Raw genomic sequence first — 57,153 nt, 5'->3', positions numbered from 1 at the left:
AGGGCGAAACCCGCACCCAGGGTGAGGGCGAAGCCCCGAACACGCTGGACTGAGGTCGGAGCGACGGTGGCGCGGAACGGATACGGGCCCCGCGCCGCCGCGCTCTCCGAGGCCATCGCCTCACGGCTGTGGCCGATCCCGCTCGCCGCGACGGTGGTCGCCGTCATTCTCGGCGTCGTGTTCCCCCAGGTCGACCGGGCGATCGATCAGAACCTGCCCGCCACCTTCGCCGCCCTGCTGTTCGGAGGCGGCGTCGAGGCGGCACGGGCGGTGCTCTCGGCGATCGCAGGATCGGTCATCACCGTCACGTCGTTGACGTTCTCGTTGACCGTCGTCGCCCTGCAGCTGGCAAGCAGCCAGGGCTCGCCGCGGCTGCTGCGGATGTTCGCCGCCGACCGGATGGTGCACGCGACCCTCGCGATCTTCATCGGCACGTTCGCCTACGCCCTGACGGTGCTGCGCACGATGGAGGACGCCACCGAGGATGCGGGCGCCTTCGTCCCGCGGATCGCGGTCACCGTGGCATCCGTCCTGACGCTCACCAGCGTGGTGATGCTGACCTTCTTCCTCGGGCACCTGGCGCGGCAGCTCCGCCTGGAGACGATGATGCGCGACGCCCACCGCGAAGCGTCTCGCACGATCGCGATGGTGTGGGATGCTGCGCCGGGGCGTCCGGCCCCTGTCGCCCCTCGGGCGCCGCAGGAGGCACGAGAGGTGCGCGCGGAGTCGTCGGGGTTCCTCACCGAGGTGAACCGGTCGAGGCTCTTGGACATCGCCCGCGAACACGACGTCGTGGTCGAGGAGATTTCACCGACGGGCACGAGTGTGGTGACCGGCGCGCCGCTGCTGCGATGGTGGTCCCGCTCCGGCGCACCCACGCGCGCAGACGCCGGTCTCGACAGCGCCCTGCGCGCACAGTTCAGCCTGGCGTACGAACCCACCCCGGCGCAGGATGTGAGTTTCGGGATCCGGCAGATCACCGACATCGCGATGAAGGCCCTCTCCCCCGGCGTCAACGACCCGACGACGGCCGAGTACGCAGTGGGGCACCTGGCCGACCTCCTCGCCGACATCGCCGCGCAGGGCCCGCTGCCGGCATCGTTCACGGATGACACAGGTGTCGCGCGCCTCATTCCCGCGCACGCCTCTTTCGCATCGCTCGTCGCACTGAGCCTCGGCCGTGTCCGTCACTACGGCTCCGGCGACCCGCTCGTCGCCGGCCGGTTGCTCCGCGCCTACGGCGAGGTCGGCCGCCGCACCGTCGATGACGGCCAGCGCGAGGTTTTGCGAGCCGAGTTCGCACGCACGCTGCGCGCGATCGACGAGCGCGCCGCTGATGACACAGACATCAGGGACGCCCGGCGCATCGCTGAGGAGGTGCGGGCGGCACTTGATTGATCGAGCAACAACGGCGCCCGGGGTGTGTCAGACGCTGACACCTCGGGCGGCCATGAAGTCGATCGGGTTCACGGTAGCGCCGTTGACATAGCACTCGAAATGCAAATGGCAGCCGAACGAACGCCCACTGTTACCCTCGGCCCCGATGAGCTGCCCGGCGCTGACCCCTTGGCCGTAGCCCACATAGATCGAGTTCAGGTGCGCATACCCGGTCGCGATCCCGCCGCCGTGATCAATGCGGATGAAGTTTCCGTAGCCACCGTTCCACCCCGCGTAGGTCACCCGACCTGCCGACGCGGCAAAAATTCCCGAGCCGCAACCAGCAGCGAGGTCAACACCGTAGTGGAAGGAACTGGAGCATCCTTGCGGGCCGCATTGCGACGCTCGCGCGCCGTACCCCGACGAGCGCCACCCAGACGCCGGACGTGCCCACCCTGTGCCGACGACTCCGCCACCGCTTCCACCGCCGCCGCCGCCACCACCACCGCCACCGCCGCTGTTCTGCTGGGCTTCGCGACGCTTGCGCTCCTCCTCAGCGAGGCGGGCGGCCTCGGCCGCGCGGGCGCGGGCTTCTTCCTCCTCGCGGCGTCGGCGCTCTTCTTCGGCCTTGCGACGGGCCTCGACGCCGGCCTGGTAGTCGGCGATCGTCTTAGCGGTCGTGTCACGAAGGGCCGCGAGCTGGGCCTCGAGCTCGACGCGGTGCGTCTGCTGCGCGGCGAGGGCCGCCTCCGCCGCGGCGGCCGCCTCCTGGGCGGCAACCATCTTCTGCTCCGCCTCCTTCTGCAGGCGGTCGCGCTCGGCGCGCTGAACGGCGGCCTGGTCGCTCAGGCTCTGCGCCGAATCGCGGGCGGTGATCGCTTCGGCGTAGACCCCGCGGTTGCGCTCGACAAGCTTGTCCATGGTGCCCAGGCGCGCCAGGAGATCGTCGGCGGTGGCCGCCGACCCGGCGAAGAACAGCTCGAGCGAGGTGTCGTCACCGCCGTTCCGATACAGCTCGGCAGCCACGCGTCCGGCCTTGTTGGCGGCATCCGTGGCCTTTTCGGCCTGCTCGTCCGCCTGCCGCTGCAGCTCATCGGCGCGGTACGCGGCCTCGAAGAAGGCCTGCTGCGCCTCGTAGTACTCGTCGCCCGCCCGCACCGCTTCTGCCTGCTTCGCGGCGACATCCGCAGCGAGACCGGCGATGAGCCCCTCGATGCGGGTGATCTCGGCGGCCTTCGCGCCCTCGTTCTGCTTGGCGCGCTCGACGTCGTCCCACGTCGGATAGTCGACGACGGCGAAGGCCGGCGCCAGAGCGGGGCCAGCGAGGGCGCTCGCGGCGGCGAGGCCGACGATGCCGAGGCCGAGCAGACCGCGACGGCTGAGGTCGGGCCAGAGCATGGCCTTCTCGCGCGCGGTGGGCGCGCAGCCGCAGTCGTCATGCATCGCGTCGGAGTCCACAGGCCCTCTCCTTCGCACACAGGCAGAAGTAGACGTGCATCACATTAGCAACATCAGTCACAATCGCAACGGTGATCACCGGAACCGACCTCGTCGATTCCGGTGCGACCGTTCGGCTCAGTGTCGCCCGCGAACGCCACCGTGACGCGTGCGACGCGCGGGTCTCGCCGGCATCCGACGGCTCGATTGGCGCAAGCGCCGGGGATTGCGTATGCTTGGGCGTCGGCGAGTGAGCCTCCGGGTTCGTTCATCCGGCCCCATCGTTTAGCGGCCTAGGACGCCGCCCTTTCACGGCGGTAGCACGGGTTCGAATCCCGTTGGGGTCACTCCGTAAGGCACAATTGAATAAGCATGGCCCTGTAGCGCAGTTGGTTAGCGTGCCGCCCTGTCACGGCGGAGGTCGCGGGTTCAAGTCCCGTCAGGGTCGCTCCAAGCGGCGGGCCTTCTTTCGAGAGGGCCTTTCGTCTAGGACGTGGCATCGCGTCGTTCGCGATACGGATGCCGCGCGGCTCTGTAGCTCAGTTGGTAGAGCGCACGACTGAAAATCGTGAGGTCACGGGATCGACGCCCGTCGGAGCCACTGGGACCCCCGTGTGGCTTCTACACACGGGGGTTTCTTCTTTCCCCCTCCCCCGATGGACGCTCGGTCGCAGACTCGCGCGGATGTCGCAGGATTCGGCCGTCTGGCTGCGCCGCCGACGAACTTCTGCGACGCGGCGGCGCGATATGGCGCATAATCCAGGTAGCGCGTCCTCAACTCGAACGGTTTCCCCATGCCCTTCCGCAACGCCGCCACCCTCCAGGGGTGGCTGGAGGAGTTCCTCGCCTCCGGCGATCACGTCGGCTTCGCGGGTACCGTCCGCGTGATCCCGCAGGACGGTGCCGACGGTGCTGACACCGGGCTCGTGGGAGTGCAGTTCGAGCGGCTGTCGACGACGACGGCGATCCGACCCGAGGAGCCGGGCTCAGCGCGATGGCTGGTGAGCTTCGAGCCGCGCGACACTCCGGTGTCGATGCCTCCCGAACAGGTCAGCGCCCTCGCCGAGGATCTCACCTACGTCGCGCGACTCTGCCGGTTTCTCGAGCGCAAGTCGGCGGAGTACCTGGGGCTCGATCAGCCCTGAGGCGGCTCAGCGCGGGGACTCAGCGCGAGGTCACTGCGGCCGTCAGGTCGTCGAGGAGCGTCGACAGTTCCTCGATCCGCGCCACATCGCGCAGCGCGACGGCGTCGTCGAAGTCGTCGTCGAAGCGGCAGAGCGATGACCACGGGGCATCCGAGAGATCGATGGCGGGATTGATCCGGATCACGCGGCGATCGTCGGGGTCGTAATCACGGGTCGCGACACCGCGCTCGACCAGCCGGTCGATCAGCGCCGTGGCGCCGGCCGCGGTGATGCCGAGGTAGGCGGCGATATCGGCCGCACGTACGCCCGGTCGCTCGCAGATGAAAATCAGTGCGCGCGCATCGCCGTCACCCATGTTGAGGTCGCGGCGGGCCTTCGCGAACGCCGCGGAGCGCGCATCGGCGTACCCCGAGAGCGCTCTGCGCAGAGCGGATGCCTGTCGTGCGATGGTGATCGCCTCAATCCTGCTACCACGCTCGTGCGGCGTGGTTCACTTCCTGAGTATTACACGAATTTAACTAAATCGGTGAAGCATTGTGTTAGCGTGGCCGTATCGCCGCTGGCTCGCTCCCAGTGTCGACACCTCGATCCCAACCGCTGGGTTCGCCCGGCGAAGGAGTGGACATGGGTTACTTGTACTACGGCAGCGACACACAGGCCATCTCGATGCCTGACCGCATGCTCGCGCATGTGAAGGTTCTGGCGGCGACGAAGCTGCGACGGAACGAATCGTTCACGATCACGTGGCGTCACACCGACGACGAAGCTCCCGGGCGCACGACGCTGTGGCTGCATCCCGCCATTCCCCTGCGGTTCACCTTCAGCACCGTCGACGCGGAGAAGATCGACGGGCCGCTGCTGCAGCGGCTTGCGGCCGAGGCCAGCTCGTCGGGCGGACTCAACCTCGACGCGCGCCTGTTCACGCTCGAGCCTGAACCGCAGCCCACGCTCACCCTCGCAGCCGCGGGCTGACAGCCGGTCGCCGTCCCGCCGGCCCCACCCCTCTCGCGCCGCCGTAGGCTGACGACATGGAGGACGGTCCGCGACGGGGCACCGCTCCGCTGGACGACGGCGAGGCGGAGGAACTCCGCTCTTTGCGCCGACGCGCGTTCAGCCCCGACGCGGACATCCACCTCGACTCCGCGGCGCTCGCGCGTCTCGACGAGCTCGAGGCACGCGCCCTTCCCGCCCCTCCCCCCGCCCCTTCCGAGGCCACGGCACCCCCGCTCACGCACGCCCCGGCTCGCCATCCCTCGGCGACCGGTGCGGCCACCGACATCCTCCTGATCCCCGTCGATGAGGATGCCCCTGCCGATGAGGATGCCGCTGCCGCGACGAAGCAGCCGCAACCACCTCGCACCCGGCGACCTCGGCCGGCCGTCACCTGGGCGGCGTCGCTCGTAGGCGCCCTGGTCATCGGTGCCGGAATCACCGCCGGAGTGATGGGCGCGGCCGCCGACAGCGGCGACATCCGCCAGGTCGCGACGCTGAACGTCGAGGACGACTTCCAGGTGCCGATGTTCATGGACCCCGAGGCCTCCTCGGTGCAGGGCTTCGAGGACTTCCACGGCATGGTCGTCATGGTGAGCGACCAGAAATGGCTCGGCCCGGGCACCGACCAGTGTCTCGTCATCACCGCCGGCGGCGACATCAGCTACCAGTCGCAGGCCTTCCAGGGGCGACTGTTCGTCGGGTGCGGCGCGGGCGAGTTCCCCGCCTCGGCGCAGTTCACGGTCTCTCCGGGCCTGCCCGGCGACCTCATCGCCCGCTACCCCGTGGGCACCCCGCTCCAGTTCGTCTACGACGGGTCGCGGGTCGGGGTGTTCGTGGGGCAGGAGACCTCCGTCGAGGCGAGCGGGGCCGACGGATGACGCCCGAGACCACGCTCGACGAGCTGCGGCGCCTTCGGGAACGCGCCTGGGGCCCTGCCGCCGACCTCACCGACGATCCGGCCGCCCTCGAGCGGTGGCAGGCGCTCGAGGCGGCCGCCCGCGCCGAGACCCTGCGGACGGATGCCTCGGCACGGCCGGATGACGAGGCGGAGGCGTCCGGCATCTCGCCCTCGTCCTCCCGCGCGGCGACGCGCGACACCCCCCACACCGACACCGCGCACACCGACCCTGCCCACACCGCCACCGCCGCGTCCGCGCCCGGCGCGCCGTCCCCGGCCGACGCCGATGCCGCCGGCGATGCAGGGGACGCGGCATCCGGTTCCCCACCCGCCGACGAACGGCCCCCGCTGCGCGCGTGGTTCCCCCGGCGCCGGGTGCCGTGGGCCGCGTCGATCGTCGCCGCCGCGGCGATCGGCGCCGTCATCGCGGTCGCCGGTGCGACCACCGTCGAACGCACCGGCGGGGGTCAGCAGGTGGGCACGCTCGCCACCGACTCCGACTTCGCGCCGCCCGACTTCCTCGGCATCCCCGCCGAGTCGCTCCGCGGGTTCGACGAGTTCTACGGTCTCAGCGTGTTCAGCAGCCGGGAGGAGTGGATCGGCGGCGGAACCGACGAGTGCCTCCTCGTCGTCGGCGACGGGGGCGAGACGCAGCGGCAGGTCTTCTTCGGCTGCGGCGTCGGCGCCTTCGCCGCGTCGGTGCAGTTCCGGGTGCAGCCGGGCATGCCGTCGGAGCTGCTCGAGCGCTTCCCCGAGGGCACCCCTCTGCAGTTCGTGCGTCAGGGCTCCGATGTGCGGGTGCTCGTCGGCGACACGCCCTGACCTGCCTCACGCCGTGCCCGGCCCGCCGCGATCCGGCGACCGATGATCCCCTGCCGCGGGGCGAAGAGGTAGGCGAGCGTGAAGAACGCGCCCTGCACGAGGACCACAAGACCCCCGGATGCCGCATCGAGCCAGTAGCTCAGATAGATGCCGATGATCGAGGCGGCCGCCGAGACGAGCGGGGCGATGACGAGCATGCGCCCGAACCGGTCGGTGAGGAGGTACGCGGTCGCCCCCGGGATGATCAGCATCGCCACCACGAGGATCACCCCCACCACCTGCAACGCGACGACCGCGGTCAGCGCGAGCACCCCGAGAAGCAGGGCGCCGAGCATGCGCGGCGACAGCCCGATCGCGAAGGCGTGGGTCGGGTCGAAGGCGTAGAGCGTCAGGTCGCGCCGCTTGACCAGGAGAACGGCGAACGCGACGACGGCGAGGATGAGGATCTGCACGAACTCCGCGTCGGAGATGCCGAGGATGTTGCCGAAGATGATGTGGCTGAGATCGGTCTGAGAGGGGGTCACCGAGATGAGGACGAGACCCAGCGCGAAGAGCGTGGTGAAGACGATGCCGATCGCGGCATCCTCTTTCACCCTGCTGGCGCCGCGGATGAGACCGATGAGCGCGACCGCGAGAAGCCCGAAGACGAGCGCGCCGAGCGCGAACGGCGCGCCGAAGACGTAGGCGAGGACCACCCCGGGGAGCACCGCGTGCGAGACGGCGTCGCCCATGAGCGACCAGCCGACCAGCACCAGCCAGCACGACAGCAGCGCGCACACGATCGCCGCGACGACGGTGGTCGCGAGCGCGCGCACCATGAAGTCGTACTGCAGCGGCTCGAGGAGGAGGTCGAGGGGGTTCACGCGGCCTCCCCGTCGTCCGCGGGCGGCGGCGACGCCGACGGCTCGTCGAGTCCGAACGCGCGCGCCAGGGTCGCGGGCTCGAGCGCCTGCGCCACCGGGCCGTGGAAGAGCACGCGGTTCATCAGCAGCACCGCCTCGTCGGCGAGCTCGGGCAGGGCGTGCAGGTCGTGGGTCGAGACGAGGACCGTGCGGCCCGCCGCCGCGAGATCGCGGAGGAGGCCGACGATGGTGGCTTCGGAGCGCTTGTCGACGCCGGCGAAGGGTTCGTCCAGCAGCAGGATGCCGGCATCCTGCGCGATCGCCCGGGCGACGAAGGCGCGCTTGCGCTGACCGCCGGACAGGCGCCCGATCTGCCGGTCGGCGAGCCCGTCGAGGTCGACGCGGGCGAGGGCCTCGTCGACCGCCCGGCGGTCGGCGGTCCCTGCGCGGCGCATCATGCCGAGCCGGCCGTAGCGCCCCATCATCACGACGTCGCGCACCGAGACCGGGAAGGTCCAGTCGACCGCCTCCGACTGCGGAACGTATCCGACGAGGCCCTGTCGCCGTGCGAGCGCGGGGTCGGCGCCGTCGATGCGGACGGTGCCGGCGTCGGGGCGGAGGCGCCCCACGATCGCGGCGAAGAGGGTCGACTTGCCCGACCCGTTCATGCCGATGAGCCCGGTGACCCGGCCCGCGGCGACCTCGAGCGACACGTCCCGCAGCGCGACGACGTCGCCGTAGCGCACGGTGACGTCGGAGATCTCGATGGGATGCGTCATCCGCCCTCCCCCCGAAGCCCCGCGACGATCAGCTCGGCGTCGTGCCGCAGCAGATCGAGGTAGGTCGGCACCGGGCCGTCGGGTTCGGACAGCGAGTCGACGTAGAGAGTGCCACCGAACGCGGCGCCGGTCGCTTCGACCACCTGCTGCATCGGTCGGTCCGAGACCGTGGACTCGCAGAACACCGCCGGGATGCCGTCGTCGTCGACCCGCTCGATGACCGCGGCGATCCGCTGCGGGGTCGCCTGCTGCTCGGCGTTCACAGGCCAGATGTAGACCTCGTCGAGCCCGGCGTCACGGGCGAGGTAGGAGAACGCCCCCTCGCAGGTGACGAGCGCGCGCTCGGCCTCGGGGACGGCGTCGAGTTCGGCGAGCAGTGCGTCGAAGACCTCCTGCAGCTCGGCCTTGTACGCCTCGCCGTTCGCGGCGTAGTCGTCGGCGTTCTCGGGATCGAGCTCGCCGAAGGCCGAGACCATGTTGTCGACGTAGATCGCCGCGTTCACCGGACTCATCCATGCGTGCGGGTTCGGCAGGCCCGCGTAGGCGTCGCCGGAGATGTCGATCGGTTCGACACCGTCCGAGACGACGACGTGCGGCACGTCGACCGAGTCGACGAACTGGGCGAACCAGGCCTCGAGGCCCAGCCCGTTGTCGAGGATGAGGTCGGCATCGGCCGCGCGGCGGACATCCCCCGGCGTCGGCTCGTACCCGTGGATCTCCGCTCCGACCTTCGTCAGCGACTCGACCCGGAGGTGTTCGCCGGCGACGTTCTGCGCCATATCGGCGAGCACCGTGAAGGTGGTGAGCACCACCGGGCGGTCATCGTCCGCGTCACCGTCGGCTGCGCCGCCGGCGCATCCCGCGAGCGCGGCGGCGAGCGCCAGCATCCCCGTGAGGAGGGCACCGACGAGCGCCGCACGATTTTTCGGCATACCGAAAAATATAGCGTCCGCAGGTCGCGGGAGGATCACGATGCGGGTGCGTGCGCCTCGCGCTGCCGGTGACCTGGGCGCGGAGGGGCTACGATTCCTTCGGCGCGGGGGCGCTGCGAAGGGGGCGGGCGATGTCGCTGGTGGGTCGATCGGGAAGGCGTCGGGCCAGCGCCCGCGTGCGGCGTCGGCGACGGCTGGTGGCCACGATCGCGGCTACGGTGCTCGTGGTCGTCCTGGTCGCGACCGTCACGATCGCCGCCCTCACCCGTGGCGCCGGCACGCCGGTCGCCGACGCGGGCACTCCCCGCGACCCCGGGATCTCGGCCGAGCCCACGCCCGAACCGACCCCGCTCACCCCCGTCGAGACACTGCTCGCCAGCACGGACGACCCGAATGCCTGCGCAGTGAGCTTCGCCGGCGACGGCGTCGATCAGGCGCCGATCCTGCAGACGCAGGGGACGCTGTACGCCGGGCTGCCCATCCCGGGGCGCGAGGGCGCGGTCTTCGCCGGGTGGTACGCCACCCCCGAGGATGCCGCGGCGTTCGCGGTGCCCGCCCGGATCAACGGGTCGGAGATGGTCGCCTGCACCGACCGCCAGGTGACCCTGCACGGGGCGTGGAAGACCCCCGAGGAGAACGCCGCCGAAGACGCGCGCATCCCGATCCTCATGTACCACCAGTTCACCACCAACCCCGAGGGTGAGAGCGGGTGGCTGCGCGGCAATTACGCGTACATCGGCGACTTCGACGCGCACATGAATCACGTCGCCACCGGGGGTTTCTACCTTCCGACGTGGGACGAGCTGAGCGGTTTCATCGACGGGCGGCTGTGGCTTCCCAACCGTTCGGTGATCGTCACCGACGACGATGCCGACCAGACCTGGTTCGACCTCGCGGTGCCGGTGGTGGACAAGTACCAGGTGCTGTCGACCTCGTTCATGATCACCGCCTATCGGCAGGACCCCGCGCCCTCGCCGTACGTGCTGCGTCGCTCGCACACGCACGACATGCACCAGGCCGGGGCGAACGGCGATGGGCGGATCACGAACTACGCCGTGCCTGAGATCGTGGCCGACATGGAGGCATCCGCTCAGGTTCTCGGGGTCAAGGAGGTGATGGCCTATCCCTTCGGGCACTACAACGACACCGCGAAGGAGGGCCTGCGCCAGGCGGGCTTCGAGATGGCCCGCACCATCGAGCCGGGATACGTCACGATCGGCACCGACAAGCTCGCCCTCCCCACCATCCGCATCAACTACGGGATGGGTCTCGACGCGCTGGTGAACCTGATCGGCTGAGTCGTGCTCTGCGCCAACGTGGGGCAGAGCGCACGTCTGGTTTCGCGCTCGCGAGGATTTCGGCGCTCGCGAGGATTTCCGCGCTCACGCGGATCGAAGGGCCCCGAATCGTCCGCGTGAACGCGGATCTCCGCGCGAGGGAGGATTCGTGCTGCGCCAGCAGCCCAGCGCGGACCCCGACACACAGCATCCCCGTCTTCGCGCTCGCGAGGATTTCCGCGCTCGCGAGGATTTCCGCGCGCACGCGGATCAAAGGGGCCCGAATCGTCCGCGTGAATGCGGATTTCCGCGCGAGCGCGGATCAGCGCCGCGCGAGCGGGGAACAGCACGGCGTGCAGTGCGGACCACCGCGCCGCACCACGGAAGGTCCGCGGCGTCAGAGCTCGCCGGGCGACATCGCCTGCGCGTCGAGCTCGTCGACGAACTGCCGCGCGCGGCTGGGGGCTCCCGCCCGCCGAGGGGCGTAGACGACCAGCGAGTGGAACATGAAGCGCACGAGGAAGGCGACGACGAGGGTCATCCCGGCGGCGATGACGCTGGAGATGTGCCAGGTCTCCACCAGCAGCGCGATCACCGGGATGCGGATCAGCGCCTCGGCGTTGTTGAAAGCGAACGACTTCGCGAAGCGGGTCCAGACACCGGATGCCTCGTGCTTCATGTCATGGAAGACGAAGCGCTCCTGCAGCAGGAAGTTGCCGATGATCGTCGCTTCAGCGGCGATGACGGCCGCGACGATGTAGCCGACGCCGAACTGGATCAGCACCCACATGATGGCGAGGTTCGCCATCGCCCCGAGCCCGCCGATGAGGGCGAACAGCGACATCTTGCCGAAGCGCAGCGCCGTTAGCTGCGCGAGGAAGTGCAGGCCCTGCCGGAACGAGGCCTTCGACCGGCCCGCGTGACGCTCGGCGAAATCGAACGGCACCTCGGCGATGCGCAGCGGGCGGCGGGCGAGGATCTCGAGCAGGATCTTGAACCCGCGCGGTATCAGCGTCGCCGGGTCGACGGAGCGGCGGTCGATGAGGAAGAATCCCGTCATCGGGTCGGTGACCTCGTGCAGCCGGATGGGGAACATCGCCTTGGTCAGCGCGGTCGACGCGCTCGAGACGAGCACGCGGGTGCGGTCGGCGAGGCCGCCGGAGGTGCCGCCGCCGGCGTAGCGTGAGGCGATGACCACGTCGACGTCGCCCTGGATGAAGCGGCGGTAGAGCTCGGGGATCTTCTCCGGCGGATGCTGCAGGTCGGCGTCCATCACCAGGCACGCGTCCGCGGCGGCGGCCTTCAGGCCCGCCGTGACCGCGCCCCCGAGGCCCCCCGTGCGCTTCGCGCGGTGGATCAGCCGCACCGGAAGCGTCGCGCTGCGCGCGACATCCTCGACCACGGCGGGGGTGTCGTCGGTGCTGTCGTCGACCACGATGATCTCGGCCTCGATGCCCTCGACCGCCGCCGAGACGCGCGCAACCAGCTCCGGGATGTTCGGAGCTTCGTTGAACGTCGGGACGATGATCGTGAGCTGCACTGCCGACCATCGTCGCATGATCGCCCGCGGCCTGCGCGCGGGCCTGGGGAATGCGGCGGACCCGCTCAGGCGTTGTCCATGGTCGGCACGAAAGGATGGACGCATGACCGACAACGCCACCCCCATCACGATGTTCGGCGCTGACTGGTGCCGCGACTGCATCCGCACCAAGAAGCAACTCGATGAGCTGGGCGTCGCCTACACCTACATCGACCTCGTCGCGCAGCCCGAGGCCGCCGACGTCGCGCGCGAGATCTCGGGGCGCACGAATATCCCCGTCGTCGTCTACCCCGACGCGTCGCACCACGTCGAGCCCTCCAACGCCGACGTCGAGGCGAAGCTGCGCGAGCTCGCGCTCGTCTGACCCCGCAGCTCCCCACCGGCACACCTCGCCTGACGCAAACGGCCGCCCCCGGGCACCAAACGCGCCCACCGAGCGACGCGGGCGCGTGCGCGACGTGGCGGGGATGCGCAGCGTGCGCCGCGGGGCGCACCCGCGGACCATCCGATCCCCCTCCCGCGACGAACAGGTGAGGTCAGGCCGTACAGCGGAAGGGGCCCGGATGACCACGTCGACCGCACGTCGCCCGATCGGGTGGGCCGCGGCATCCGGCATCATCGCCGCCGCCGCGTTCCTCGCCGCCGCCGAACTCGTCGCCCTCATCGTCGCGCGCAGCGCGAGCCCGATCCTCGCGGTCGGGTCGTTCCTCATCGACATCGTCCCGCAGCCGATCAAGGAGTTCGCGATCTCCACCTTCGGCGACGCCGACAAGGTCGTGCTGCTGATCGGGATCGGATGCGGCGTGCTCGTCGCCGCGGCAGCGGCGGGCATTCTGCAGTACGTCCGGCCGCCGCTCGGGGTCGCCGCCCTCGCGCTGGCGGGCATCCTCTCCGGCGCCGCAACGCTCACGCGCGCCGGCGCGACACCGCTCAGCGTCCTGCCGCCGCTCGTGGGCACCGTCGCCGGCATCCTCGCCCTCATCCTGCTCGTCAACCGTCTGCGCCGGTGGCGCGCGCCGCGCGCGACCGCTCCCGCCAGCGCGCAGACCGACGCCGCACCCACGAACCCGCAGAACACCGTCGCCGAACGGCCCGGCTCGGTCGATCGGCGCGCCTTCCTCCGCGCGAGCGTCCTCACCGCGGCGGCGGCGGTCGTCGTCGGCGCGGGCTCCCGGGTGGTCAACGCCGCGACCTCCTCGCTCGCCGCCGTCCGCGAAGAGCTGGCCCTCCCCGCACCCCGCACGACGGTGACGATCCCCGACGGGGCGAGCTTCGACATCCCCGGCCTGTCGCCCCTCATCACTCCGAACGACGACTTCTACCGCGTCGACACCGCGCTGACGGTCCCCTCTATCCACCCCGCGACCTGGCGGCTGCGCATCGACGGCATGGTCGACACCCCCGTCGAGCTCAGCTTCGACGACCTCGTCGCGATGGGGCTCGACGAGTACGCCGTCACCCTGACGTGCGTGTCGAACGAGGTCGGCGGCGGGCTCGTCGGAAACGCCGTCTGGCTCGGCGTCCCGCTCCGCGACGTGCTGCGGATGGCCGGCCCCCAGGCGGGCGCCGACATGGTGCTCTCGCGCAGCGTCGACGGGTACACCGCGTCCACGCCGCTCAGCGCCGTCACCGACGACGGCATCGACGCGATCCTCGCCGTCGGGATGAACGGCGAACCCCTGCCGTTCGAGCACGGCTTCCCGGTGCGGATGGTGGTGCCCGGGCTCTACGGGTACGTCTCGGCGACGAAGTGGCTCACCCAGCTGACCGTGACGACCTTCGCGCAGGACGAGGCCTACTGGACCCCCCGCGGGTACAGCGCCGAGGCGCCGATCAAGTTTTCCTCCCGCATCGACACCCCGCGCACCGGCACTCCGATCCCCGCCGGGCGCACGCCCATCGCCGGCATGGCGTGGGCTCAGACCGTCGGCATCGAGCGGGTGGAGTTGAGCATCGACGACGGCCCCTGGCAGCAGGCGACGCTGTCGACCCCGATCAACGACGACACCTGGGTGCAGTGGTTCCTCGACTGGGACGCCACCGCCGGCACCCACTACGTCGCCGTCCGCGCGGTCGATCGCGACGGCGAAACCCAGATCCAGGAGCGGGCGCCCATCGCCCCTGACGGATCGACCGGATGGCAGCGGGTGCTGGTCACGGTCCGCTGACCGCCCGACCCGACCCGCCCTGCACCCCGCGCGTCGCGTCGCGCTCACCCGCCCCGCGCCCGACCCGCGGCCGACCCCCCGCGACTGGCTAGGCTGACGGAGTGACGGTCGAGCGCAACACCCGACCCCTGGAGCCCACGGTCGAGACCGACTTCTCCGACCGGATGAGCTACGGCGGCTATCTGCAACTTCCCACCCTGCTCTCGGCGCAGCTGCCGCTGAGCGACCCCGAGCACCACGACGAACTGCTGTTCATCGTGCAGCACCAGACCACGGAGCTGTGGCTGAAGCTCGTGCTGCACGAGCTCGCCGAGGCGTGCCGACTGCTGCGCGAAGACGAACTCGCCCCGGCACTGAAGTGCATCGCGCGGGTCAAGCACATCCAGCGCACCCTCACCGAGCAATGGTCGGTGCTGGCGACCCTCACCCCCACCGAGTACGCCCAGTTCCGGGGCGTCCTCGGGAAGGCGAGCGGCTTCCAATCGGCGCAGTACCGGGCGGTGGAGTTCACCCTCGGCAACAAGAACGCGGCGGTCCTGAAGGTGTTCGACGCCGACCCGACCGCGCATGAGCTCGTCCGCACCGCACTCGAGCAGCCGAGCCTCTACGACGAGTTCCTCCGACTCCTCGCGCGCACCGGCTACAACATCCCGAGCGAGATCCTCGACCGCGACGTCACCCAGGCGTGGACCTTCACGCCCGAGCTCGTGCCGGTCTTCACGGGCATCTACGCCGACACCGCGACGCACTGGGCCGCGTACGAGACGTGCGAAGAGCTCGTCGACCTGGAGGAGAACTTCCAGTTCTGGCGCTTCCGCCACCTGAAGACCGTCGAGCGCATCATCGGCGGCAAGACAGGAACGGGCGGGTCGAGCGGGGTGCCGTTCCTGCGCCGCGCCCTGGACCTCACCTTCTTTCCCGAGCTCTGGGCGGTCCGCACCGAGGTGCCCGATGCCGCATCCTGACGCGCTGCCCGCGCTGCCCGCGCTGCGCGCACTGCTCGGTCCGGACGCCGCCCCGGTCCGCCGCGCCCTCACCGATGAGGAGGGCATCTCCCTCCCCGCGTTCGTCGATCACCACGTGCACCTGCACCTCATCGACGGCGAGCGTCTGCCGCTCGGCGGGATCGCGGCGGTGGTCGACCTCGGCGGCGACCCCGCGACGCTCGCTTCCCGCCCCGCGGGCGCTCTGCCGCACGTGACCTACGCAGGCGCCTTCCTCACGACCCTCGGCGGCTACCCCGCCGGTCGCGAGTGGGCTCCGCCCGCCATCGTTCGCCAGATCACCGATCCCTCCCCCCAGGTCGGACGCCCCGGAGGCGCGGCGACGGCGGTGGACGAGCAACGGCTCGCCGGAGCATCCGTCATCAAGATCGTCCTGCACCACGAGCGCCCCCTACCCGACGACGCCGTGACGACGATCGTCGAGACGGCGCACGCTGCCGGGCTCGTCGTCGTCGCTCACGTCGAAGGAGACGGGATGACGCGGCGCGCCCTCGACGCCGGGGTCGACGCCCTCGCCCACACCCCGTTCACCGAGCGGCTCGACGAGGGCCTCGTCGCCCGGGCGGCCGCCGCACAGGTGTGGATCTCGACCCTCGACATCCACCGCGAGGACGCCGACGCGGCAGGTCTCGCCCGCGAGAACCTCCGGGCGTTCCGCGCGGCCGGCGGCCGCGTCGTCTACGGCACCGACCTCGGCAACGGCGAGCTGCCGCTCGGGGTGAACCCGCGCGAGCTCCGCGCGCTCATCTCGGCCGGGTGCGACGGGCCGGCCCTCGTCGCCGCGCTCACCGACCCGTGGCCCGGCACCGCGTCGCTGCCGGAGGTGCGCACGTTCCTGCGCGGCCGGCCGCCAGGCGGCGCCGACGACCTCGACGCCCTGGCCGACTGGCTCGCCTCGGCGAGCGTCGTGCCGACCGAGGACCTGATCCCCGCGGTCGACGACGGAACGGACAGCGCCGACAGGAAGGACGACGATGACTGACCCCCACGGGCGTGCCGGCACGAAGGACTGGGATGCCGCGGCATCCGCTCTCGACGCCGCCGACCCGCTCCGCGGGTTCCGCGACCGGTTCGTCGGATCCGAGACCTCGCTGGTCTACTTCGACGGCAACTCCCTGGGCCGGCCGCCGCGGGCGACCGCCGACCGGCTCGCCCGCTTCGTCACCGAGGAGTGGGGCGGGCGACTCATCCGCGGGTGGGACGAGTCGTGGATGCGCCTCCCCTATGCCGTCGGCGACGAGATCGGCCGGGTGACCCTCGGTGCGGCGCCAGGGCAGACGGTCGTGGGCGATTCGACCACCGTGCTGCTGTACAAGCTGATGCGCGCCGCTGTCGATCACCAGCGCCGCCGGGATCCGGCCCGGGTCGAGATCGTCATCGACACCGACAACTTCCCCACCGACCGGTTCCTCGTCGAGGGGATCGCCGCCGAGCGGGGCGCGACGATCCGCTGGATCGAGGTCGACACCGCCGCCGGGGTCACCCCGGATCAGCTCCGCGCCGTGGTGAGCCCGGCGACCGCGCTCGTCGTGCTGTCGCACGTCGCCTACCGTTCGGGGCACCTGGCCGACGCCCCTGCGCTCACCGCGATCGCCCACGACGCCGGTGCGCTGCTGCTGTGGGATGTCTGCCACTCGGCCGGATCCGTTCCCGTCGAGCTCGACGCGTGGGGCGCCGACCTGGCGGTGGGCTGCACCTACAAGTACGTCAACGGCGGCCCGGGTTCGCCGGCGTTCGCCTACGTGACGACGCGGCTGCAGTCCGAGCTCACCCAGCCGATCCAGGGGTGGATGGGCGCGGCCGACGTCTTCTCGATGGGTCCGCGCTACGAACCCGCCGAGGGCATGGGCCGGTTCCTCTCGGGAACCCCGCCGATCATCGGGATGCTCGCGATGCAGGACACCCTCGCGATGATCGACGAGGCGGGGATCGGGCCGATCCGCGAGAAGTCGCGCGCGCTCACCGGCTTCGCCGTCGACCTCGCCGACGACCTGCTCGCGCCCTTCGGCGTGACCCTCGGGTCACCGCGCGACGCGGCCGAGCGGGGCGGGCACGTGACGCTGCGGCATCCGCAGATGCGCGCCGTGACGGCGCGGCTCTGGGAGAACGACGTCATCCCCGATTACCGCGACCCGGGAGGCCTGCGCATCGGACTGTCGCCGCTGTCGACGAGCTTCGCCGAGACCCTGGCGGGCATGCGGGCGGTCGCCGATGCGCTCGCCACCAGCGCCCGCACCGCGCCTTAGGCTGGGCGCGTGCCGGCACCTGACATCGACGTCGCCCTCGACGACCTGCGCGACGGATCACGGGCTTGGGTCGCGCTGACCCTCTCGCAGCGGGCTCGCCTTCTCGATCGGCTGCACGCGAGCATCAGCGACGCGGCGCCCGAGTGGGCCGCCGCCGCGGCGCGGTCGAAGGGTCTCGATGCCCGCCATCCCCTCCGCGGCGAGGAGTGGCTCTCGGGCCCGTACGGCGCGATCGAGCTCGTCGACGCCCTGGCCGCGACGCTCCGCCGGCTCGCGCGGGGGATCAACCCGCTCGACGGGGTGCGGATCACCCCCGCGCCCGGTGATCGGGTGCGGGTGGCCGCCTTCCCGCTCCGCGCGATCGACGCCCTGCTGCTGTCGGGCTTCACCGGCGAGGTGTGGCTGAAACCCGGGGTCACCGAGTCCGAGGCTCGGGCGGGAGCGGGCCTCGCGCAGCGCTCCCCCGGCACCCCGGGCGGGGTGGGGCTCGTGCTCGGCGCCGGCAACGTCACCTCGATCCCTGTCGCCGACGTGCTGTACGAGCTCTTCGCGCACAACAGGGTGGCGATGCTCAAGCTCAACCCCACGCAGGAGACGCTGCTGCCGATCTTCACGCGCGCGCTCGCGCCGCTGATCGAACCGGGTTTCCTGCGCGTCATCGCCGGCGGCCCCGACGTGGGGGCCGCCCTCACCGCGCACCCCGGGATCGACCACGTGCACATCACCGGGTCGGCATCGACCTTCGAGCGGATCGTCTGGGGCGACGGACCGCAGGCCCGTCGCCGTCGCCGCGAGAACCGCCCGGCGCTGAAGAAGCCCATCACCGCCGAGCTCGGCGGGGTCTCGCCGATCATCGTGGTGCCCGGCGAATGGTCGGCTGCCGACATCCGGTATCAGGCCGAGCACATCGCGACCATGCGGCTGCAGAACGCCGGACACAACTGCATCGCCGGTCAGGTGGTGCTCCTCAGTCGCGACTGGCCCCAGCGCGCGCAGTTCCTCGCGGCGCTCCGCCGCGCGTACGACGAGGCGACCGCGCGGATGCCCTGGTATCCGGGGAGTTCGGAACGGATGGATGCCGCCGCGGCGGCCTATCCCGACGCGATGTGGTGCGGCGACCGCACCCGGCTGCTCGTCGAGACCGAGGCGGGTGCGGTTCCCGGTCCGATCGAGGAGACGGAGTACTTCGCACCCGTCCTCGGTGTGATGACGCTCCCGGGTCTCGGTCAGGACTTCCTCGACGCCGCGGTCGCCCACGCGAACGAGCGACTGACCGGAACGCTCGGCGCCAACATCCTCATCGATCCCGCGACCGAGGCGGCCCTCGGCGACGGCTTCGAACGGGCCATCGCCGACCTGCGCTACGGCGCGATCGCGATCAACGCGTGGACGGCGTTCGTCTTCCTCACCCCGACCCTCACCTGGAGCGCGTTCCCCGGCAGCACCCTCCAGGACGTCGGAAGCGGCATCGGCATCGTGCACAACGCGCTCCTGCTCGATGATGTCGAGCGCTCGGTCGCCCGGGGGCCCTTCCGGCCCTTCCCCCGGTCTCTCACCGCGCTCGTGCGGGGTGGCCGGTTCTCGGTTCTGCCGAAGCCGCCGTGGTTCGTGTCGTCGCGCACGGGGGCGACGGTGAGCGAAGGGTTCACGCGGTTCCGGATGCACCGGCGGTGGCCCGCGCTCGCGGTGACGCTTCTGCGGGCGTTCCGGGCCTAGCCGAGCGCGGCGACCACGCCCCACGCGAGCGCGCTCGTCGCGAGGAGAGGCAGGATGCCGGGGGCGTCCGCGTCGGCTGGTCGGAACCAGCCGCGGAACGACACCGCGATCGACAGCGCCAGCACGACGAGGGTCACGACCCGCGTCCAGACTCCGACCGGGTCGCCGACGATGCCGCCGCCGATCTGCGCGAATGCGATGAGCCCCCAGGGCACGATGCCGATGACGGCCGCCAGCGCCGCGGGGCGCCGAAGACCCCGGATGCCGCGGGGCGCCGTCGGGGCGTCGGAGGCGTGGGCGGATGTAGGGGCGGGGGTGGGGGCGGGTGTGTGAGTGGAGGCGGGTGTGTGGGCGGGGGCGGGCTCGAGGTCGGGACCGGCCATGCGCGGGGCGACGAGAGCGCCGTCGAGGGCGAGCATCATGACAGCGCCGGCGGTCAGGGCGTAGAGCGCGACGAGGGTGGTCAGTTCGGTGATGCCGTTCAGCTGCGCGATGAGGAAGACCGCGACGCCCGACAGTTGCGACCACCCGATCCAGGTGACCAGGCGCGCGCGTGTGGCGAGCGGGTCGATGCGCGCGACGGCGACGTCGACGAGCCCGCCGAGGGCGAGGAGCACCACCGCGGCCCACCCGGCGTGGACGGTCGCGATCGCGACATCCGCTCCCCCCAGGCGGGCGGTGACTTCACCGGTGGCCGGCATGGCGGTCACCGTGATCACGACGCCGACGACGATCGCCTGCACCAGGTACAGTCCTGCGCGAACGAGCCTCATGCGGTCATTCTGCCCGCCCGCGGGCACCGTCGTGCGGGGGTTGCGCGGGCGGGCGGGTGCCGTGTGGTCGGCTTCGTCGGTCGGATGGTCGCCCGTCGCCGCCGACGCCGACCCCCACCGAAAGCGCCGCCTCGATCAACGGGGCGGATCGGGGTGGCACGAATGGTCGCCCGTCGCCGCCAGACCCGACCAATTCCGCCACCTCGATCACCGGGCGCGGATCGGGGTGGCACAGATGGTCGCCCGAGGCCGCCAAACCCGACCACTTCCACCACCTCGATCAACCGGCGCGGATCGAAGTGGCACGAATGGTCACCCGTCGCCGCCAGACCCGACCAATTCCGCCACGTCGATCACCGGGCGCGGATCGGGGTGGCACAGATGGTCGCCCGAGGCCACCAAACCCGACCAATTCCGCCACCTCGATCAACCCGCGCGGGTCGACGTGGCACGAATGGTCGCCGACAGGTCGCATGCGCGACCATCTTCGCCACCTCGCCGCTCCGCGGCATCCGGCAGCGACGCAGGTGACCCAGGCGACGAAGGTGGCGCAGATGGCGACCTTCACCCGGCCAAGCCCACCATCTGCGCCACTTTCGCGGCGGAGCTCGAGACGAAGGTGACGCAGATGGCGACCCTCACCCGGCCAAGGTCACCATCTGCGCCACTTCGACGCAACGAACGCGCCGACGCAAACGAGCCCACCCGATCCCGCCCGCCGCGGCGTCCTCGCGAGAGGACGGGCGACACGCGGGAAAGGGTGGGCTCGTCGGGCCGCGGCCCCCGGCGAGAGGGGCCGCGGCCCCCGGCGCGGATCGGGCCGCGCCGGGGTCGTGCAGTGGGTTACTCGGCGACGGGGATCGACTGCGCCTCGAGCGTCGAGATCGTGGCCGCCTGGCCCTCCTCGAGCGCCTCGAGCAGCGTGCCGTTGCCCTGCGCGGCGGCCTTGAAGCCGTCGGAGACGTCACCGTAGGTCTGCGTCATGGTCGGGCCCCAGGTGAAGTTGGGGTCGACCTGGGTCGCGGCCTCGGCGAAGACGTCGTAGATCGGCTGGCCACCGTAGAACTCCACGCCCTCCTTCAGCACCGGCAGCTCGAGGCCGGCGGTGGTGGCGGGGTAGATCTGAGCGGTCTCGTTGAGCGAGGTGAGCGCCTCTTCCGAGGTGTTCAGCCACAGCGCGAACTTCGCCGCCTCGTACAGGTGCTCGGTGCCGTTGAAGACGGCGATGGACGATCCGCCCCAGTTGCCGGCCTTCTCCTCACCGGCGTTCCACTGCGGGGCCAGGGCCACCGACCAGTTGCCCGAGGTGTCGGGGGCACCCGAAAGGATCGAGTTCGCGCCCCACACGGCCGAGTTCCAGGTCCAGACCTCGCCCGAGTTGTAGGCGTTGTTCCACTCGTCGGTCCAGGCCGGGTAGGTCGAGACCAGGTCGTTCTCGATGAGGTCCTGCCAGTAGTCGGCGACCGTCGTCGACTCCTCGCCGGTGAGGTTCACCGTCCAGGCGTCACCGTCGTTCTCGAACCACTGACCGCCGGCCTGCCAGACGAAGCCGGCGAACTGGTTGATGTCGCTGTCGGAGAAGTTGGTGATGTAGCCACCGGCCTCGCGCACCTTCACCGCAGCCTCGCGGTACTCCTCCCACGTGGTCGGAACCTCGATGCCGTTCTGCTCGAACAGGTCGCTGCGGTAGAACAGCGCCATCGGGCCCTGGTCCTGGGGGATGCCGTACACCTCGTCCTCGGTGCCGAGCGTGACCTGGCCCCAGGTCCAGTCGAGGAACTGGTCCTCGGCGGCGAGCACGTCCTCGCACGCGCCGAGGTCGACAAGACCGTCCTGCACGCGGAAGTTCGGCAGCGCGTCGTACTCGATCTGACCGAGGTCGGGAGCGTTGCCCGCCTCGAGCTGGTTGAAGAAGTTCTGGTATGTGCCGGCGTTGCCCGACGGGCCCGTCTGCACCTCGACCTGGATGTCGGGGTTCTCCTCGTTCCACATCGCGACGGCATCCTCGATGCCCGGGATCCACGAGGTGAACGTGAGGGTGACATCCTCGCCGGCCGGCTCGCAGGAGGCGGCGTCGCCTCCACTGCTCGAGCCTCCGCCGGCCGCACAGCCGGCGACGGCGAGCGCGGACACGGTGAGCAGGGCTGCGGCGGCCGCTCGTTTCGTTGAACGCATTGTTTCCTTCTCTCGGTGGTGGGTGCCCGGGTTGCTGCCCGGGCTGGGGGGTGTCACTTCAGCGCGCCGGTGCCGAGGCCCGTACGCCAATACCGCTGAAGCAGCAGGAACGTGATGATCAGGGGGACGATCGACAGCAGCGAGCCGACGAGCACGAAGGTGCGCAGCTCCGGGAACTGGTTGATCGTGGAGTTCCAGGCGTAGAGCCCGTAGGTGACCGGGAACAGCTCTTCGCTGCGCAGCATGATCAGCGGGAGGAAGAAGTTGTTCCAGATGGAGACGAACTGGAAGAGGAACACCGTCACGAGCGCCGGGAACATCAGCCGGATCGACACCGTGAAGAAGGTCCGGATCTCCCCGGCGCCGTCGAGGCGACTCGCCTCGAGCAGCTCATCGGGGACGGATGCCTCGGCGAAGACGCGGCTCAGATAGACACCGAACGGGCTGACGATGCTCGGGAGGAACACCGCCCAGAAGGTGTTGGTCAGCTGCACCTGGCTGAAGAGCAGGAAGAGCGGCAGCGCGAGTGCGGTCGCGGGCACGAGCACACCGCCGAGCACGACGTTGAAGAGCGTTTCGCGGCCCGGGAACCGGTACTTCGCCAGCGCGTATCCGCACATCGACGCCAGGAGGGTCGCCACGACGGCACCGACACCGGCGTACAGCAGGCTGTTCAGCAGCCACCGGAGGTACACCCCGTCGCGGTAGGCGACGAGGGCACCGACGTTCTCGAAGAAGCGGAAGTCGGCGAACCACAGCGGGTTGGTGCTGAACAGGTCGCCGCGGTCCTTCGTCGAGGCGATGAGCAGCCACCAGATGGGCGTCAGGAAGTAGAGGGTGAAGACCCCCATGACGATGAAGGCGGCGGTGCGGGGGATGACGCCCTCGCGGGGTCCGCGCCCCGTGGCATCCTGTCCGCCGCTCTTCCGGCGGCGCGACGCCGTGGGGTTCACGGCCGTCATCGTGGTCGTCGTGCTCATGACGCCGCCGCCTTCCGCCGGGTGATGCGCAGGAACGTGAAGGACAGGACGAAGGTCGCAAGAGCCAGGACCACCGAGAACGCCGCCGCCAGCGACACGTTCGGGATCGAGCTCGTGGCGTAGATCGTCATGTTCGGGGTGTAGCTGCTCGTGACCGCCGAGCTGAACGCCCGGAAGGTCTGCGGCTCGGCCAGCAGCTGCAGCGTGCCGATGATCGACAGCACCCCGGTGAGGACGAGGGCGGGGCGGATGAGCGGGATCTTGATCGACCACGCGATCCTCGCCTGCCCCGCGCCGTCCAGCCGCGCGGCCTCGTAGATGTCGCCCGGGATCGCCAGGAGCGTGGAGTAGATGATCAGCATGTTGTAGCCGACGAACACCCACGTCACGACGTTCGCGATCGACCACAGCACCAGGTCGGAGGAGAGGAAGTCGACCTGGCTGGTCACCGCCTCGAAGGGGGACAGGTTCGGGGAGTAGAGGAAGCCCCACATGATCGCGGCGATGACGCCGGGCACCGCGTAGGGCACGAAGAACGCCAGGCGGAAGAACTTCTTCCCCTTCAGCAGCGGCGAGTCCAGCAGCAGGGCGAACAGAAGCGCCAGCCCCAGCATCACCGGCACCTGGACGACCCCGAAGAGGAACACCCGGCCCACGGATGACCAGAACTCGGCGTTCTGGAACACCAGCGCGTACTGCGCGAACCCGCCGAAGACCTCGCGGGCCTCGCCGAACGTGCCCTCTCGCTCGACGACGAGCAGCGACTGCCACACGGCGTAGCCGATGGGGATGACGTAGAAGAGGGTGAAGACCAGCGCGAACGGCGACACGAAGGCGACGATCGCCCACGGGTTCTGCACGCGCGGGCGCTTGCGCTTCTGCACCGGCGCGTCGGGCGCCGCGACCGTGCCGGCCAGGCCGGCGATGGATGGCGAAGTGGTCATGCCGTCTCCTCTGTCGGCTGCTCACGGATGACACGGACGCCGCCGGCGGGAACGACGATGGTCCCCGTCGCGCGGCTCTGGGTCACGAGATCGTCTCCGACCGCGTCGACCTCGACGGGTCGGTCGGTGGTGTTGATGACGAAGCGGTAGGCGCGGTCGGCGCCGCGGCGACGGATGATCTCGACTCCGCGTCCGGCGCCGGGCTCGGGGCTCGCGCCGGCCGCCGCGACGGCGGTCTCGAGCAGGTCGCGCAGGGCCGGCGCGTCCAGGAGCGTCGCGATGTACCACGCGTCGCCGCTGCCGGCGGATCCGCCGGTGCGCCGGGTGATCGCCGGGAGCCCCGCCGACGGCCCGTCCGCGAAGCGTGCCACGACTGTGGCGTCGGTCACCGACATCCGCTCGGTCCACATCGTCGCGGTGGCGCCGGTGTCGAGCGTGACCGTCGTGCCGGGATGGACGGGGGCGAACTCCTCGACGCGGATGCCGAGCAGGTCGCGCCAGGCTCCGGGGTGGCCGCCCGGGCGGACCCGGTCGTTCTCGTCGACGATGCCGCTGTAGAAGGTGACGACCACGTGGGTGCCGGTGGCCGCGGCGCCGTCGAGCGCGCGGGCGTCGGCGTCGGAGATGAGGTGCAGGCCGGGGACGACCACGAGACGGTACCGCGAGAGGTCGGCTCCGGGCCGGACCACGTCGACCGTGTGGCCGAGGTCGCGGAGCGCGCCGTAGATCGCGTGCACCTGGTCCAGGTAGCCGAGCGCGTGGTTCGGGCGGTTCTCGGCGTCGGCGGCCCACCACGATTCCCAGCTGAAGAGCATCGCGACGTCGGCGGTGACGGTGGTGCCCGCCACCTCGTCGAGGCGGCCGATGAGGGCGCCGAGTTCGCGCACCTCGCGCCAGAGCGCGGTGTCGGTGCCGGCGTGAGGGAGGAGCGCCGAGTGGAACTTCTCCGACCCCTGCAGCGATGCGCGCCACTGGAAGTAGCAGACGGCGTCGGCGCCGCGCGCCACGTGCGAGAGCGAATCGCGGGTCATCTGGCCGGGCGCCTTGGCGAGGTTGACCGGCTGCCAGTTCACCGCACCGGTGGAGTGCTCCATGAGCAGCCACGGGTCGCCACCGGCGAGCCCCCGGGTGAGGTCGGCGGTGAAGGCGAGCTCGGCGAGCGGGTCGGCCAGGCGCGAGTCGAGGTAGTGGTCGTTGGCGATCACGTCCATCTCGGGCGCCCAGGTCCAGTAGTCCAAGGCGTCGATGTGGGCGGTGACCATGAAGTTGGTGGTGACCGGGATGCCGCTGTGGCGGCGGATCACGTCACGCTCGGCGCGATAGTGGCCGAGCACCTCGTCGCTGCAGAAGCGGCGGTAGTCCAGAACCTGGCCGGGGTTGCGGGTCGAGACGGTGCGCAGCGGCGTGAGGATCTCGTCGAAATCGCTGTACCGCTGGCTCCAGAAGCTCGTGCCCCACGCCGCGTTCAGAGCGTCGATCGTGCGGTATTTCGCGCGCAGCCACCGGCGGAAGGCGCGGGTCGACTCGGCGCAGTGGCACTCGGCGTTGTGGCATCCGAGCTCGTTGGAGACGTGCCACAGGGCGACCGCGGGGTGCGATCCGTATCGCGCCGCGACGGCCTCGACGAGCGCGAGCGCATACCGGCGGAACACCGGAGAGCTCGGGCACCAGGCCTGGCGGCCCCCGGGGTAGCGGGTGGTGCCGTCGTCCATCACGGGCAGGATCTCGGGATGCCGCGTGGTCAGCCAGGGCGGCGGGGAGGACGTGCCGGTGCCGAGGTTCACGCGGATGCCGTTGTCGTGCAGCAGCGAGACGACCTCGTCGAGCTCGTCGAAGCGGAAGGCACCGTCGGGGCCCTGCAGCGCCGACCAGCCGAAGACGTTGATCGCGACGAGGTCGACCCCGGCTTCGCGCATCAGGGCGACGTCTTCGCGCCACACCTCGGGCGTCCACTGCTCGGGGTTGTAGTCGCAGCCGAAGGCGACACCCTGGTGCGCGAAGCGCGGGTGAGCCGGCGACGCGGCGATCTCGGTGAGAAGCGCGTCGTCGCTCTGCGGGGGGAGCGTCGTTGCGAGGTGGTCCACAGATCTCCAGAAGTACGGGGTGTTGCGAGCGGTTGCTGTGTGAACGTGCACAGTTTCCCGGACGACAACTCCTCGTCGAGAGTCTGTGAACGTACACACACTGACATTTCCGCGGGCCGGCTGTCAAGCGGAAAGTTCGACGTCGAGGGCTACAGTGGCCTCGTGACCACTCCGCCCGTGCGCCCGAAGCGCGCCACCGTGCATGACGTGGCGCAGGAGGCCGGGGTGTCTCGGGGCACGGTCAGCCGTTACGTCAACGGCGACCGCTACGTCTCCGCCACGGCCCGCGAGGCGATCGAGGCGGCGATCGCGAAGGTGGGGTACGTGCCCAACACCGCGGCGCGCAACCTGGTGATGCAGCGCAGTCAGGCGGTCGGCTTCATCGTCCACGAACCGCACTCGCTGTTCATCGAAGACCCGAACATCGGCGAGATCCTGCTCGGCGCCAACGCCGCCCTCTCGGAGGCGGACCATCAGATGGCCGTCCTCATCGTTGACACCGGACGGGACACCGACCGCGTCGCGCGGTACCTCTCCGGCGGCTTCGTCGACGGAGTGATCATCGTCTCCGCCCGCGCCAATGACCCGATCACGCGCGTCGTGGAGCGGTTGCAGCTGCCGGCGGCGTACGTCGGGCACCCGCCGGGGGCGTCCTCGGCGTCGTTCGTGGTCATCGACAACCGTGGGTCGGCGCGCGCCATCACCTCCCGCCTGGTCGAGACGGGCCGCCGGCGCATCGGCATGATCGCCGCGGCGCTCGACCGCGACTCGGGCTCGGATCGCCTCGCCGGATTCCGCGAGGCGCTCGGCGACCGGTTCGACGAGACCCTGGTCGAACCCGTGCCGCTGTATTCGTATTCGGCGGGGAGGGAGGGCATGCAGGCGCTGTTAGCGCGCTCACCCGACATCGACGGCATCTTCGCCGCATCCGACGCCGTCGCCGCCGGGGCGGTGGAGGCCCTGCGCGCGGCGGGGCGCCGCGTGCCCGAGGATGTCGGCGTGGTCGGCTTCGACGACTCGGCGTGGGCGCGACGCACCCTGCCCGCCCTGTCGACCGTGCGCCAGCCCGCCGCGCGGCTGGGCGCCGAGGCGGCACGGCTGGTGCTCGAACGCATCGCCGGCGCGCCGGGCGGCGCCGAGGTGATGCTCGAGTGCGAGACGGTGTGGCGGGAGTCGGCGTGAACCTCGACGACCACACCCTCGCGGCGCGCGTGCTCGAGGCACGGCTGGAGGTGCGGCATCCGTCGCCGCTGAAGCGCGCGGCGAAGTACCTCGGTGCGTTCGCACTGGCCGTCATCGGCGGGGGCGACGACCTCGCCGCGCCGACCTTCGACCTCGTGGTGGTGCGCTCCGACAGCGATGCCCCCGTGCTGCGGGTGAACGCCGGCACCGACGCCGAGGCGAGCCGCCTGCTCGAGACCGTGCGCCGTGACCTCGGCGAGAAGACGGTGCGCGACTTCTTCTCCGAGTGGCGGCTCCTCGACGCCTGAGCGTCGCCTCTCCACCCGCGCCCCACCACGAATCCCCTCCAGCTTCGGAGATTCGCGCGAACGTCGGACGTGGTGCCGGGGTCGGCTCCGAAGGTGGCGCGAATCTCCGCAGCTCGTCAGGCACCGGCGAGCCGCCGCCGGTAGGCGGCCGGCGCTTCGCCGCAGCGATCGCGGAATCGCGCGTAGAACTGGCTCTGCGAGCCGAACCCGGCGGCGAAGCCGACCTCGGTGATCGGCATGTCGGTCGTCAGCAGCAGTCGCTGCGCCCGCGCGACCCGGCACTGCAGCAGGTACTCGCCGATCGTGATGCCGAGCGCCCGCCGGAACAGCGTCATGGCGTACTGCGGATGCAGGTGCACCTGCCGGGCGACATCCTCCACCCGCAGGTCGTCGGCCGAGCGTTCCGAGATGAAGACGGCCATCTCGCCGGCGGTGCCCTTGACCCCCGGATGCCCCGGGGCGACCTCCGTGCGACGCGCGGCGATCCGCCGCAGGAGTGCCTCGACTTCGAGCTCGGCCGCGCGCCGCTCGGCGTCGCCGGGCTCGTCCGCCAGGGCGCCGGCCCACAGCTCCGCACGCTCGGCGAGCGCGAGGCCCGCTCCCTCCGACACCAGCACCAGGTCGCCGGCGAGGAGCGATCCGATGAAGCCGCTCAGGCGATCGACTGGCACCAGGACGCGGTGCACCCCCGCACGCACCGCATCTTCAACATCGACGTCTACCTCGACGCCTCCCGCGCCGGCGAGGGCGCCCTTCGCGTCGCGCCCGGCTCCCACCTCGCCCCGGTCGACGTCTGCCAGCTGCAGGAGGAGTACGGGTGGAACGCACCCGGCGTCATCCAGGTCGAGCTGAACCCCGGCGACGTGCTCGTGCACGACGTGATGATCGTCCACGGGTCGGAGGCCGTGACCGGCAATCGCCTGCGCCGGACGATCTACTACGAATTCCGTGCCGCCGAGCAGATCCTCCGCGAGGGCCCCTGGGACGCGGAGTGGGTCGACCGACGCCTACGGCTCGTGCCCCTGGGACTGCGCGAGCACGCGCGGCAGAACCCCGATGCCGAAGCGTTCGACTGGCGGATCTCGCCCGACCTCGCGCCCCGGGTGGGCGACGATGTCGACGCCGAGCTGCGCATCGCGCACGTCGTGCACTCGCCGGGGTCGTACTGCAGCGCCGGGAGCGTGCCCTTCACGGCCTGATGCTCAGTCGGTGACGTCCGCCGACACGGCCATGTCGTCCCTCGCGAACCGGTCGGTCGCCGCGCGCAGCGCCGCGGCGATCCCCGGTTCGGAGGCGGAGTGCCCCGCGTCGTCGACGATCACGAGCTCCGCCTCCGGCCACGCCCGGTGCAGGTCCCACGCGGTCATGACGGGCGTGCAGACGTCGTACCTTCCCTGCACGATGACCCCCGGGATGTCGCGGAGCGCCGTCGCGCCACGGATCAGCTGCTCCTCGGAGAACCATCCGCCGTGCATGAAGAAGTGGTTCTCGATGCGCGCGAAGGCGGTCGCCGCGACCTCGTCGGTCATCGTGCTGACGAGGTCGGGGTCGGGGCGGAGGGTGAGGGTCGCCGCCTCCCATCGCGTCCACGCCTTCGCCGCCGGCACGTGCACGGCCGGGTCGGGGTCGGAGAGCCGTCGGCAGTAGGCCTCGATCATCCGGGAGCGCTCGAGGACCGGGATCGGGGCGAGATAGTCCTCCCAGAGGTCGGGGAAGATCGCCGCGGCACCCCCCTCGTAGAACCACTCCAGCTCGTGGGGGCGAAGCGTGAAGACGCCGCGCAGCACCACCTCGGTGACAGCCTCGGGGTGCGTCTCGGCGTAGGCGAGGGCGAGCGCACTCCCCCACGAGCCGCCGAACACCTGCCAGCGGGTGATCCCGAGGTTCCGCCGCAGCAGTTCGATGTCGGCGACGAGGTGCCAGGTGGTGTTGAACCGCAGATCCGCCTCGGGCGCCGACGCGTGCGGGGTGCTGCGACCGCAGCCGCGCTGGTCGAAGAGCACGATCCGGTAGCGCTCGGGGTCGAAGAACCGCCGGTGCCAGGGCGAGGTGCCGGCCCCCGGGCCGCCGTGCAGGAACACCACGGGCTTGCCGTCGGGGTTCCCGCTCTCCTCCCAGTAGACGCGGTTGCCGTCGCCGACGAGCAGCTCGCCGGTCGCGTAGGGCTCGATGGGGGGATAGAGGATGCCGTCGAGGTGCGCCGGGCCGCTCATCACAGCTCGCTCCCCGACACCGCGAAGGTGTCGCAGGCGCTGACGCCCCCCTGGTAGCCCGCGGCGAACCAGCGCTGCCGCTGCTCGCTCGACCCGTGCGTCCAGCTCTCGGGGTTCACCGGCGCCCCGGATTCCTGCTGGATGTGATCGTCGCCGACCGTGGCGGCGGCGTTCAGCGCATCGGTGATCTGGGTGCCCGTCGGTTCGAGCAGGAACGGAACGCCGTTCTCGTCGACGTAGTCGGTCATCGCCGCCACCCATGCGCCGGCGAAGCAGTCGGCCTGCAGTTCGATGCGGACGCCGTTGCTGTCGGGGCCGGTGCCGTTGTCGGGGTTCTGCTGGGTGATGCCGGTGATGTTCTGCACATGGTGGCCGTACTCGTGGGCGAGCACGTAGAGCTGGGCGAGCTCACCGGCGCTCGCATCGAACCGCTCGCGCAGGAGCCCGAAGAAGGTGGGGTCGATGTACACCGTCTCCTCGGGCGGGCAGTAGAACGGCCCGGTCGCATTCGACGCCGTGCCGCACGCCGACGAGGTGGACTGGTCGACGATGATCAGCTGCGGCTGGCGGTAGCCCTCGACCTGCTCCGCCCAGTACTGGTCGAGCACGAGCGACCCCGCCGCCAGGCGGCACTCGTCGTTGCGGTTGGCGTCGGCACCGGTCTCGCACGACGCGATCTCGCTGCCCTCGCCGCCCGAGACCCCGGGCACGCCGCCGCCGCCGAGAAGGCCGGAGAAGTCTCCGCCCGTGAACAGGTTCAGCAGCAGCACGGCGATCGCCCCGATACCGGCCACGCCGCCACCGGCGAGAGCGAGTCCTCCGCCGCGCCGTCGAGCCGTGTTCCCGCCGACCTGTGCGTTCTCATTGAACGTCATCTGCTCACGGTACCGCCCCTGGCCCCTTCCTCACGGGACGACGCCGCGCGGCCTTATGCTCGGAGCCATGCGCGCGACGACGATCACCCTCACCGGCGCCGGAGGGCAGATCGGCTACGCGCTGCTCTTCCGCATCGCCGCCGGCGACATGCTCGGCCCGGAGCGACCGGTGAACCTGCGACTGCTGGAGATCCCCGCGGGACTCCGCGCCGCCGAGGGCGCCGCCCTGGAGCTGCAGGACTGCGCCTTCCCCCTCCTCGCCGGGGTCGAGATCTCGGATGACCCGCGCACGGCGTTCGACGGATGCGAGATCGCCCTGCTCGTCGGCGCCCGGCCCCGCGGTCCCGGCATGGAGCGCGCCGACCTCCTCGCCGCGAACGCGGGGATCTTCGGCCCGCAGGGCGCGGCGCTGAACGACGTCGCCGACGACGCCGTCCGCGTGGTGACGGTGGGCAACCCCGCGAACACCAACGCCCTCATCGCGCAGTCGTGGGCCCCCGACATCCCTCCCGAGCGCTTCACCGCTCTGACCCGCCTCGATCACAACCGCGCCGTCGGCCAGCTCGCCGCCGCTCTCGAGGTGAACCCGCGCGACATCGACGGGGTGATCGTGTGGGGGAACCACTCGGCCACGCAGTACCCCGACGTGTCCCACGCCACGGTCGCCGGTCGCCCGGTCATCGACGCGCTGGCCGAGCGGCTCGGCGGTGCGGACGACGCGATCGCGTGGCTCGATGACCAGTTCGTCCCCCGGGTCGCGCGCCGCGGCGCGGAGATCATCGAGGTGCGCGGGTCGTCGTCGATCGCCTCGGCCGCCCACGCCACGATCGAGCACGTCCGCAGCGACGTGCTCGGCGGCTTCCGCACGTCGGCGGCGGTCGTCTCGCACGGCGAGTACGGGGTGCCGGAGGGTCTCATCTGCTCGTTCCCGGTCTCTTCCGACGGCTCGGGCTACCGGGTCGTCGCCGATCTGGGAGTGGACGAACGGTCACGGCGGCTCATCGACGCGTCGGTGGACGAGCTCGTCGCCGAGCGCGACGCCGTGCGGAGTCTGGGCCTCCTGCCGTGATCGAGGTCATCGTCATCGCCACGGTGACGGTGCTCGTCATCGCCGGGGCGACGGCGCTCGGTCCGAGGCTCCGGCTCGCCGGGCCCCTGCTGCTCGTGCTCTTCGGGCTCGGCGTCAGTCTGCTGCCCTTCGTGCCGCCGTTCGAGCTCGACCCCGAGGTCATCCTCGTGGGCGTGCTGCCGCCTCTGCTGTACTCGGCGGCGGTGTCGCTTCCCGCGATCGAGTTCCGCCGCGACGTGCGACCCATCTCGGGGCTGGCCGTGCTGCTCGTGCTCGTCAGCGCCGTCGCGCTCGGCTTCTTCTTCCACGCCGTCATCCCTGGGCTCGATCTGTATCTCGCGATCGCGCTCGGCGCGATCCTGAGCCCCACCGACGCGGTGGCGACCTCCATCGCGAAACGGCTCGGCATCTCCCGACGCGTCACCACGTGGCTGGACGGCGAGAGTCTGCTCAACGACGCCACATCCCTGGTGATCCTTCGCACGATGGTCGCCGCCGCGGTCACGGGGTCGGTGCCCGAGGGCGGCATCGTCGGGGCGTTCCTCTGGGGAGTGGTCGTCGCGATCGTCGTCGGCTCGGTCATCGGCTACGTCAATCTTCGCGTGCGCGCGCTCGTGCGCAATCCCGCGGCCAACACCACCGTCGGGTTCGTCGTGCCGTTCGTGGCCTACCTTCCCACCGAGGCTCTCGGCGGCTCGGGCCTCGTTGCCGCGGTCGTCGCCGGGATCGTCACCGGGCAGGGCGCGGCGCGCCGCTTCACTCCCGAGCAGCGCCTCTCGGACGAGTTGAACTGGCGCACCGTCGAGCTCGTCCTCGAGGGCGCGGTGTTCCTCGTCATGGGGCTCGAGGTGAAGGACCTCTGGGACTCGGTGTCCGCCGACGGAAGCGGCGGCCTGGAGCGGGCCGTCTTCCTCGCCGCGACGGCCCTCCTCATCATCCTCGCCGCGCGCGTGGTGTTCGTCTCGGTCCTCGTGTGGGGTGAGTCGCGTCGCGCGCGGCGCGCGGCGACGCATCTTCCCCGCGTCCGCACCTGGCCCGACCGGGTGCCCGCGCGTGCGCGACCACGCGTGCTGCGGTTCATCGAAGACCTCGAGTACCACCGCACGACCCCGCTCGGGTGGCGGCACGGCACGATCATGGTGTGGGCGGGCATGCGAGGGGTGGTGACCCTTGCGGCGGCGCAGACCCTCCCGGCCGAGACCCCGTCGCGCGACCTGCTCGTCTTCGTCGCCTTCCTCGTCGCGGTCGGGAGCCTCCTGCTGCAGGGCTCGACGCTCCCCTGGGTGGTGCGGATGCTCGGCCTCGACGGCGAGGGTGACGAGACCGTCGGGCGCGAGGAGCGGCTGCGGCTGGATCAGGAGCTGCGGGATGCCGCGGCCGCGGCCCTCGCGGAGGAGACGCTCGCACGGCGCGACGGGGAGAGCTTCCCGCCGGAGCTCATCGCGCGGGTCGGCGACCGGTACACCCGCCCACCTGATGACGACACCACCGCGCTCGTGCGCGACACGCTCGAACTGCGGCTCGTGCTCATCCGGGCGATGCGACAGCGGCTCACAGAGCTGTCTTCGGGCGGGGCGTACAGCACCGCGGTCCTCCGGCATGCCCTCGCCGAACTCGACGCCGACGAGCTGAGCCTCGAGCTCCGCCTCGACGGCGAGGACTGACAGGGGCGAAGAAGGTCGCGGCACGCGTCATCCCGGGTGAGAATGGATGTCATGAGTGCGGGATTCGGCGAGGCGATGGAGACCAGCCCCGTGCCCGTCCCCCACGACGCCGCCGACTGTCCCAAGTGCTTCACCGAGCTCCAGCGTGATCGAGACTGGTGGGCCGCGCGCCCGTCGGGCGCACGCCTGGTCGGGCTCGTCATCGCCCGCGACGACATGCCCTCGGTGGTGGAGCAGCGCGAGCTCCTCACCCGCTTCGGCGTTCCCATCGAGGGATTCCGCCACCCCGCGCCCGAGACCCTCGAGACCTGGGAGGAGCGGCTGGTGCGCCTGTTCGGCACGCTCCGCCAGGGTGATGTGCTCGTCGTCGCGAACGTGCATGCGCTCGGGCGCGACATCGAGGAGGAGACGCGCACGGTCGCTGCCCTCCGGCGCCGAGGCGTCGTGGTGAAGGTGCTCAGCCACGGGGCCCGGCACCTGTTCGACGCCGGTCGGTGAGCTGTGGGGAATCGTTCGGGGGTCCGCGCGGTTTCCTCTGTCGTGCCCAGCTCTGAAACATCACGAAATGCGATGACGGCGAACGATCTGTCGCGGGCTAGCCTGCCGCCCATGACTCGTTCCGCCGCCGGCACCCACCCCGCGTCGTTCCCGACCGCCTCGCTCAGTGCCGAGGAGTTCAAGACCGTCTTCCGCGGGCACCCCGGCGGCGTGGCCGTCATCACCGCCGACGCGGGCGACGGACCGGTCGCCCTGACGGCGACCTCGGTGTCCTCCGTCAGCGCCGAGCCGCCGCTGCTGATCTTCTCGCTCTCGTCCATCTCGTCGGCCGCTCCGACCATCGCCGCGGCTCACACGGTCGTGGTGCACCTGCTCGACGCCCACGACCTCGAGCTCGCCAAGCTCGCCGCCACGAGCGGTATCGACCGCTTCGCCGACACGTCGCTGTGGGCCCGCCTCCCCACGGGCGAGCCGGTGTTCCCCGGGGCGCGGGCATGGCTGCGGTGCGCGATCATCAACCGGATGGACGCGGGCGCCTCGACCGTCATCGCCGCCCAGGCGCTGCAGCACCAGATCACCCGGGACGTCGAGCCGGGCGAGCCCGCCGACGCACTGGTCTACCACAACCGCACCTGGCACCGCCTCGGCGAGCACTCGCAGCTCGGCTGAGCGCGCGGCGTCGCGGCGGCCCCGCGCGATCCACCGGCGCGCCCGCGCGCGCCCGCGCGACGCGACCCGTCAGAAAACGTCGCCTCCTCCCATCCCAAGCCGCACTTTCTGACGGCTCGCGAAAAGAACGCGACGCGACGGCGCGAACGTCACGCGACGGCGCCCCGCGCCCGCACGCCCGCCCGCCCGCGCGACGCGACCCGTCAAAAAACGTCGCCCCCTCCCCTCCCAAGCCGCACTTTCTGACGGGTCGCGAAAGGCGCGGTGCCGTCGTGCGGGCGGGCGGCCGCGCGAGCCGTCGCGCGCGCCGGCGCGCGCGCCCGCGCGGCCCGGCAGCGGCGCGCTCAGGCGCCGACGTAGGTGCGCAGGTGACGCGCGGTGAGCGTGTCGCCTGCGGCGACGAGGTCGGCGGGCGTCCCCTCGAACACGATGCGCCCGCCGTCGTGCCCCGCGCCCGGCCCGAGGTCGATGATCCAGTCGGCGTGCGCCATCACGGCCTGGTGATGCTCGATGACGATGACGCTGTTGCCGGCGTCGACGAGTCGGTCGAACAGACGCAGCAGGTTTTCGACATCGGCGAGGTGCAGCCCCGTGGTCGGTTCGTCGAGCACGTAGATCGCGCCCTTCTTCGCCATCGAGATCGCCAGCTTCAGGCGCTGACGCTCCCCGCCCGACAGCGTGTTCAGCGCCTGCCCGAGCGTGATGTACCCGAGCCCGACGTCGATGAGACGCGCGAGCGTGGTGTGCGCCGGGCCGGTCGGGAAGAAGTCCGCCGCCTCTGCCGCCGACATCGCCAGCACCTCGGCGATGTTCTTGCCGTTCAAGAGGTACTCGCGCACCTCGGCACTGAACCCCGTCCCCTCGCACACCTCGCAGAGCGTCTCGACGCTCTGGGTGTAGCCGAGGGTGGTGATGATGACCCCGAGGCCCTTGCAGACGGGGCAGGCCCCCGCCGAATTGGCGCTGAACAGCGACGCCTTCACGCCGTTCGCCTTCGCGAACGCGGTGCGGACGGTATCGAGGATGCCGGTGTAGGTCGCCGGACTCGACCGGCGTGACCCCTTGATCGGCGACTGGTCGACCACGACGACGTCATCGAAGGCCGGAACGTTGCCATGGATCAGGGAGGACTTCCCCGACCCCGCGACCCCGGTGACGACGGTGAGGATGCCGAGCGGAATGTCGACGTCGACCCCTGTGAGGTTGTGCTGCGTCGCCCCGCGGATCTCCAGCGCGCCACGGCGGTCGCGGGTCGACGCCTTGAGGGTCGCGCGATGGTCGAGATGCCGGCCGGTGAGGGTCTGCGAGGCACGCAGCCCCGCGACATCCCCCGTGTACTGGATCTCGCCGCCCGCGCGGCCCGCACCGGGTCCGAGGTCGACGATGTGGTCGGCGATCTGGATGACCTCGGGTTTGTGCTCGACGACGAGCACCGTGTTGCCCTTGTCGCGCAGGCGCTGGAGGAGGTCGTTCATCCGCTGGATGTCGTGGGGGTGCAGGCCCGCCGTGGGCTCGTCGAAGACGTAGGTGATGTCGGTGAGCGAGGAGCCCAGGTGACGCACCATCTTGGTGCGCTGCGCCTCACCGCCCGAGAGGGTGCCCGACGAGCGGTCGAGCGACAGATACCCGAGGCCGACCTCGACGAAGGTCGCCGTGAGGTGCTTCAGCCCCGTCATCAGCGGCCCCACCTCGCGGTCGTCGACGGTGTCGAGCCAGGCGGCGAGGTCGGAGATCTGCATCGCCGCGGCATCCGCGATCGAGACGCCGTCGATGAGGGATGACCGCGCCGCCTCGTTCAGGCGGGATCCGCCGCACTCGGGGCAGGCGGTGAACATCACGGCACGGTCGACGAACGCGCGGACGTGCGGTTGCAGGGCGTCGCGGTCCTTCTGGAGGAACGACTTCGTGACCTTCGGGACGAGTCCCTCGTAGGTCATGTTGATGCCCGTGACCTTGACCTTCGTCGGTTCCTGGTAGAGCAGCGCGTGCAGCTCGTCGTCGGAGTAGTCGCGGATCTTCTTGTCGGGGTCGACGAACCCCGACTCGGTGAAGATGCGCACCATCCAGCCGTCGACGTTGTACCCCGGGATGGTCAGCGCCCCTTCGGCGAGCGACCTGTCGCGGTCGAACAGCTCGTCGAGGTTGATGTCGCTCACCTCGCCGAGTCCCTCGCAGCGCGGGCACCAGCCCTGCGGCAGGTTGAAGCTGTAGTGGAAGCTCGCGCCGGCACTCGGCTGCCCGAGCCGGCTGAAGAGGATGCGCAGCATCGCCTGGGCGTCGGTGGCGGTGCCGACGGTGGAGCGCGAGTTGGCGCCCATCCGCTCCTGGTCGACGACGATGGACGCGCTGACGTTCTCGAGGGCGTCGACCTCGGGGCGGCTCAGCTGCTCCATGAACTGCTGCACGAACGTCGGACAGGTCTCGTTGATAAGTCGCTGCGACTCGTTGGCGATCGTTCCGAAGACCAGCGACGACTTCCCCGATCCGCTCACGCCGGTGAAGACGGTGAGTCGGCGCTTGGGAATGTCGACACTGACGTTCTTGAGGTTGTTCTCGCGGGCGCCGACGACCCGGATGAGCCCGTGCGAGTCGGCGATGTGAGCGGATGCGGCGGCCATGCGTTTCCCGTCTGTCGAGGCGTAGCGACCCTACAGCGTGCCACCGACTGCGGACAGGGGCCTGTCCGCGGGCCCGTTCGCCTCCGCGCTCAGGGGATGGGGAAGACGACCTTCGCCCCACCCGGGACCGTAGAGGCCACGATCCTGGTGTCGAAGGTCGCGAGCAGAACCTCGTGGGACGCGGCGAGATGAAGCAGGTACGTGTCGGTGACCTGGGAGCTGGCGAGGAGGCGCTCGGTGTGCACGGAACCGTCCAGGAGACTGACCGAGTCGGGGAGGAACTCATGGCCGGCCTGCGCCGCCAGACTCGACAGGCTCGCCAGCACGACGGGAGCGGGTTGACTGTTCGGGTATCTCGGATGACTCACGACGCGGACGACGCCGTTCTGCACGATCGGACAGGTGTGCCACGTTTCCTCGGCGCGCGTCGCGAACCAGCGGTGAGCCCGCTCGTGATGCACGTGCAGGGGATCGATCAGGGCGATGACGGCGTTGACATCGAGGAGGAACCCCGCCATCAGGTGTCGTCTCGAAGCGCGTTCACGTCATCGAGGTCGGCATTGCCCGCAGCGGGATCGGCGGGCAGGAGGACGATGCCGTTGCGCGTGCCGAAGCGACGCCGCTCGGTGAGCGTCGCGCGAGCGAGTTGCGAGAGGGCTTCGCCGAGCGTCAGACCGCGGGCGTCGGCGAACTGTCTCGCCGCAGCGAGGACGTCATCGTCGATGGTGACCGTGGTGCGCATGGATCAAACATCACGCATCACGCATCAGGTGTCAAGCCGCGCGCCAGCAGCCCTCGAGGTGGTCGTCGACCATTCCGGATGACTGCATGAGGGCGTACATCGTGGTCGAGCCGACGAAGCGGAACCCGCGCTTCTTGAGATCACGGCTGAGCGCGTCGGACGCGGGGGTTGTCGCCGGCAGATCGGCGAACGATCGCGGACGGGGCCGCTCCGCGGCATCCGGAGCATAGGCCCACATCAGCGCGTCGAGCGCGCCCTCGGGCATGTCGGCGACGATCCGGGCGTTGCCGATCACGGCGAGGATCTTCGCGCGGTTTCGGACGATGCCCGCGTCGGCCATGAGGCGCTCGACATCGTCCTCGTCGAAGCCGGCGACGACCGCCGGGTCGAAGCCGGCGAAGGCCTCGCGGAACGCGGGACGTTTGCGAAGGATCGTGATCCACGACAGCCCGGCCTGGAAGCCCTCGAGGCTCATCTTCTCGAAGAGGGGCCGATCGCCGTGCAGCGGGCGGCCCCACTCTTCGTCGTGGTAGCGCCGGTACTCGGCGTCGTCGCCGACCCATCCGCAGCGGTCGCGTCCGTCGGGCCCGGTGACCACACTCATGCGGTCAGTATGCCCGGACCCGACGACACCCGCCGTCCGCTACTTCTTCTGCAGGGTCTTGCCCTTCTGCAGCGCCTTCTCCGAGATGGGCTCCTCGCCGGCGGCGGCCCGGGCGCGGTAGTACTCGCGGGCCTCCTCCTGGCGCACGCGCTCCGCGCCCGACGCGATCGGCGCACGTACGTGCTCGGGTGCGAACCCGTAGGCGTCGACGAGGTCCTGGGCGTGCGGACGCAGCCGGGCGCAGAGCCGGTCGATGTAGCGCGACACCGCGGCGGCGCGCTGGGTCGAGAGCCGCCCGTTGATGAGGTACCACGCGAGGTGCTTCTCGATGAGGTGCAGCCCGAAGAGGTCGCGGAGCCAAGTGAGCACCTGGCGGGTGCCGGGGTCTGCCACCGCCTTGACGCCGTCGGAGAAGGCCTCCCACTGCAGCAGCTCGCCGTGCGCGCGGGCGGCCTCGATGAGCTCGGCCTGGTGGCGGTTGAACAGGGCGGCAGCCTCGGCCTTGTCGAGCTTGGCGGCGGGGCGGAGCGCGGCAGCGAGGTCGGCGACCATCTGCTCGACGCGACCCGAGAGGATCTCGTGCTGCTGCTCGGCGCGAAGCCCCAGCTCCACCGAGCGCGCCGTCGACCCGAAGTCGGCGACGGCCTGGCCCAGCTGACGCAGGCCCGCACCGTGGAAGACCTTGCCCGCGGTCTGGGCCGCCGCGAACCGGGCGAGCGCGGCGGCATCCTTGCCCTTGAACTGCTTGGCGTAGTCCGACAGCAGGCGCTTCCCGACCAGCTGCAGGAGGACGTTGTTGTCACCCTCGAAGGTGACGTAGACATCGAGGTCGTGGCGGAGCCCCGTCATCCGGTTCTCGGCCAGGAATCCCTGCCCACCGCACGCCTCGCGGCTCTCCTGGATCGTGTTCAGCGCGTTCCACGTCGACAGGGGCTTCAGCGCCGCGGCGAGGGTCTCGAGGTCTTCGCGCTCCTCGGGGGTGTCGGCGCGCCCCGAGAACACCCCGTCGAACTTGCGCAGCAGCTCGTCGTGCGCGAAGAACTGCGCGTAGTTCTGCGCCAGGAGCGGCAGCAGCCGGCGCTGGTGCTTGCCGTAGTCCAGCAGCACGACCTCGTCGGTACCGGCACCCGAATCGAACTGGCGGCGCTGGTTGCCATAGGTGATCGCGATGTAGAGACCCAGGGCGGATGCCGTCGTGACGGCCCCGTCGAGAGAGACACGTCCCTGCACGAGGGCGCCGAGCATCGTGAAGAAGCGGCGTCCGGGGCTGTCGATCGGGCTCGAGTACGAGCCGTCGGGGGCGACGTCGCCGTAGCGGTTGAGGAGGTTCTCGCGCGGAACGCGCACCTGATCGAAGTGCAGGCGGCCGTTGTCGATGCCGTTCAGGCCGCCCTTGGGGCCGTCGTCCTCGCCGCCGACGCCGGGGAGGAAGTTCCCCTCGTCGTCGCGGATCGGCACGAAGAAACAGTGCACGCCGTAGTTGACGCCGCCGGTGATCAGCTGCGCGAAGACGGTCGCGGCCTTGCCGTGCAGGGCGGCGTTGCCGAGGTAGTCCTTCCACGCCGCGCGGAACGGCGTGTGGATGACGAACTCCTCGGTGTCGGGGTCGTAGGTGGCGGTGGTGCCGATGGCGGCGACGTCGGAGCCGTGCCCGGTCTCGGTCATCGCGAAGGCTCCGGGGAGTTCCATCGACATGACGGGACGCAGCCACTTGTCCCAGTGCTGCTTGGTGCCGAGCTGGTAGATCGCCGAGGCGAAGAGGCCCCACTGCACGCCCGACTTGATCTGCAGGCTCGGGTCGGCGAGCACGAGCTCTTCGAAGCCGGCGAGGTTCGCACCGTTGTCGTCGCTGCCGCCGTACTCGGCGGGGAACGCGCGGCGCCCGCCGCCGTTGTCGGCGAGGAGGTGCAGCTGGGTGAGGGTGCGCTCGCGGTGCTCGGCGACCGTGAGGTCGTTCACCTGCCAGAACGCGGAGTCCTTGATCAGCTCGCGCGCCTCGCGGCGGGTGTCGGCCCACGTGCCGAGCAAAAGGTTCGTGACGGCATCGATGTCGATGCGGGCCTCGGATGCCTCGGCCGCCGTGTGGGCGGCGGTCGGCGCTCCGCCGGCGGGCGTGCGGGAGTCGGACGCGGGGGTTTCAGGACGAACGGCGGCGTCGGCCATTTCTCACCTCTCCAGAAGGAGTCGAAGGAAGTCACCTAGAACGGTAGGTGTCCCACAACGCGGTTCCAAGTGCGTTGTGCCTTCGACACAAGGATGTCCGACTGCGTCGTGGGGGCCGATTGTGCCGAAGCGACATCCAGGCGGTATCCGCGCCCGCGGCCGGTGCACGATCGCCGCGGGCGGCCGGGTCAGAACAGCCCGACGATCCGCCCGTCGTCGGTGACGTCGATGGTGTTCGCGGCGGGCACCGCCGGCAGGCCGGGCATCGTCATGATGTCGCCGCAGATCATCACCACGAACCGGGCCCCCGCCGCCAGGCGCACCTCGCGGATGTCGACGACGTGCCCGGTCGGCGCACCGCGCAGCCGCGGGTCGGTCGAGAACGAGTACTGCGTCTTCGCCACGCACACCGGGTACCCGCCGTACCCTTCCTCCTGCAGGCGCCGGATCTGAGCGCGCGCCGCACTGGATGCCGTGACATCGGATGCTCCGTAGATGCGTGTGGCGATGGCGCGCATCTTGTCCCACAGGCTCGCGTCGTCGGGATAGGTGAGCGTCGGCTCGGCCGGCTCGTCGCAGAGGCGCATGACCTCGCGCGCGAGATCCTCGGCGCCACGGCCGCCCTCAGCGAAGTGACGGGCGACCACGGCGGTGACCCCGGCGGCGGCCGCCTCCTCCTGGAGCGCCGCGACCTCGGCATCCGTGTCCTCCGCGCGGTGATTGATGGCCACGACGAGGGGAAGCCCGAGGACCCCGTGGACGATCTCGATGTGTCGCCGCAGGTTGACCGTGCCGCGGCGGAGCGCGGCGACATCCTCGGTGGCGAGGTCTGCCACCTCGACGCCGCCGTGGTACTTCATCGCCCGCACGGTCGCGACGATGACAGCGGCCGACGGGCGGAGGCCCGTGGAACGGCAGAGGATGTCGACGAACTTCTCGGCGCCGAGGTCGGAACCGAATCCCGCCTCAGTGACGACGTAGTCGGCCAGGTGCAGCGCCGTGTCGGTGGCGAGGTAGGAGTTGCACCCGTGGGCGATGTTCGCGAAGGGCCCGCCGTGGACGAAGGCGGGCGTGTGCTCGAGCGTCTGCACGAGGTTGGGGGCGAGCGCGTCGCGCAGGAGTGCCGCCATCGCCCCGTGGGCGTCGAGGTCGCGGGCGCGCACCGGCTGCCGTTCGCGGGTGTAGCCGATCACGATCTCGCCGAGGCGAGCCTTGAGGTCGGCGAGGTCGGTGGCGAGGCAGAAGATCGCCATCACCTCGCTCGCCACGACGATGTCGAAGCCGCTCTCGCGCGGGTAGCCGTTGCCCGGACCGCCGAGCCCCGTGACCACGTCGCGGAGGGCGCGGTCGTTGACGTCGAGCACCCGCCGCCACGTGACGCGGCGCACGTCGATGCCGAGGGCGTTGCCGTGATGGATGTGGTTGTCGATGAGCGCCGCGAGGAGGTTCGTGGCCACACCGATCGCGGCGAAATCGCCGGTGAAGTGCAGGTTGATGTCTTCCATCGGCACCACCTGCGCGTACCCGCCGCCGGCCGCGCCGCCCTTCATCCCGAAGACCGGTCCGAGCGCCGGTTCGCGAAGACAGATCGCGGCGCGCGCGCCGACCCGGTTCAGCGCGTCGCCCAGGCCGACCGTCGTGGTGGTCTTCCCCTCCCCCGCGGGCGTCGGGGAGACGGCGGTCACCAGGACGAGATGGCCGCGAGGGCGATCCCGGATGCTGCGGGCGAACGACAGCGTCACTTTGGCCTTGTGTCGGCCGTAGGGTTCGAGGGCGTCGGCGGGGATGCCGAGCGTGTCGGCGATCACTCCGATGGGCTCGAGCTGCGCCGCCTGGGCGATGTCGATGTTGCTCATGGCTGGGTCGGACCTCCCGGGCCTCATCGCCCGATGTCGTGAGGAGCGCCGTCGCCCCCGTCTGGAGCCTAGAGGACGGACGTTCAGCCGGCTCGGACCACGTCGAGAACGGCCTCGCCGTACGCCTCCCGCTTCTTCGCTCCGATCCCGGGGATGCCTTCGAGGTCGGCCGCACTCTCGGGCCGGCGTTCGGCCAGGGCGCGCAGTGTCGCGTCGCCGAAGACGATGTAGGCGGGCACCCCCTGTTCGCGGGCGACGCCCGCACGCCAGGCGCGAAGCGCCTCGAACAGCGGCTTGTCGCCGTCATCGAGGGTCTCGCTCGCCGCGGCTTTGCGCACACGGCCCCCGCCGCCCGATCGGCCGAGCACGTCGCGGCGGAGCGGCACCTCGGTGTCGCCGCGCAGCACATCGGGCGCCGCCTCGCCGAGGGCGAGGGTGCCGTACTCGCCGCGGGCAACGAGGATGCCGCGGGCGAGCAGCTGCCGGATGACGCTGCGCCAATCCTGCTCGGACAGGTCGGCGCCGATGCCGAAGGTGGCAAGCTGGTCGTGCCGCTGCTGGCGCACCCGTTCGGTGCTGTTGCCGCGGAGGATGTCGATGAGCTGCCCGGCGCCGAAGGACTGGTTCCGCTCGCGCTGGAGCCGCACGATCGTCGAGAGGAGCTTCTGCGCGGCGACCGTGCCCTCCCACGTCTCGGGGGGCTCGAGGCAGGTGTCGCAGTTGCCGCAGGGGTCGGAGGGCTGGCCGAAGTAGGCGAGGAGGTTCTGCCGGCGGCATCCCACCGTCTCGCACAGCGCGAGCATCGCGTCGAGATGCTGGCCCAGGCGGGTCTTGAACACCCGGTCACCCGGGGAGGCGTCGATGAGGCGACGCTGCTGGACGACGTCGCCGAGGCCGTAGGCCATCCACGCGATGCTCGGCTCGCCGTCGCGCCCGGCGCGCCCGGTCTCCTGGTAGTAGCCCTCGACCGACTTCGGCAGGTCGATGTGCGCGACGAAGCGCACATCGGGCTTGTCGATCCCCATGCCGAAGGCGATCGTGGCCACCATCACCACGCCGTCCTCGCGGAGGAACCGGGCCTGGTGGGCGGCGCGCATCTCGGCGGGAAGCCCCGCGTGGTACGGCAGCGCGTCGATGCGCTGCGCCCGCAGATACTCGGCGGTCTGCTCGACGGTCTTGCGGCTGAGGGCGTACACGATGCCCGCCGAACCCTCGGGCTGGGCGCGGATGAATGAGACCAGCTGCTTGCGCGGCTCGACCTTCGGCTCGATGCGGTACTGGATGTTGGGTCGGTCGAAGCTCGCGACGAAGTGCCGGGCGTCGGGCAGGCGGAGCCGCTCGGTGAGCTCGCGATGGGTCTCGCGCGTGGCGGTGGCGGTGAGCGCCAGACGCGGAACACCGGGAAAGCGCTCGGCGAGGTCGCCGAGGGCGAGGTAGTCGGGCCGGAAGTCGTGACCCCACTGCGACACGCAGTGGGCCTCGTCGATGGCGATCACGCTCAGACGACCGCGCTGGAGAAGCGCGGTCGTCGCGGCGTTCGACAGGCGTTCGGGGGCGACGTAGAGGAGGTCGATCTCACCCGCGAGGTAGGCGCGCTCGGTGGCGGCCCGCTCGGGTGGAGACTGCGTGGAATTCAGGAACGCGGCGCGCACACCGTTGGCCACGAGCGCGTCGACCTGGTCGTGCATGAGGGCGATGAGGGGGGAGATCACCAGCCCGGTGCCGGGTCGCACGAGGGCGGGCACCTGATAGGTGACGCTCTTGCCGGCGCCGGTGGGCATGAGCACCACCGCGTCTCCGCCGGCGATGACGTGCTCGACAACTGCGGCTTGGTCGCCGCGGAACGCGTCGTAGCCGTAGACCTCTTTCAGGACCGTCCGAGGGTCTGCGCCCGTGAAATCGCGTCGCGCGGGCGTCGGCGTCGGCGTCGCGGGCGAGCCCGGGGCGTGCGACCCGCGCGGCGTTGGCGAAACGTCATCCGGGGGCAGCCAGGCGTCTTCCGGCGGGTACCACTCCTCGTCATCGGGCGGCACGAGATCGGACGGCGGGAGGTCGAACGGGGGCGCCTCGTCGAGGGGGTATCGGTTCGCGTGCGCCACGGCGGCCATGCTACGCGGTGGCGCCGACACCGGGCTCACCCTGTCAACACCACCGCGCCGCGAGAGCGGTGACGACGGTGTGCGTGCGGTTGGTCGCGACGCCCAGCAGCTTCGCGGCGGCGAGCGGGTCGACCCTTCCCTCCTGGTAGCCGGGGCTGAGGAGCGCGTGGGCCGCCCGCCCGCGCACCACCATCCGCCCCTCGCCGCTGGAGGTCGCCTCGATGGCCGCCCTCTCCTCGTGCGCCGGGGGCTCTTTCAGCAGGTAGACGTAGTGGCGTGCGAGCCCCGGGTGCGCGGCCGAGAGCTCGGCGACATCCTCTGCCACACGGCGGCACTCCTCCTGCGAGAACACGATCGTCGGAACATCGAAGCCCCGATCGGCGCGGCGAAGGCCGCTTCGAGCGCCGATTCGATGCGCGCACGTGAGCGCATCGAGGTGCGGAAGCGGACGTTGCCCGTGTTGATGTACGTCTCGACCGCGGTGAAGCCCACGCCCTCCACCACGCGGCGGATGTCGTCCTTGGGGAACACGCGCTTCGCGCCGAGGTTGACGGCGCGGAGGAAGGCGAGGTAGGTGGGCACCCTCTCGTTGTACCCGATGCTGCCCGTACGGGGTCGCTCTGTCTGATCGAGGTGGCGCAGATGGTCGCTTTCTCCGCAGGACCACGACCACTTGCGCCACGGTGATGGCCCTCGACCTTCGCGCCCTCGGCGATGTCGGATGCTCACTTTACCGTCGAACGCATATTCGTTTCTCGTCCACATACTCGGAGGAATGCATGTTCGAAGAATCACCGCTCGCGATTTCGGCGTGGCTCGACCAGGAGGACGCTCATGTCGCTGACATCATCCGCCGGTACGGCGTGCACATCACCTACGTCGGCGGAGCCTGCGGAACACCGGGCTGCTCGTGCGAGGAGACGGGCGAGGGCCCTGCATTCGCCTACACGACGGGCCTGTTCGGGATCGGACACCCCGAGCTCGCGATCGTCAACGTGAAGCCGGCAACGGCTCAGGCGGTCCTCAACGAGCTCGCCGGTCGCATCCGGGATGGGGAGCGTCTGCTTCCGGGGATGCTGCTGACCTTCGGCGACGCCTGGGCGCACCGGGTGACCGTCGAGACCGTTCCCAATCCCGGACAGATCGCCTTCGGCGCCAACCGGCACTACCAACGGCCCGACGCCTTCTCCGTGCCGTTGCTGCAGCTGACGTACGACGATCGTGGCGGAAGGTTCCCGTGGGAGCAGGGCTACGCGAACACCCCGGAGATGCAGCCGCGTCCGGGGGCCTGGCGCGCATGAGCCCGGGTGGTTCAGAGGCGGGCGACCTCGGTGACCCGAACGACCGCGGTGCCCTCGGCGACGGATGCCGCGAGGTCGACCTCGGCACGGATGCGCCAGTCATGGTTGCCGGCCGGATCATCGATCGTCTGCTCGACCGTCCAGCGCCCGTCGGCCGCGGCGGTCTCGTCGATCGTGATCAGCGCCGACGAGCGGGCCGAGCCGCCGGTGAGGATCTCGTCGTGCTCGTCGAAGTAGTCATCGAGCACCGTGGGCCAGTCGACGTCGGGGTCCAGCGCGACGAGCTCATCGTCGCGCTGCAGCGCGGCCAGCTGGACACGACGGAACAGCTCGTTGCGCACCAGCACCCCGAACGCGCGGCGGTTGGTGAGGACGGACGGCGGAGCGGGTGGAACGACCGGCGCCTCAGGATCGACCACGGGGTTGATCAGCGCCTCCCACTCGTCGACGAGGCTCGAATCGACCTGCCGCACCAGCTCACCGAGCCATTCGATGAGGTCGAGAAGATCCGGGGTCCGGGCTTCGGCCGGCACGGTCTGGCGGATCGCCCGATACGCATCGCTGAGATAGCGGAGCACGAGACCTTCGCTCCGCCCGAGCTGGTAGAAGGAGACGAATTCGGCGAACGAGAGGGCGCGCTCGAACATGTCGCGCACGACCGATTTCGGCGACAGCGCGAAATCCCGCACCCATGGCTGACTGGAGGCGAACACCTCGAACGTCTGCTCCAGCAGTTCGGCGAGCGGCTTGGGGTAGGTGATCTCCTCGAGGGCCGCCATCCTGTCGTCGTACTCCATTCCCTCCCGCTTCATCGCCGCCACGGCTTCGCCGCGGGCGCGGAACTCCTGCTGCGAGAGGATCGGCCGCGGGTCGTCGAGGGTCGCCTCGATCACGCTGACGACGTCGAGCGCGTAATGGCCGGTCCCGGCCGTGCGCGCGGCCGCGTCGCGGTCGACGTCGGTCGCATCCGCGCCCGACCCCCGGCCACGCTCCACGGAGGGGTCGAGCACCTCGATCGCCGCCAGCGCGAACGGGGACAGCGGCTGATTCAAGGCGAAGTTCGGCTGCAGGTCCACCGTGAGCCGGATGTCGCCGCTCGGTCGCTCCACCACCACGACACCGGCCACGACGAGGGTGCGGAAGATCGCCAGCGCGCGACGCGCAAGCGCGAGCTGGCGAACGCGCGGCTCGTGGTTGTCGAAGACGAGGCTGCGGACGTGAGCGAAGACATCGCCGCCCCGCGCGATGACGTTGATGAGCATCGCGGCGGTCAGCTGCAGGTGCGGGACGAGGGGCTCGGGTTCGGCGGCGACGAGCCTTTCGAACGACGCCTCGCCCCAGTTGACGAAACCCTGGGGAGCCTTCTTGCGGACGACCTTGCGCTGCTTCTTCGGGTCGGACCCGGCCTTCGCGATGGCCGCCGCGTTCTCGATCTCATGCTCGGGCGCCATCACGACCACGGTGCCGGCGGTGTCGAAGCCCGCCCGGCCCGCGCGACCGGCGATCTGGTGGAACTCGCGGGCGGTCAGGTGCCGCATCCGCTGCCCGTCGTACTTCGTGAGCGCGGTGAGCACGACCGTGCGGATCGGCACGTTGATGCCGACACCGAGAGTGTCGGTGCCGCAGATGACGCGGAGCAGCCCGCGCTGCGCGAGGGTTTCGACGAGTCGTCGGTATCGCGGCAGCATGCCGGCGTGGTGCACGCCGATCCCCGCGCGCACGAGGCGCGAGAGCGTCTTGCCGAAGCCGGTGGTGAAGCGGAATCCGCCGATCGCCTCCGCTATCTCGTCGCGACGCTCCCGCGAGACGATCTTCACGCTCGACAGCGCCTGCGCCCGCTCCATCGCCGCGGCCTGCGAGAAATGCACGATGTAGATCGGCGCCTTCTGATCCGACAGCAGCTCCTCGACGATCTCGTGCGCGGGCGAGCGGGAGTAGCCGTAGTCGAGGGGGACCGGCCGGTCGACCCCGGTGATCTCGGCGACCTCACGACCGGTCCGCCGGCGAAGATCGGCCGCGATGTCGGAGGTGTCGCCGAGCGTCGCCGACATCAGAACGAACTGCGCCCTCGGCAGGAGGAGCAGGGGCACCTGCCATGCCCAACCCCGGTCCGAGTCGCCGTAGTAGTGGAACTCGTCCATGACGACCTGATCCACCGGGGCGTCCGCGCCCTGTCGCAGGGCGAGATTCGCCAGGATCTCGGCCGTGCAGCACACGATCGGGGCGTCGGGATTCACCGAGGAGTCGCCCGTGACCATGCCGACCTTCTCCGCGCCGAAGATCTCCACCAGCGCGAAGAACTTCTCGCTCACGAGCGCCTTGATCGGGGCGGTGTAGTACGTTCGCCCGCCGCGAGCGAGCGCGATCGCGTGAGCGGCGACGGCGACGAGCGACTTCCCCGTGCCCGTCGGAGTGGACAGGATCACGTGAGCGCCCGACACCAGTTCGATCACGGCCTCGTCCTGGGCGGGGTAGAGGGTCAGCCCACGGCCGGCCGCCCACGAGGCGAACCCTTCGTATGCCGCGTCCGCATCCGCGTTCGGCGGGACGGCGTCGAGCAGCGAAAGGCGCATCCAGCGAGTCTGCCTGATCACAGCGCCGGGCGGCGTGCCGCAGCCCGGCGACATCCTCGCGGAATGCCGGTGGAGCGGCTTAGGTTGGGACTCACAACGGAAGGACGCCCGTGAGCGACGAGACCGACACCGACAGCATCACCGTCACCCGCAACGATGAGACCGGCCGCTACGAGATCCATGTCGGCGACGCGCTCGGCGGCTTCTCGCAGTTCATCACCGACTCCCGCGGTCGCGAGCTGTTCATCCACACCGAGATCGATGAGGCTTTCGCCGGGCGCGGGCTGGGCGGCACCCTCGTCGGCCAGGCGATGGCGGATGTCGCGGCGCGCGGTGGCACGGTCGTGCCCCGTTGCCCGTTCGTCGCCCGTTGGCTCGGCAAGCACGACGTCGAGGGCCTCCAGGTCGACTGGCCGGAACCCCGACCGTGACCCGCCTCGACGCACCGGCGCAGGGGACGGCCGGCGGGCTGGACGCCTCGGCTGAACTCTCCGCGGCCGTCGAGTGCGACGGACCTCGGACCCTGCTGCTCGAGGCGCGGGAGGTACCGCTCGGCGGCGTGCGGGGGATGGAGGTCTACCGCGCCCTCCCCCAGCGCGACCTGCCGCTCGTCGGTGCGTGGTGCTTCCTGGATCGGTTCGGTCCGCAAGAGACCACGATGCGGGTCGAGCCCCACCCGCACATCGGACTGCAGACGGTCACGTGGCCCCTCGTCGGGGAGGTGCGCCATCGCGATTCGGTCGGCAGCGACGTCGTGGTGCGCCGCGGCGCGCTGAACCTCATGACGAGCGGCGCGGGCATCTCGCACTCGGAATACTCCCTCGGCGATGGCCCGACCGCGCTCGACGCTCTTCAGCTGTGGGTCGCGCTCCCCGACTCACGGCGGAACGGCGCGCCCGACTTCGAGCGGCACGAGTCGCTGCCCACCCTCCGCCTGGCGGCGACCGCCGGAGCCGACGGCGAGGCGACCGTCGTGATGGGAAGTCTCGGCGGCGTGGCGTCGCCGGCGAGCGCCTTCACGCCCATCGTCGGCGCCGAGATCCGCATCCCCGCCGGGTCGCGGGTCCGCGTGCCGCTGCGGCAGGACTGGGAGCATGCGCTCCTCGGCCTGACCGGCGTGGTCGACGTGCTCGACAACGCGGTCGGCGCCGACGCCGCCGACGAGTCGGACGGCCGCGCCGCGGCATCCCGAGACCCGCGCCCCGCGGCATCCGTCGACAACCGCCACCTGCTGTATCTCGGAACCCACCGAAACGAGGTGGAGCTGTCGAGTACGGATGACGCGTCCGTCTTCCTCCTCGGAGGCGAACCGTTCGAGGACGAGATCGTCATGTGGTGGAACTTCGTCGGTCGCTCGCACGAGGAGATCGTCGAGGCACGGGAGGCCTGGCAGGCCCGCGGCGAGCGCTTCGGTCGGGTGATCGACCACGGTGACGAGTGGATCCCGGCCCCACCGCTTCCGGCTGTACGTCTCACGCGCCGGCGCCGCCGGGTTTAGTTCTCACGCGCCAGCGCCGCCGGGTTTAGCGCAGACACGCCAGCGGCGCCCGAGCCGAAGCCCGGACGCCGCTGGCGTCGTCAGCGCCGTCGTACCCCGCGTCAGCGGAGCACGAGGAACCCGGAGAGCCCGGTCGAGGCCTCCACCGTGTTGCTTCCGCCGTACTGCGCGATCACCACGTGCACGCCGCGGCTCTGCTTGGGAAGCGGGAAGGCGACCTGGCCGTTCACGAGGGTGCCGGTGTACTTCTTGGCATCCACGTACAGGGTCACATCACCCTCGGGCACGACGCCGTTTCGCGCCGAGACCGTCACCGTGGCGACGAAGTCCTGCGAGCTCGACCCGACGTAGCGGTTGAGGCTCACCCGCGTGTCGGAGGCGACCTTGACGTACACCTCGGCGCTCGTCGCGGTGCCGGGGTTGATGTTCCCCTCCGCTGTGGCGGTGACGCGCACCGACAGGGCCGCACCCTGATCGTCGCGGGTCACGCGGTACCGGTCGGAGGTCGCCCCCTCGATCGGCTCACCGTTGCGGAGCCACTGGTAGGCCACCGTCACCTCGGCCGGGTCCCACGTGCCGGGGTCGGCGGTGAGGGTGCGTCCGATCTTCGGGGTACCGCTGATCGACGGTGCCTCGACCGCGACCGGAGCCGCAGCGCCCGGGTCGACCTCGACGACAGTCCGCACCGCCGAGTCGCCGTAGCCGACGACGCCGAGGTAGCGAGTGCCGGGCTCCAGGCCCGACCACGTGACCGTGTAGGTCGCGGGCACGCCCTGCTGCACCGGCAGCGGGTTCGGCGTCGCGGTGAACGATCCGGCGCCACCGGGGGTGACGACCGCAGAGGTGAGGTCCCACGTCAGCGGCTGGGTGATCGAGTACATGTTCGCGATGACGAGATAGGTGCCCGCCTCGGGGTTGTCAAGGCTCACCTGCTCATCGGCCGAGGCCGTCGCCGACGTCCACGACTCGTAGTAGCGGAGGTCGTCCGGAGCCACGACGCGGTACACGAACAGGTCGAGGTCGCTGCCCTCGTCATCCGACGAATCGAGCTTCCACTGTGCGAGCGTCGCGCCCTCGGCCACGTCGACGATCCACGCGACGTCGCCGTTCGCGTCACCGGAGTTCTCGTTTCCGGTGTGACCCTCGACGGGGTTCGCGGGATCGGTGAGCAGGCTCACCGGGGCAAGGCCCGAGAGGTTCAGCGCCAGATCGCCGGTCACACCGGGCGTGATGGTCACATCCGTGCTGCCGGTGATCCCTTCGCCCGACGCCGTCGCCGGAGCATCCGCTGTCACGGGCTGGACCGCGAGCGGCGAGCGCACCGTGGTGCCGTCACCGCCGGTCCAGGTGAGGAAGCCGGTCGCCCACTGCTCGACCGGAGCCGAGGCGTTGGAGATCGTCACCGAGAACGACTGGCTTTCGCCGGCCGCACCGAAGGTGAGCGTCGACGGCTCGACCGAGACGTTCACACCGGGGATCGAGGCCGCCACCGTGTACGTGCCGGGGCGCGTCGCGGTGAGGGTGCGGGTCACGGTCTGCTCGCTGGAGAGCGTGCCGATCGCGATCGAGGCCAGGTTCAGGTCGCTGCCGTCGATGGGCTCGATGCCGTCGAAGTCGAAGTTCCCCACACCCTCGACGAACGCCGCCCAGTCGGCCGGGCCGTTGAGGTACAGCAGACCCGGGTCGAGGAAGCGTCGCGCGTCGACCTGCCCGGCGCCCTGTGCGAACGGGTCGGTGTTGGCGGTCCCGTCGGCGTTCACGGTGTCGTAGGCGGTGGTCATCATCGCCGACTTCACCTCGTCGGGCGTGGCCAGCGGGTTCTCGCTGAGGTACAGCGCGCCGAGCCCGGCGATGTGCGGTGCTGCCATCGAGGTGCCCGAGAGCACGCCGTAGGCGGGGTTGCCGTCGGCATCGTTCTGCACCGCGGCGAGGATCGCCACACCGGGGGCGGCGATGTCGGGCTTCAGCACATCACTGCCGTCGGCGAGCATGGGGCCGCGGCTGGAGAACCCGGCCACCTGCGGCACCGGCGTCTCGGTGCCGGTGATGTTGCCGCCGATCAGGGTCGCGGTCGGGTCGACGGTGTTCTGGACGTAGTCCAGCAGCGCGGGGCGCGCAGCGGCATCCAGGTGCACGGTCGGAACCGAGTGGAAGTCGTTGTCGAGCGACCCGGGGGTGACGTTCACGAGGATCATCCCGGTTCCGCCGGCGGCGGCGACCTCCTGCGACTTCTCCACGCGCGCGTTCACGCCGCGGTCGCAGACGACGATCTTGCCCGCGGCCTGCGCCGGGTCGACGGTGTCGAGGAAGCACAGCGCGGCATCGGCGGCGTTCGCTCCGGCGGCCGGGATGTCGCCGGCGTAGACGACCGGGCCGGTGACCTCCTCACCCTCCTGCACGGTGACCGAGGCACCGGCTTCGAGGAAGCCGTTCGGCAGCTGCACGCTGCCCTCCCAGGTCGGGATCGTCGAGGCGGCGACGGTGGCGTACCACGGCGAGGCGTGGTCGGCGGTCGAGGCGTCGGGGCCGCTGTTGCCGGCGCTGACCGACACGAACACTCCCGCGATGGCGGCGTTGAAGAACGAGATGTCGTCCGGCTGCCAAGTGGAGGATGCTGCGCCGCCACCGATCGAGTAGTTGATGACGTCGACGCCGTCGGCCACCGCGGTGTCGATCGCGTCGAGCAGGTCGCTCAGGGCGCAGATGTCGTCGGTGGTGACGAGCGGGTCGGGACCGGCCCAGCACGCCTTGTAGGCCGAGACCTTCGCGGCGGGCGCGACACCGGAGATCGCACCGAGGTCGATGCCCTCGATCGACGCGGCGACCTGGTCGTTGCCGGCAGCCGTGCCGGCGGTGTGCGAGCCGTGGCCGTCGTTGTCGCGCGGCGAGACGTACTCGGCCTCGAACGTGAAGCCCGCGGCGGCAGCGCCGTCACCGAAGTAGCGCGCACCGATGAGCTTGGTGGAGTACTCCGACTCGTCCCACGCGTCGCCGGTCACGCGCTCCGCGCGGAACTGCGTGCCGTCGGCCTTGTCGAAGACGACCTCGTTGCCCTCGAGGTACGGCTCCCCCGTGCCCGGAGTGGTACCCAGCGGGTCACCGGCGAACGAGGGGTTCTCGGGGGCGATTCCGGTGTCGATGACACCGACGACGACACCCTCACCCGCGGCATCCACACCGCCGACCTGCTCCCAGACGCCCCCGGCGCCCTCGAGACCGAGGAACTCGGTGGAGGGGACGGCGTCGGGGTGGCGGATCTCGTCGGGGTACACGCCGATGACGCCGTCCGTTCCGGCGACCTTCGCGGCCTGCTCGGGCGACATCTTGGCGCTGAAGCCGTTCAGGGTCAGCTGGTAGGTCGCCGCAGGGTCGACGCCGGTCTCGGCCGCGACATCCTGCTGCCGTTCGGCGAGGAAGGTCGAGTACTCCTCGACGGCCTGCGACTGCGTGTCGAGCTTCTGGCCCTCGTCGGGCTTGGTGGGCGCGAGGCCCGCCTCGCCGCCCTCGTACGTCGCGACGGGCTCTTCCTCGAGCAGCACGATGTACGAGCCGGTGGGGGAATCGATGGGGGTGGGGGGTGTCACCTCCTCCACGGGTGTCGCGGCATAGGCGCCGGTTGCTGCGGACCCGGTGAACAGGGCGGCGAGTGTGACGACCGCGGCTGCTCTCACGGAGGATCGACCCATAGAAAGGCTCCCAACGAGGATGGTGTAGAGCGAGGCGTGCGCGGCATCGGCGGCGCGCACGTCGGGCTAACGTAACTCACAGGCGAAACTCAGAGAACGCATTCCAGATGAGAACTCGATGAGATCCGCTTTACGCTGGAAACGTGGCCCGACCCGCGCCCCTGACGACCCGCGTGCTCTTGACGTGCGCGGCGATCGGCGTGGCGACGGGTGTGCTCCAGGCCGGCGCGGGGGCCCTCAGCGGCGTGATCGTGGCCACCTGGCCGATCCTGTACGGCCTCGTCCTCGGCATCCATGTCCTTCCTGGGGTGATCGCGCAGGAGCTGCTGCGACAGCCCTGGGTCGCGCTGCTGACGCACCTCATCGCGGCGCTCGTGGCGAGCGCCGTGGTGCCGGTGTGGATCGGGCGGTACATCGGCACGGCGATCCTGATCGGCCTGCTGCAGGAGGGTGTGGCCGCCCTTACCCGGTACCGCCGATGGGAGGCGTGGCGCTTCTTCGTCTCGGCCGTCGTCGTGGGGGTCGTCATCGGCGCGGCGATCTGGTTCGCGGCCGATGTGACGCAGTTCCCCGAGTGGGGTCAGGTCGTTTATGTCGCCCTCTTCGTCCTCGGACCGATCGCCTGGACGGCAGTCGGCCTCGGCGTCGGCCGCGCCCTGCGGCGGGCGGGCGTCCGCCCCCGGGTTCCTCAGCCGCCGAGCTCGGAGGGGTGAGTCAGGCGCCACCACTCGAGGGGCGGGTCGATGTCGCCCTCGATCACCGCGTCGACCGTCTCAGTACGCGGTCCGGCGGTCCAGGTGATCGTGCCGATGACCTCGCCGTCTTCGTACGTCTCGGGCACGCGGATGTCGGAGGTCACCGTGATCGGGGTGTCCGACCAGGTGCGGATGTCGGCACTCGTCGCGGTCACGATCTCGGCGCGGGCGCCCCAGGGCGTGGTGAACTCCCCGAGGTCCTGACCGGCCGTCACCAGGGGAACGTCGCGAAAGCCCTCCCGGATGCTGCCGAGCAGCCGCAGCACGTCGGCGTTGACCGCGTCGCGTGATTCGCCCCCGAGCATCACGCCCACCACGGTGAGGGGCGTGCCGACGCCGACGTCGAGCCGCGAGGTGTAGAGGAAGGCGAACGTGCCGGCGCCGAGGTTGCCGGTCTTCATGCCCGTGATGCCGGCCGTGCCCAGGAGGCCGTTGGTGTTGTGCACGGTGCCGGCGCTCCCGATCGCGGCGGACCGGGTGCCGACGATCGACACGATGTCGGGGTTCGCCGCCGCGATCCTCCCGAGCGCGATGAGGTCGGCGGGGGTGCTGGTGTTGCGCGCGCTGATGCCGGTCGGGTCGACGACGGTCGTGCCTGCGAGGCCGTGGGCGTCGAGCCAGGTGCGCGCGGCGGCGACGAAGGAGGCGCGCGAGCCGAAGGCCCACGTCGAGACGACGTCGGCGTAGTTGCTGGCCGACGGGATGAGCATCGTCGCGAGGGCGCCCCGGAGGCTCATCGAACTGCCGGCCGGCATGGGCGCGATCGTCACGTTCTGGACGTAGTACGCGTCGTAGAGGTCCTCGTCGGCGCCGTCGAACCAGAGGGTCGGCCCCTGGTCTTCCGGGCCGGCGAGCGGATGGGCCTCGAGCACGACGAGGGCGGTGATGAGCTTCGTGATGCTCGCCATCGGCGCCGGTTCCTGCGGGCCGGACGTCGCCCAGATGCCCGCCGCTTCGGCGCCGAGGTACTCGTCGGCGCCGGCGACGCTGATCGCCGACGAGCCCTGCGCGGGGAGCGTGAGCGCCGCGGCGGCGGGCGCGGTGACGCTCGGCTCGGCGAAGGTGGCCTCCGGGGTGGGGAGCGGCGCGGTCAGCGCCCACGTCACGTACGCGGACGGTGTGCCGACCACGAGGGCGAGGATCACCACGGCGACCGTCCACCCGATCCATCGTCGCCGGCGGCGGCGGTGGGGGTCGGCCAGCCCCTCGGGCGCTCGAGCGGCGTCGTGCATGAGCGCGTCGAAGTCGGCGAAGTCGCCCCGCTCGTCCAATTCCGTCGTCACCGCTCCCCCTTCGGCCCCTCATGCTTACCCCGTCGCGCGGGAAAGCGCGAGTCCCGGGCGGCTCTCCGGCTGTTGGGCGTCCCGAACTCCTGCAATTCCGGAGCGTGTGGCGCGAAACCGGCGGGTCTGGTCGTGCGGGCGTCGACGGTGCAGGAGTTCGGGACGCGGCGCGGCGGGGCCGCCGCGCCGTGCGCCTACGCGCAGCGTCGAGACACCGACGGGTCGGGCGAGGTTAGGGCAGGCTAAGTTGGGGGTACCGAGCCATCGAGGACCCATGCCCGCCCACCCCCGCGACCACGCCGCCCCGCGCACGGCGCGGGACCACGCCCCGCGTCTCCTGCGCGCGACGGACGTCGCGATCACCTATGAGGGATCGGAGGCAGCGACCCCCGCCGCCGCCACGCTCGACGTCGCAGCGGGCGAAGTGGTGCTCCTTCTCGGGCCCAGCGGTTCAGGCAAGTCGACGCTGACGCTCGCGCTGAACGGCCTCATCCCGCAGGCCGTCCCCGCCGCGGTCGTCGGCGACCTCCAGGTCGACGGCCTCGACGTCCGCAGCACGCCGGTGTCGACCCTGAGCACGCGGGTGGGGATGGTCTTCCAGGATCCCGACGCCCAGCTCGTCACCGGCACGCTCCTCGACGAGGTCGCGTTCGGGCCTGAAAACCTGCGACTCCCGGTAAGTGAGGTCCTCGGCCGCGCCGAGGCGGCGCTTCGCCGGGTGGGGCTGTGGGATCGGAGACGCGAAAACCCCGACCGACTCTCGGGCGGCGGTCGCCAGCGACTGGCCATCGCGTGCGCGCTTGCCCTCGGCTCACCGCTGCTGGTGCTCGACGAGCCGACCGCGAACCTCGACCCGCGCGGAATCGACGAGGTCTATGCCGCGCTCGCCGACATCGTCGCGGCGGGCGACCGCGCGATCCTCCTCGTCGAGCACACCCTCGACGCCGCCGTCGGCCTCGTCGACCGGGTCGTCGTCCTCGATGCCGAGGGGCGGCTGTTCGCCGAGGGCTCGACCGATGACGTGCTGCGCACCCGGGCGGAGGAGCTCCACGCGATGGGCGTCTGGCTCCCCGTGTCGACCCTCGCCGCGCTGCGGCTGCGCGCCGCCGGATACCCGCTCGACCCGCTCCCCCTGACGCCCGCTGAGCTGACCGCCGCGCTCGACGCGGCACCCGGCCCGGCGGCCCCGCCCTTCGCGGCGTCCGCGCCGCACCCCTCCCCCCTCGCCGCGTCCGCGCCGCACCCCTCCCCCCTCGCCGCGCCCTCCCCACACCCCTCCTCCCCCCTCGCCGCGCCCTCCCCACGCCCCTCCTCCCCCCTCGCCGCGCCCTCCCCACGCCCCTCCTCCCCGCTCGCCGCGCCCTC

General features: G+C 70.9%; 51 protein-coding genes and 3 tRNA genes (1 of these 54 only partly in view). 28 read left to right on the top strand and 26 right to left on the bottom strand.

Features of this window, described 5'->3' with window-relative positions:
• Positions 1–53 carry the 3' end of an inorganic diphosphatase gene (gene ppa, locus MA875_RS15305; RefSeq protein ID WP_248243119.1) on the top strand. Its footprint begins 484 nt before the window's first position, so only the last 53 of its 537 coding nucleotides appear in the window; its start codon lies off the left edge, out of view; it ends in the stop codon at positions 51–53.
• Positions 54–66: 13 nt separating this feature from the next.
• Positions 67–1,398, top strand: coding sequence for a DUF2254 domain-containing protein (locus MA875_RS15300; RefSeq protein ID WP_248243118.1), 1,332 nt, complete (start codon positions 67–69; stop codon positions 1,396–1,398).
• Between the two features lie 27 nt (positions 1,399–1,425).
• On the opposite strand, the gene MA875_RS15295 is transcribed toward MA875_RS15300, so the two are convergent.
• Complete coding sequence (locus MA875_RS15295; protein WP_248243166.1) at positions 1,426–2,820, bottom strand: M23 family metallopeptidase; 1,395 nt, start codon at positions 2,818–2,820, stop codon at positions 1,426–1,428.
• Between the two features lie 268 nt (positions 2,821–3,088).
• Here MA875_RS15295 and MA875_RS15290 point away from each other — a divergent pair.
• The 4 genes from MA875_RS15290 to MA875_RS15275 all read left to right on the top strand — a co-directional run bounded on the left by MA875_RS15290 (position 3,089) and on the right by MA875_RS15275 (position 3,959).
• A tRNA-Glu gene (locus MA875_RS15290) sits at positions 3,089–3,161 on the top strand.
• A 27-nt stretch (positions 3,162–3,188) separates the two neighbouring features.
• Positions 3,189–3,262: transfer RNA gene (locus MA875_RS15285), tRNA-Asp, on the top strand.
• A gap of 80 nt (positions 3,263–3,342) precedes the next feature.
• Positions 3,343–3,415 (top strand) — tRNA-Phe (locus MA875_RS15280).
• Between the two features lie 193 nt (positions 3,416–3,608).
• A complete protein-coding gene (locus MA875_RS15275) occupies positions 3,609–3,959 on the top strand; it encodes a hypothetical protein (protein WP_248243117.1) in 351 nt (116 codons plus the stop codon).
• A gap of 19 nt (positions 3,960–3,978) precedes the next feature.
• On the opposite strand, the gene MA875_RS15270 is transcribed toward MA875_RS15275, so the two are convergent.
• Complete coding sequence (locus MA875_RS15270; protein WP_248243116.1) at positions 3,979–4,314, bottom strand: MarR family winged helix-turn-helix transcriptional regulator; 336 nt, start codon at positions 4,312–4,314, stop codon at positions 3,979–3,981.
• A gap of 269 nt (positions 4,315–4,583) precedes the next feature.
• Here MA875_RS15270 and MA875_RS15265 point away from each other — a divergent pair, with 269 nt between their 5' ends.
• From MA875_RS15265 to MA875_RS15255, 3 genes are read left to right on the top strand one after another with little or no spacing between them, the layout of a single operon-like run.
• A complete protein-coding gene (locus MA875_RS15265) occupies positions 4,584–4,931 on the top strand; it encodes a DUF7882 family protein (RefSeq protein WP_248243115.1) in 348 nt (115 codons plus the stop codon).
• 56 nt (positions 4,932–4,987) lie between these two features.
• Positions 4,988–5,830, top strand: a complete 843-nt coding sequence (locus MA875_RS15260; RefSeq protein ID WP_248243114.1) for a hypothetical protein — start codon at positions 4,988–4,990, stop codon at positions 5,828–5,830.
• The gene (locus tag MA875_RS15255; RefSeq protein WP_248243113.1) at positions 5,827–6,672 is read left to right on the top strand and encodes a hypothetical protein; all 846 of its coding nucleotides are present in this window, start codon (positions 5,827–5,829) and stop codon (positions 6,670–6,672) included. Before MA875_RS15260 ends, MA875_RS15255 begins: the two co-directional genes overlap by 4 nt.
• Here MA875_RS15255 and MA875_RS15250 read toward each other — a convergent pair.
• The 3 genes from MA875_RS15250 to MA875_RS15240 are packed head-to-tail and all read right to left on the bottom strand — an operon-like array spanning position 6,630 to position 9,225.
• Entirely contained in the window at positions 6,630–7,535 is a 906-nt protein-coding gene (locus MA875_RS15250; RefSeq protein WP_248243112.1) for a metal ABC transporter permease, read from the bottom strand. The two genes, MA875_RS15255 and MA875_RS15250, sit on opposite strands and share 43 nt — an antisense overlap.
• Entirely contained in the window at positions 7,532–8,293 is a 762-nt protein-coding gene (locus tag MA875_RS15245) for a metal ABC transporter ATP-binding protein (RefSeq protein ID WP_248243111.1), read from the bottom strand. The genes MA875_RS15250 and MA875_RS15245 overlap by 4 nt, the downstream gene beginning before the upstream one ends.
• Positions 8,290–9,225, bottom strand: a complete 936-nt coding sequence (locus MA875_RS15240; protein WP_248243110.1) for a metal ABC transporter substrate-binding protein — start codon at positions 9,223–9,225, stop codon at positions 8,290–8,292. The genes MA875_RS15245 and MA875_RS15240 overlap by 4 nt, the downstream gene beginning before the upstream one ends.
• 197 nt (positions 9,226–9,422) lie before the next feature.
• On the opposite strand from MA875_RS15240, the gene MA875_RS15235 reads away from it, so the two are divergent.
• Positions 9,423–10,523 (top strand): polysaccharide deacetylase family protein, encoded by a 1,101-nt coding sequence (locus MA875_RS15235; RefSeq protein WP_248243109.1) that lies wholly within the window; start codon positions 9,423–9,425, stop codon positions 10,521–10,523.
• Between the two features lie 376 nt (positions 10,524–10,899).
• Here the strand turns inward: MA875_RS15235 and MA875_RS15230 are convergent, their stop codons facing one another.
• Complete coding sequence (locus MA875_RS15230; RefSeq protein ID WP_248243108.1) at positions 10,900–12,042, bottom strand: glycosyltransferase; 1,143 nt, start codon at positions 12,040–12,042, stop codon at positions 10,900–10,902.
• Between the two features lie 103 nt (positions 12,043–12,145).
• On the opposite strand from MA875_RS15230, the gene MA875_RS15225 reads away from it, so the two are divergent.
• The 6 genes from MA875_RS15225 to MA875_RS15200 all read left to right on the top strand — a co-directional run bounded on the left by MA875_RS15225 (position 12,146) and on the right by MA875_RS15200 (position 19,176).
• On the top strand, positions 12,146–12,406 hold the full coding sequence (locus tag MA875_RS15225) for a glutaredoxin family protein (RefSeq protein ID WP_248243107.1): 261 nt from the start codon (positions 12,146–12,148) through the stop codon (positions 12,404–12,406).
• Positions 12,407–12,605: 199 nt separating this feature from the next.
• Positions 12,606–14,210: a molybdopterin-dependent oxidoreductase gene (locus tag MA875_RS15220; protein ID WP_248243106.1), complete on the top strand. Its 1,605-nt coding sequence runs from the start codon at positions 12,606–12,608 to the stop codon at positions 14,208–14,210.
• A 101-nt stretch (positions 14,211–14,311) separates the two neighbouring features.
• Positions 14,312–15,175: a tryptophan 2,3-dioxygenase gene (gene kynA / locus MA875_RS15215; protein ID WP_248243105.1), complete on the top strand. Its 864-nt coding sequence runs from the start codon at positions 14,312–14,314 to the stop codon at positions 15,173–15,175.
• The gene (locus MA875_RS15210; protein WP_248243104.1) at positions 15,162–16,196 is read left to right on the top strand and encodes an amidohydrolase family protein; all 1,035 of its coding nucleotides are present in this window, start codon (positions 15,162–15,164) and stop codon (positions 16,194–16,196) included. The genes kynA and MA875_RS15210 overlap by 14 nt, the downstream gene beginning before the upstream one ends.
• Entirely contained in the window at positions 16,189–17,460 is a 1,272-nt protein-coding gene (locus MA875_RS15205) for a kynureninase (RefSeq protein ID WP_248243103.1), read from the top strand. The genes MA875_RS15210 and MA875_RS15205 overlap by 8 nt, the downstream gene beginning before the upstream one ends.
• A 9-nt stretch (positions 17,461–17,469) precedes the next feature.
• Positions 17,470–19,176 (top strand): aldehyde dehydrogenase family protein, encoded by a 1,707-nt coding sequence (locus tag MA875_RS15200; RefSeq protein WP_248243102.1) that lies wholly within the window; start codon positions 17,470–17,472, stop codon positions 19,174–19,176.
• On the opposite strand, the gene MA875_RS15195 is transcribed toward MA875_RS15200, so the two are convergent.
• From MA875_RS15195 to MA875_RS15175, 5 genes are all read right to left on the bottom strand, one after another.
• Positions 19,173–19,949, bottom strand: coding sequence for a hypothetical protein (locus MA875_RS15195; RefSeq protein WP_248243101.1), 777 nt, complete (start codon positions 19,947–19,949; stop codon positions 19,173–19,175). The two genes, MA875_RS15200 and MA875_RS15195, sit on opposite strands and share 4 nt — an antisense overlap.
• An 843-nt stretch (positions 19,950–20,792) precedes the next feature.
• A complete protein-coding gene (locus MA875_RS15190) occupies positions 20,793–22,124 on the bottom strand; it encodes an ABC transporter substrate-binding protein (RefSeq protein WP_248243100.1) in 1,332 nt (443 codons plus the stop codon).
• 53 nt (positions 22,125–22,177) lie between these two features.
• Complete coding sequence (locus tag MA875_RS15185; RefSeq protein ID WP_248243099.1) at positions 22,178–23,104, bottom strand: carbohydrate ABC transporter permease; 927 nt, start codon at positions 23,102–23,104, stop codon at positions 22,178–22,180.
• Positions 23,101–24,048 carry a carbohydrate ABC transporter permease gene (locus MA875_RS15180; protein WP_248243098.1) on the bottom strand — a complete coding sequence of 316 codons (948 nt, stop codon included), beginning with the start codon at positions 24,046–24,048 and terminating at the stop codon, positions 23,101–23,103. The genes MA875_RS15185 and MA875_RS15180 overlap by 4 nt, the downstream gene beginning before the upstream one ends.
• The gene (locus tag MA875_RS15175) at positions 24,045–26,075 is read right to left on the bottom strand and encodes a beta-galactosidase (protein ID WP_248243165.1); all 2,031 of its coding nucleotides are present in this window, start codon (positions 26,073–26,075) and stop codon (positions 24,045–24,047) included. Before MA875_RS15175 ends, MA875_RS15180 begins: the two co-directional genes overlap by 4 nt.
• Positions 26,076–26,294: 219 nt before the next feature.
• Here MA875_RS15175 and MA875_RS15170 point away from each other — a divergent pair, with 219 nt between their 5' ends.
• Positions 26,295–27,314, top strand: coding sequence for a LacI family DNA-binding transcriptional regulator (locus MA875_RS15170; protein ID WP_248243097.1), 1,020 nt, complete (start codon positions 26,295–26,297; stop codon positions 27,312–27,314).
• Positions 27,311–27,622, top strand: coding sequence for a hypothetical protein (locus tag MA875_RS15165; protein ID WP_248243096.1), 312 nt, complete (start codon positions 27,311–27,313; stop codon positions 27,620–27,622). Before MA875_RS15170 ends, MA875_RS15165 begins: the two co-directional genes overlap by 4 nt.
• A gap of 116 nt (positions 27,623–27,738) precedes the next feature.
• Here MA875_RS15165 and MA875_RS15160 read toward each other — a convergent pair whose 3' ends face one another.
• Positions 27,739–28,044 carry a helix-turn-helix transcriptional regulator gene (locus tag MA875_RS15160; RefSeq protein WP_248243095.1) on the bottom strand — a complete coding sequence of 102 codons (306 nt, stop codon included), beginning with the start codon at positions 28,042–28,044 and terminating at the stop codon, positions 27,739–27,741.
• On the opposite strand from MA875_RS15160, the gene MA875_RS15155 reads away from it, so the two are divergent.
• On the top strand, positions 27,970–28,821 hold the full coding sequence (locus tag MA875_RS15155; protein ID WP_308221541.1) for a phytanoyl-CoA dioxygenase family protein: 852 nt from the start codon (positions 27,970–27,972) through the stop codon (positions 28,819–28,821). The two genes, MA875_RS15160 and MA875_RS15155, sit on opposite strands and share 75 nt — an antisense overlap.
• 3 nt (positions 28,822–28,824) lie before the next feature.
• On the opposite strand, the gene pip is transcribed toward MA875_RS15155, so the two are convergent.
• Positions 28,825–29,835: a prolyl aminopeptidase gene (gene pip, locus MA875_RS15150; protein WP_248243093.1), complete on the bottom strand. Its 1,011-nt coding sequence runs from the start codon at positions 29,833–29,835 to the stop codon at positions 28,825–28,827.
• Positions 29,835–30,710: a KPN_02809 family neutral zinc metallopeptidase gene (ypfJ, locus tag MA875_RS15145; RefSeq protein WP_248243092.1), complete on the bottom strand. Its 876-nt coding sequence runs from the start codon at positions 30,708–30,710 to the stop codon at positions 29,835–29,837. Before ypfJ ends, pip begins: the two co-directional genes overlap by 1 nt.
• 67 nt (positions 30,711–30,777) lie before the next feature.
• Here ypfJ and MA875_RS15140 point away from each other — a divergent pair, with 67 nt between their 5' ends.
• The 4 genes from MA875_RS15140 (at position 30,778) to MA875_RS15125 (ending at position 34,610) form a co-directional block, all read left to right on the top strand.
• Positions 30,778–31,779 carry a malate dehydrogenase gene (locus tag MA875_RS15140; RefSeq protein ID WP_248243091.1) on the top strand — a complete coding sequence of 334 codons (1,002 nt, stop codon included), beginning with the start codon at positions 30,778–30,780 and terminating at the stop codon, positions 31,777–31,779.
• Complete coding sequence (locus MA875_RS15135) at positions 31,776–33,443, top strand: cation:proton antiporter (RefSeq protein WP_308221540.1); 1,668 nt, start codon at positions 31,776–31,778, stop codon at positions 33,441–33,443. Before MA875_RS15140 ends, MA875_RS15135 begins: the two co-directional genes overlap by 4 nt.
• A gap of 51 nt (positions 33,444–33,494) precedes the next feature.
• A complete protein-coding gene (locus MA875_RS15130) occupies positions 33,495–33,941 on the top strand; it encodes a recombinase family protein (RefSeq protein ID WP_248243090.1) in 447 nt (148 codons plus the stop codon).
• A 111-nt stretch (positions 33,942–34,052) separates the two neighbouring features.
• Complete coding sequence (locus tag MA875_RS15125) at positions 34,053–34,610, top strand: flavin reductase family protein (protein WP_248243089.1); 558 nt, start codon at positions 34,053–34,055, stop codon at positions 34,608–34,610.
• A gap of 344 nt (positions 34,611–34,954) precedes the next feature.
• Here the strand turns inward: MA875_RS15125 and MA875_RS15120 are convergent, their stop codons facing one another.
• The 9 genes from MA875_RS15120 to MA875_RS15085 all read right to left on the bottom strand — a co-directional run bounded on the left by MA875_RS15120 (position 34,955) and on the right by MA875_RS15085 (position 45,457).
• Positions 34,955–37,228, bottom strand: a complete 2,274-nt coding sequence (locus MA875_RS15120; RefSeq protein ID WP_248243088.1) for an ATP-binding cassette domain-containing protein — start codon at positions 37,226–37,228, stop codon at positions 34,955–34,957.
• Between the two features lie 89 nt (positions 37,229–37,317).
• Positions 37,318–37,746 (bottom strand): TA system VapC family ribonuclease toxin, encoded by a 429-nt coding sequence (locus tag MA875_RS15115; protein WP_248243087.1) that lies wholly within the window; start codon positions 37,744–37,746, stop codon positions 37,318–37,320.
• Complete coding sequence (locus tag MA875_RS15110; protein WP_248243086.1) at positions 37,746–37,970, bottom strand: hypothetical protein; 225 nt, start codon at positions 37,968–37,970, stop codon at positions 37,746–37,748. The genes MA875_RS15115 and MA875_RS15110 overlap by 1 nt, the downstream gene beginning before the upstream one ends.
• 31 nt (positions 37,971–38,001) lie before the next feature.
• Positions 38,002–38,574 carry a DNA-3-methyladenine glycosylase I gene (locus tag MA875_RS15105; protein ID WP_248243085.1) on the bottom strand — a complete coding sequence of 191 codons (573 nt, stop codon included), beginning with the start codon at positions 38,572–38,574 and terminating at the stop codon, positions 38,002–38,004.
• Positions 38,575–38,613: 39 nt separating this feature from the next.
• Entirely contained in the window at positions 38,614–40,737 is a 2,124-nt protein-coding gene (locus MA875_RS15100; RefSeq protein ID WP_248243084.1) for an acyl-CoA dehydrogenase family protein, read from the bottom strand.
• Positions 40,738–40,925: 188 nt separating this feature from the next.
• Complete coding sequence (locus tag MA875_RS15095) at positions 40,926–42,593, bottom strand: formate--tetrahydrofolate ligase (RefSeq protein ID WP_248243083.1); 1,668 nt, start codon at positions 42,591–42,593, stop codon at positions 40,926–40,928.
• Between the two features lie 83 nt (positions 42,594–42,676).
• On the bottom strand, positions 42,677–44,692 hold the full coding sequence (recQ, locus tag MA875_RS15090) for a DNA helicase RecQ (protein WP_248243082.1): 2,016 nt from the start codon (positions 44,690–44,692) through the stop codon (positions 42,677–42,679).
• A gap of 43 nt (positions 44,693–44,735) precedes the next feature.
• Positions 44,736–45,017 carry a hypothetical protein gene (locus tag MA875_RS17635; RefSeq protein ID WP_308221539.1) on the bottom strand — a complete coding sequence of 94 codons (282 nt, stop codon included), beginning with the start codon at positions 45,015–45,017 and terminating at the stop codon, positions 44,736–44,738.
• On the bottom strand, positions 44,948–45,457 hold the full coding sequence (locus MA875_RS15085) for a DUF1697 domain-containing protein (RefSeq protein WP_282449175.1): 510 nt from the start codon (positions 45,455–45,457) through the stop codon (positions 44,948–44,950). Before MA875_RS15085 ends, MA875_RS17635 begins: the two co-directional genes overlap by 70 nt.
• 14 nt (positions 45,458–45,471) lie before the next feature.
• On the opposite strand from MA875_RS15085, the gene MA875_RS15080 reads away from it, so the two are divergent.
• Positions 45,472–45,993: a DUF4262 domain-containing protein gene (locus MA875_RS15080; RefSeq protein WP_248243081.1), complete on the top strand. Its 522-nt coding sequence runs from the start codon at positions 45,472–45,474 to the stop codon at positions 45,991–45,993.
• Between the two features lie 11 nt (positions 45,994–46,004).
• Here MA875_RS15080 and MA875_RS15075 read toward each other — a convergent pair whose 3' ends face one another.
• Positions 46,005–48,566: a DEAD/DEAH box helicase gene (locus MA875_RS15075; RefSeq protein WP_248243080.1), complete on the bottom strand. Its 2,562-nt coding sequence runs from the start codon at positions 48,564–48,566 to the stop codon at positions 46,005–46,007.
• A 110-nt stretch (positions 48,567–48,676) separates the two neighbouring features.
• Here MA875_RS15075 and MA875_RS15070 point away from each other — a divergent pair, with 110 nt between their 5' ends.
• Both MA875_RS15070 and MA875_RS15065 read left to right on the top strand, forming a co-directional pair.
• Positions 48,677–48,997 carry a GNAT family N-acetyltransferase gene (locus MA875_RS15070; protein WP_248243079.1) on the top strand — a complete coding sequence of 107 codons (321 nt, stop codon included), beginning with the start codon at positions 48,677–48,679 and terminating at the stop codon, positions 48,995–48,997.
• Complete coding sequence (locus MA875_RS15065; protein WP_372492593.1) at positions 48,994–50,064, top strand: pirin family protein; 1,071 nt, start codon at positions 48,994–48,996, stop codon at positions 50,062–50,064. Before MA875_RS15070 ends, MA875_RS15065 begins: the two co-directional genes overlap by 4 nt.
• A 101-nt stretch (positions 50,065–50,165) precedes the next feature.
• Here MA875_RS15065 and MA875_RS15060 read toward each other — a convergent pair whose 3' ends face one another.
• On the bottom strand, positions 50,166–53,750 hold the full coding sequence (locus tag MA875_RS15060; protein ID WP_248243078.1) for a S8 family serine peptidase: 3,585 nt from the start codon (positions 53,748–53,750) through the stop codon (positions 50,166–50,168).
• A gap of 143 nt (positions 53,751–53,893) precedes the next feature.
• Here MA875_RS15060 and MA875_RS15055 point away from each other — a divergent pair, with 143 nt between their 5' ends.
• A complete protein-coding gene (locus MA875_RS15055; protein WP_248243077.1) occupies positions 53,894–54,463 on the top strand; it encodes an ECF transporter S component in 570 nt (189 codons plus the stop codon).
• On the opposite strand, the gene MA875_RS15050 is transcribed toward MA875_RS15055, so the two are convergent.
• Positions 54,439–55,788, bottom strand: a complete 1,350-nt coding sequence (locus MA875_RS15050) for a D-alanyl-D-alanine carboxypeptidase family protein (protein ID WP_248243076.1) — start codon at positions 55,786–55,788, stop codon at positions 54,439–54,441. The two genes, MA875_RS15055 and MA875_RS15050, sit on opposite strands and share 25 nt — an antisense overlap.
• 274 nt (positions 55,789–56,062) lie before the next feature.
• On the opposite strand from MA875_RS15050, the gene MA875_RS15045 reads away from it, so the two are divergent.
• Positions 56,063–57,153, top strand: a 1,091-nt coding sequence (locus MA875_RS15045; protein ID WP_248243075.1) for an energy-coupling factor ABC transporter ATP-binding protein, incomplete at its 3' end; no start/stop codon positions are given.

Source organism: Microbacterium kunmingense, assembly GCF_023155745.1.
In the GTDB taxonomy this organism is placed as follows: Bacteria; Actinomycetota; Actinomycetes; order Actinomycetales; family Microbacteriaceae; genus Microbacterium; species Microbacterium kunmingense.
This window is presented reverse-complemented; position numbering and strand designations above follow the sequence as displayed.

Bases quoted from the DNA above. Each gene is read 5' to 3' on its own strand.
- MA875_RS15295 (WP_248243166.1), bottom strand. From the start codon at position 2,820: ATGCATGACGACTGCGGCTGCGCGCCCACCGCGCGCGAGAAGGCCATG.
- MA875_RS15275 (WP_248243117.1), top strand. From the start codon at position 3,609: ATGCCCTTCCGCAACGCCGCCACCCTCCAGGGGTGGCTGGAGGAGTTC.
- MA875_RS15270 (WP_248243116.1), bottom strand. From the start codon at position 4,314: ATGGGTGACGGCGATGCGCGCGCACTGATTTTCATCTGCGAGCGACCG.
- MA875_RS15265 (WP_248243115.1), top strand. From the start codon at position 4,584: ATGGGTTACTTGTACTACGGCAGCGACACACAGGCCATCTCGATGCCT.
- MA875_RS15260 (WP_248243114.1), top strand. From the start codon at position 4,988: ATGGAGGACGGTCCGCGACGGGGCACCGCTCCGCTGGACGACGGCGAG.
- MA875_RS15255 (WP_248243113.1), top strand. From the start codon at position 5,827: ATGACGCCCGAGACCACGCTCGACGAGCTGCGGCGCCTTCGGGAACGC.
- MA875_RS15245 (WP_248243111.1), bottom strand. From the start codon at position 8,293: ATGACGCATCCCATCGAGATCTCCGACGTCACCGTGCGCTACGGCGAC.
- MA875_RS15240 (WP_248243110.1), bottom strand. From the start codon at position 9,225: ATGCCGAAAAATCGTGCGGCGCTCGTCGGTGCCCTCCTCACGGGGATG.
- MA875_RS15225 (WP_248243107.1), top strand. From the start codon at position 12,146: ATGACCGACAACGCCACCCCCATCACGATGTTCGGCGCTGACTGGTGC.
- MA875_RS15220 (WP_248243106.1), top strand. From the start codon at position 12,606: ATGACCACGTCGACCGCACGTCGCCCGATCGGGTGGGCCGCGGCATCC.
- MA875_RS15210 (WP_248243104.1), top strand. From the start codon at position 15,162: ATGCCGCATCCTGACGCGCTGCCCGCGCTGCCCGCGCTGCGCGCACTG.
- MA875_RS15205 (WP_248243103.1), top strand. From the start codon at position 16,189: ATGACTGACCCCCACGGGCGTGCCGGCACGAAGGACTGGGATGCCGCG.
- MA875_RS15195 (WP_248243101.1), bottom strand. From the start codon at position 19,949: ATGAGGCTCGTTCGCGCAGGACTGTACCTGGTGCAGGCGATCGTCGTC.
- MA875_RS15190 (WP_248243100.1), bottom strand. From the start codon at position 22,124: ATGCGTTCAACGAAACGAGCGGCCGCCGCAGCCCTGCTCACCGTGTCC.
- MA875_RS15185 (WP_248243099.1), bottom strand. From the start codon at position 23,104: ATGAGCACGACGACCACGATGACGGCCGTGAACCCCACGGCGTCGCGC.
- MA875_RS15180 (WP_248243098.1), bottom strand. From the start codon at position 24,048: ATGACCACTTCGCCATCCATCGCCGGCCTGGCCGGCACGGTCGCGGCG.
- MA875_RS15155 (WP_308221541.1), top strand. From the start codon at position 27,970: ATGCAGGTGCACCTGCCGGGCGACATCCTCCACCCGCAGGTCGTCGGC.
- MA875_RS15160 (WP_248243095.1), bottom strand. From the start codon at position 28,044: ATGGCCGTCTTCATCTCGGAACGCTCGGCCGACGACCTGCGGGTGGAG.
- pip (WP_248243093.1), bottom strand. From the start codon at position 29,835: ATGAGCGGCCCGGCGCACCTCGACGGCATCCTCTATCCCCCCATCGAG.
- ypfJ (WP_248243092.1), bottom strand. From the start codon at position 30,710: ATGACGTTCAATGAGAACGCACAGGTCGGCGGGAACACGGCTCGACGG.
- MA875_RS15140 (WP_248243091.1), top strand. From the start codon at position 30,778: ATGCGCGCGACGACGATCACCCTCACCGGCGCCGGAGGGCAGATCGGC.
- MA875_RS15130 (WP_248243090.1), top strand. From the start codon at position 33,495: ATGAGTGCGGGATTCGGCGAGGCGATGGAGACCAGCCCCGTGCCCGTC.
- MA875_RS15125 (WP_248243089.1), top strand. From the start codon at position 34,053: ATGACTCGTTCCGCCGCCGGCACCCACCCCGCGTCGTTCCCGACCGCC.
- MA875_RS15120 (WP_248243088.1), bottom strand. From the start codon at position 37,228: ATGGCCGCCGCATCCGCTCACATCGCCGACTCGCACGGGCTCATCCGG.
- MA875_RS15115 (WP_248243087.1), bottom strand. From the start codon at position 37,746: ATGGCGGGGTTCCTCCTCGATGTCAACGCCGTCATCGCCCTGATCGAT.
- MA875_RS15110 (WP_248243086.1), bottom strand. From the start codon at position 37,970: ATGCGCACCACGGTCACCATCGACGATGACGTCCTCGCTGCGGCGAGA.
- MA875_RS15105 (WP_248243085.1), bottom strand. From the start codon at position 38,574: ATGAGTGTGGTCACCGGGCCCGACGGACGCGACCGCTGCGGATGGGTC.
- MA875_RS15100 (WP_248243084.1), bottom strand. From the start codon at position 40,737: ATGGCCGACGCCGCCGTTCGTCCTGAAACCCCCGCGTCCGACTCCCGC.
- MA875_RS15095 (WP_248243083.1), bottom strand. From the start codon at position 42,593: ATGAGCAACATCGACATCGCCCAGGCGGCGCAGCTCGAGCCCATCGGA.
- MA875_RS15085 (WP_282449175.1), bottom strand. From the start codon at position 45,457: ATGTGGACGAGAAACGAATATGCGTTCGACGGTAAAGTGAGCATCCGA.
- MA875_RS15080 (WP_248243081.1), top strand. From the start codon at position 45,472: ATGTTCGAAGAATCACCGCTCGCGATTTCGGCGTGGCTCGACCAGGAG.
- MA875_RS15075 (WP_248243080.1), bottom strand. From the start codon at position 48,566: ATGCGCCTTTCGCTGCTCGACGCCGTCCCGCCGAACGCGGATGCGGAC.
- MA875_RS15060 (WP_248243078.1), bottom strand. From the start codon at position 53,750: ATGGGTCGATCCTCCGTGAGAGCAGCCGCGGTCGTCACACTCGCCGCC.